Source organism: Bacterioplanes sp. CLAM21 (assembly GCF_059641015.1).
Genome location: NZ_CM184929.1, coordinates 838,488 through 896,158, shown reverse-complemented (window position 1 = coordinate 896,158; position 57,671 = coordinate 838,488). Strand labels below are relative to the sequence as shown.

The following is a 57,671-nucleotide window of genomic DNA, read 5'->3' as shown; positions in this document are numbered from 1 at the left end:
TTCCTCCCTGTTCTGCCAGCTGTACTGTGGCTTCGATATTCACACCTTGCATCATGCCGTCACGGGCAATATCGGTGTAAACAATCGCCATCACACCGTCATCTTTAAACTGGCGCGCCAGATCAACGGCTTTGACATCGGAAACTTCGGCCCAACCATCGGTGGCCACAAAGCCGTCTTTTGCATCTAAGCCAACAATTACGGCGCCTGGAAACGCGCGGCAGGCCTCGCTAACAAACTCAGGTTCCTTCACCGCTTTGGTGCCAATAATGACCTGACTCACGCCGGCCTTGATGTAGTGCTCGATGGTCTCTAACGAGCGAATGCCACCACCGATCTGAATCGGCAGCTGTGGGTATTGTTTGGCAATGGCTGTTACCGCCTCACCATTCACTGGCTCACCAGCAAAAGCACCATTCAAATCGACCAGATGCAGTCGTCGACAACCCGCTTCAACCCAGCGGCGTGCCATGTCCACAGGATGGTCACCAAATACGGTGGAATCTTCCATGCGGCCCTGACGCAGGCGCACGCATTGACCGTCTTTCAAGTCGATGGCAGGGATCACCAACATAAACTGCTTACCTCTTAAAGTGGTTGTTCATGGCGCCGACAGCTCGGCATCATGCTCAGGCCTGACCATCCCAGGCGAGAAAGTTCTTCAACAATGCCAATCCAGCGTGGTGGCTTTTTTCCGGGTGGAACTGCACAGCAAAGACATTATCTTGCGCCAACGCCGCATCAAAAGAGACTCCATATTCACACTGACCCATCACCTGAGCACGGTCTTCAGCACGAACAAAATACGAGTGCACAAAATAAAAGCGGCTGTTGTCTGGAATGCCTTGCCACAACGGGTGAGCATGTTGTTGCACCTGATTCCAACCCATGTGCGGTACTTTCAGATGCTGTTGCTCTACCGCTGGCTGATCACCAAAGAAGTCCACCTTACCGGCAAACAGGCCCATTGCCTCAACGCCACCATTTTCAGCACTGTGATGCAGCATGGACTGCAAGCCCACACATATTCCCAGTAATGGCTTACTGCGACGCACCTCGTCCACCACCTGGTCGATACCGAGCGCGCGTATCTCCGCCATGCAGTCACGAATCGCTCCTACACCCGGCAATACCACATGATCGGCGGCGAGGATTTCCTCAGGGTTTCGACTCACGATGATCTGAGTATCTGGTGCCACATGCTGCAGGGCTCCATGTGCTGAATGCAAATTGCCCATGCCATAGTCGATGACCGCGCATACCTTGCTGTTCACTGTCATCACGGATTCCTACAACGAGCCTTTCGTGGAAGGCATGATGCCTGCCATGCGCGGATCTAGCTCTACTGCCATGCGCAGCGCGCGACCAAATGCTTTAAAGATGGTCTCTGCCTGGTGATGCGCATTGAAGCCTTTCAAGTTGTCGATATGCAGAGTGACGTTGGCATGATTAACAAAGCCCTGGAAAAACTCCCAAAACAACTGGGTGTCAAAGCGGCCGATATTGCCGCGGGTAAAATCAACCTTCATATCCAGACCTGGGCGACCAGAAAAGTCGATCACCACACGAGACAAGGCTTCATCTAACGGTACATAGGCATGGCCATAACGCACTATGCCCTTTTTATCGCCAATCGCTTGGGCAAATGCTTGGCCTAGGGTAATGCCAATATCTTCTACCGTATGGTGGTCGTCGATATGGGTATCACCATCGCAGTGAATGTTCAGGTCAATCAATCCATGGCGCGCAATCTGATCCAGCATATGCTCCAAAAATGGAACACCGGTGTTGAACTCGGCTTTGCCGGTGCCGTCCAGATCGATACTGACGCGAATCTGGGTTTCGAGCGTATTGCGCTCTACCGTTGCGCTGCGTGCCATGATACTGCTCCGAAATCTCGCAAATTGGAAAGAAAGGCATTATAAAGCAACGCGCCAACGCAAAGTAGGCTGGCGGTTTCATCTATTGGTATTTTTACAGGGGGCCACAGTGCCGGTACGTTTAGAGCACATTTACTCACCTTCGTCGCAAGATTGGATCGATCTGCAGAAGATCCACGAGGAAACGGCACAAGACGGCCTGACATTGGACATCGATGCACTTAAACAGTGGCTGCAAACAGACCATCATTGGATCTTGGCGGGCCGCTTTAATGATCGTATTGTCGGTTGCTGCTTGGCCGCCATGGAGACAGATAACCAGATAACGCTAAGCAATGCCGGTGTGCGACGCATCACCCAACGCCGTGGCGTTATGCATCAATTGCTGCACCATATCTGCCAATGGGCAAGCCAAGAAGGCAACTGCCTGCTCATACCCACACCGCCCGCTGAGTTACATAGCGCCCTCGGACGACGACAATTCGCCACCATTGGCCCTGACTTTCTATACAATAACCTTAATGGAAGCTGAATTGTTCCTTCTGAAGAACAGGTTATTTGCATAATCTTGTCTACACACACAAGAAACGGGCGTCCATAATTGCCTCCATAGTTAATCAACCCGGATGGTTTGCCATGCGCATTGTCATTCAATCTGCAGCCTCTTTCATCATTGTTACCGCTCTGGCCTTGGCCAGCAGTCTTAGCGCTGCTGCCGAAACGCCACGCACTGTGGTTTCACAGGCCACCCAAGGTGTGATTGATGAACTCAAGCGCCTGCCGGTTGAAGATAGAACCGATGAACAGGTCAGACACTTGGTATTAACTTACCTGGTACCTGCCATTGATCAGCAACGAGTTGCGATGGGCGCACTGGGTAAACACTGGCGACGAGCCAACCAGGAGCAACGCCAACGTTTTATCGAACTGTTCCGCGACCAACAAATCCGTACCTATAGCGGCGCGTTTAAATCTTTCAATGGCGAACAAATAACACTAGATGAAGCACGTTTTAACCAGCGCGGTGATCGAGCCTTAGTGAAAGGCCAGCTAGTTCAAAGCAGTGGCCAAACCATCCCGCTCGACTTTCGCTTGTATCAAACACCAGACGGAAGTTGGCAAGTCTACGATGCTGTGGTCGCAGGCCTCAGTATGGTCAAGGCCTACCGCACTCAACTATCGGAACAACTGCAATCCATGTCGATTGCCGAGCTTCTCACCCAGATGGAGCAACAGGCTCCAGCCGCTCAGCAAGCTCAACGTTAAAGCAAGCACTCTCCACTCTGCTTGATTTCCCTTTGCCGGCTCTATGCTGGCTTTTTTCGTTTTTCCTGTGTCCTTAGCATCAGCTGCTAATATTAGAGAAGCGGGCATAACATCTTGGCCATAGATTCTTAATAACACTAGGAACCTCCATGACGTTTTGCATCAAGATGACGATCTCTAAGACCTGAGGTAGCCATGCAAAAACGCCTGCTCAGGCCCTGCTTAGCATTCCCTTTTTACCTATCTGCTATTGGCATTCGCGTGTATGGTGTTATGACGGTGCCCCCAGAGCCGTGTATTCACGGAATCAAACAACCGCCTTATCGCGCCAAAGACGACATCCTGATTCAGAAAGTACTGGACATGGCGTGGGCTGACTATTCGAAGGCAACAAACACAGGCATACTGCATTTGAGACTGTGGACAGATCAGGATGAGCACAACGGTCGTATGGTGTACTTCAGCCAGCCACTTAGCAGCGCATACCAAAGCCATCGCCCTAGCATGGTGATTAGTTTCGCCTGCATTAATAGCTTTGTGCATGACAAGCAAGCATCCCGACTTAGAGCTGAACACCCCTCACCAACAGCTAGCACAGTTAAGTGTCAACTTGGCAGCAATCAGTACGGTTTGCTCCTAAAGCTGGAGGGTTACTGAGTGTATCCCTTCCGCCACCAGTCGCTGCGTAAGAAATTGATTCTAATTTCATTGATCACCACCAGCCTGACCTTGCTGCTAGCCAACTTGGCCTTTATGTCGCTGGAGTATTATCTCTCTCGTCAAGACAATCAGAACAAACTCGCAGTATTGGGTCAGGTCATAGCCAATCGCGCCACCGCCGCTCTCACCTTCGCTGATATTCAGGTCTTGCAGAATAATCTCAACACCTTAAAAGCAGACCCTAATGTTATGCGCGGATGCATATTTGATGCAGAGCAAAGGTTGCTAGCCCATTACGAAAATCAAGGCATTAGCTGCCCAGTAAGTTTACAAGCACTGCAAGTCAACCGTGACCAGTTCTTTTCCCAGCTGTTTCCCATTTATCTCGATCAGCAACCCATCGGCACCCTCTACTTAGAAAGCAGTCGAGGAGCGCTGCTAGAGCGCTTCAATCAGTTTGTGACGTTCTCCCTGATTATTCTGGCGATTACGGTAGTGATGGCTATTTTGTTGGCCAATCGTCTGCAAGAGGTGGTGTTGCGGCCGATGCGAGAACTGAGTAATGCCCTCACTGCCATTGTTGCAAACAAGGATTATTCTATCCGGGCCACCAAAGAGAACGCCGATGAGCTGGGAGATTTAGTTGATTTGTTTAATGGTTTATTACGTACCATTGAAGCTGAAAACTTATCGCTAAAAACCAGTGAAGAACGTTTTCGCAAGCTCACAGCACTATCGCCAGTAGGCATTTTTCAAATCGATCCTGACCAGCAGCTAACCTATGTCAATCAGCGCTGGTGTGACATCCACATGGTGTCTGAACACGATTTGACCTTGCAGAGCTGGTTTGACCGTATTCATCCACGTGACCTGCCGCAGCTGCAAAAACGCTGGAACAGATTGATTTATGAGCAAGAAAGCATTGCCCAAGAGCTGCGTCTAACACGCCGTGATGGCAGCCATACCTGGATTCATTTATTGGCCAGCCCACTACACAACAGCAATGGTGAGTTATTGGGTTTTTTGGGGGCTATTTCAGATATTTCTGAGCTCAAAGCCGCTCAAATTCAAATGGAAAACCTGGCGTTTTATGATCCGTTGACAGGTCTCGCCAATCGTCGCTTATTCAAAAATCGGCTAGAGAAATCCGTTAAAAGTGTACTCAGATCCGGCAATTCGATGGCGCTCATGTTCCTCGACATGGACCAGTTTAAGCGCATAAACGATACCTTAGGGCACGACGCCGGCGACATTTTGCTGAAAGAAGTCGCAACCCGCCTAACTTCTACTGTGCGCGAAAACGATACGGTTTCCCGCATTGGTGGCGACGAATTCACCATTTTACTGACCGATATTCACCAAACGTCCGATGTGCTGGTGGTGGCTGAGAAGCTACTGCAAGCTTTGGCACGGCCAATTCGTATCAAAGGTCAGGATATTGTCACCACGGTAAGTATAGGCATCACCTTAACGCCCGAGGACTCAACCGATGCCAACACTCTGATGAAGAATGCTGACTTGGCCATGTACCGAGCTAAGGAAATGGGGCGCAATAATTTTCAGTTTTTCTCCGAAGATATGAATCACAATATCCTCGAGCACTTGGCTATCGAAAAAGAAATCAGCATCGCCATCGAACGTCAGCAATTTACCCTGCTGTTCCAGCCCAAAATAAGCATGCTGGACTATTCCGTCACTGGTGTTGAAACTCTGATTCGCTGGGATCACCCAGAAAAAGGCACCATCACCCCCGGGCGGTTCATTCCCATTGCAGAAGAAACCGGACAAATATTGGATATCGGCGCCTGGGTGTTGGAACAAAGTTGCCGCCAAGTGAGCTCACTCATCAGAGATGGAATCCTTCCCGCCAACGCCAAAGTCGCGGTGAATTTATCCGCCCGGCAGTTTGCCGATCCTAAACTGGTTGAACATATCAACGACGTGCTCAAAGCTTCCGCTATGTCGCCCTCGTGTTTAGAGCTGGAAATTACCGAAAGCACATTGATGGAAGATGTCGAAGCAGCGATCGCCACCATGCAAGAAATCAAAAAAACCGGCGTATCGATAGCCATCGATGACTTTGGCACCGGTTATTCTTCTCTGGCGTACATTAAACGTTTTCCCATTGATGTATTAAAGGTCGACCGTTCGTTTGTGATGGATATCCCTGATGATGCCAATGACATGGCTATTACCGCGGCGGTTATTGCCATGGCGCATAAACTCAGCCTGGATGTCGTCGCAGAAGGGGTCGAAACCAAAGCCCAACTGGATTTCCTACGTAGCAATAACTGCGATGAAGGGCAGGGCTATTTGTTCAGTCGGCCATTGTCATTGGGACAATTGCATCAGTTTATGCAGGAAACCAACCAGCAACGTTCAAGTGCCTACCACATCTGATTCTAGGACCGAGTGCTAACGTTTAATCCTAGCGTGACACACCTTATACTGCCGCTTTTTGACAACGACTCGAGCGCTTGTGCATTTCTCATTCAGCGACACTGTTTTGGCCTGGTATCAGCAGCACGGACGTAAACATCTGCCTTGGCAGCAAGACATCACACCTTACCGAGTGTGGGTATCAGAAATCATGCTACAGCAGACCCAAGTAGCGACGGTTATACCCTACTACGAACGCTTCATGGCGCGTTTTCCTGATGTTTTCAGCCTAGCCAAGGCCGAACAGGACGAAGTACTGCATCTATGGACAGGACTGGGTTATTACGCCCGTGGACGCAACTTACACGCCTGTGCACAACGTGTAGTTGAGCAATACCAAGGACAGTTTCCCCAGGATCTCGAGGCGCTCGCTAGCCTGCCAGGCATCGGCCGCTCCACCGCAGCAGCGATTGCCTCTATCAGCATGGGTATGCGTGCCGCCATTATGGACGGCAACGTCAAGCGTGTTCTTACGCGTTTTTTTGCTATTGAGGGCTGGCCAGGACAAACCAGTGTTAACAAAGAGCTGTGGCAACTAGCGGAATCACTGACTCCAGAGCACAGTTTTCGCGAGTACACTCAAGTCATGATGGACCTGGGGGCAACGCTATGCACCCGCAGCAAGCCGGCATGCGGTATATGCCCTCTGCAGCCACACTGTGCAGGCTATGCCAGTGGCAAGCCAACACAGTTTCCACATTCGAAGCCGAAAAAAGAAAAACCTGAAAAGCACACCATCATGCTACTGATAGAAAACCCATCGGGTGAGCGCTGGTTGCAGCAAAGACCTCAGCAAGGTCTATGGGGTGGACTGTGGAGTCTTCCAGAGGTTGATAGTGAAAACGAGGGGTTGGTGTGGCTAAAGCGTCAGTTTGGTGTAGAGCCCTCTACCAGCCAATGGCTGCCTGCATTCCGTCATACTTTTAGCCATTACCACCTGCATATTAGTCCCTGGCGACTGCAGCTGGATCGTCACTGTAACGCACTACAGCAAGGGAGTGGCTGCTGGTACAATCCCGATGATCCAGCCGAGCTGGGTCTGGCAGCTCCTGTTAAAAAACTATTACAACCGTCATAAGGACAACACCATGAGCCGAACCGTGCTGTGCCAAAAGTATCAGCAACAACTGCCAGGCCTGGACCAGGCACCGATTCCAGGCCCAGCAGGTGAAGACATCTTCAACCATGTTTCCAAGCGCGCTTGGGATGAGTGGACTGCCCATCAGACACGTCTGATCAATGAGAAACATCTGAACCTGATGGACCTGCAAGCCCGTAAGTATCTTACTGAGCAACGTCAAAAGTTTCTCAACAATGAGGACTACGATAAGGCCGACGGCTATGTTCCTGAAAATAAAGAAAAATAATTTGCAGAATTGGTTGACAGGTGGCGCCTCTCAGGTTTTAATACGCGCCACTTGATGAGGCAACAACTGCTGCATCATCAATGCCCGGATAGCTCAGTTGGTAGAGCAGAGGATTGAAAATCCTCGTGTCGGTGGTTCGATTCCGCCTCCGGGCACCACCTCTTACTGCTAGATATTTCTATTTTGAGCACTCGCTCAAATTCTAAAAAAGCCGCTCAAATCTTGAATAATCGCCATGATTAGCAATAATCCAACGGATTTATGAAGCCGAGAAAATCCTGCCAATTTGTTCTTGTTGTACTGCACATTTTCCTGATTGCTGCAGCAGCGATCAACACAGCCGTAGCGCAACAAGCAGTCACCGTCGACCAAGTCGTGCGCGTTTATGACGGCGATACCATCACCGTCAATATTGAGCAATGGCCAGCCGTCGTGGGTCAAGCCATCAGTGTGCGCATTCGCGGTATAGACACACCTGAAATTCGCGGCCAATGCCAGCAAGAAAAACAACAAGCAAAAGCAGCCAGAGACTTTGTCAGATCAACCCTCAATAGCGCTCAACACATCACCCTAATAAACATTGAGCGCGGCAAGTATTTTCGCCTAGTGGCCGACGTATTTGTCGATGATCAAAGCTTGGCGGCGATGCTATTGCAACAACAACTGGCCAGACCTTATGACGGCGGCAGTCGTCAACCCTGGTGCTAACTGCCGTCGTAAACCACCACCAACTGATCAGGCACTGGCGTCGATGCCGGCCAATAACCTACCGCACGTGGCTGGCTTAATAACTGCTGCAGCAGATCATCTTCGTTTTCAACCTCCTGCGGTGGCCGAGAACGTCCGGTAAATCGCATTTGTGCCCAATACGACTGTATTCTCGACTCAGACAAACCAATCACTTGAGTATTAAATATCAAACGCAGACGATTCGAGGGAGTCAGGGCAATTGGCGTTAGCTGCTGGCCAAGCGATGCCCCCATATACAAATTGCGCACTTGCTCTCGACTTAACTTGATCGGCTCATCGAGATTAGCCACCACTACAACGCCTTCAGCCAGTGCCCAAGCAGGGAATAACAGCAGCGTAAAAACAACAGACTTAAGCCAGCTATACCGCCACATCAGAATATCCACTCCCAGCCCAGCTGATACAACAGCGCTGATTGCTTTTCAGGCCTAAGCGCAGGATCAAACAAGCCTTCTCTGGGTGCCGAAAAGAAACCACTTCCTGGCGAAGTTTCTCGCAACCAACTCAACTCGGCCTTTAGTGCCATATTCAAACGAAAATCCCAGCGCGCACCGAGGGTATAACTATCTAAACTGCCATCTGGGATTCGATCCAGCAACTGGTAGTATCCTGCCGCTAAGGGGAAAAGCGGATTGCTCTGATCAAGCAACAAGGGCTGAAGCTCAGACTCTCCCGACACATCACCATAAGCACTGGCAGCATAAGTGAGATGAATGCTCACATCACCCAAATGAGCCCCACCCATCAGGTAATAACCTGTTAACTCTGGAGTCAGGGAAAATTCGGTGTGAGTTCGTACCCATTCAGCCTCCCAAAAGGTGTGAAGGCTATCGTAACTGATCGCCCCCTGGGCAATCGTGATACGCCCCTTGGAATCGAGACTGTCGGCACTGCGAGCAAATCCAGCTTGCTCTAACGGCAAACGCAACAAATCCAGCTGCGGCAAATCGGTTTCGTTATAACCGGCATGATAAGACAAGCGTAAATTGACATTATGGCTGCGCAGATTCAGCACCACACCCATCAAGTCAGACACTTGAGCATCCACGTCAATGCGACTACCAGCAATATACACGTCGTCATCAAACGAGCCGTAATAACCTTCTACCGCTAATGCCAATGATGGCCAGCTGTGCTGATAACTGACGCTACCGCCCTCAAAAGTAGAAAACAGATAATTGTTATACACCTGAGTGGGTGGCGTTATCCAAGGGTAGGTATAACCAACATCAATACCATCACTGTAACGAAAAAAAGGCGTTCTAAGCTTACCTGCCCGCAGACGCCAGCTAGGGGTAGGCTGATAGCTCAGATACAACCACTCCAAACTACTGCCTCTATCATCACTGGTATGAGCCAGCCACTGAGCCGTCGCCGACAGCTCTGAAGTGAAATTGAAGGTAGGCTGCAAAGCAACCAAGCTTTGCTGCCCTAAGGAGACGCCATCTTCATAGCCGTTAAAAGGCGCGTCCGGCTCGTCTAAATAGCCAGCAACCACCCGCGCAAAGCCAGAGAACTCAAAGCCTTCGCGCCCATGATCGGCCAGCACAACAGCAGGCATCAGCAATAGCCAAAGTCCTGCCTTAGTGACGAGTGATCGATACATGACCTCTCCTGCTCAGTACATAGCGTCTAGCCTTTACTATATGCCAGCCTACAGCGAAGCCACTCGTCTGTCATAACTGGCAGGTTGCAAGCCAGCACCAGCCCCCTTGAGCTACGCTGTGTAGCAGCCCTGCTCAACTTCAGGCGGAGACATGTATGCAAATCAAGAGCATGCGTACAGCCGTGATGCTGCTTGCTCTGGTCTTTATGACAGCCATTGCGGTGGCGGTTTTTTTATTGGCCGTGAAAGAACACCGTACTCTATACGCCAATTATGCCAACAGCGATCTGGATGCCTTATCGGATAATATGGCCAATGAACTGCTCCCCCTACTCAGCCAGCAACAGCAACATTTTTTTCAACTCACCACTTTTTTACTCAAGCTAGACCCATACGAATACACCCAAGGTGCAGCCATCTTCGATGAACAATGGCAACTTTTAGAAAGCTACGTCGGCCGCCAACAGCAATCTCTGCAACCAGAGCAACGCCTCAACTTTCGTCAGTGGCCAATGCGCGAACTGGGCGTACACCAACAACAAGGCAACCTGATTGCCGTTAAAGCCGTTGGCGATCCAAGTCTTATTCTGGGCTATTTGGTGATCGTACGGGACTTTTCCAGCCCACTAGAACGCAGCACCAACAACCTCAGCTGGCAAGTATTTCCTGCGGCCACACTGTCAATTCTATTGCTCATGATGATTTTTTATTTTTTTGGCAATCACTGGCTCACCCCGCTCAGCAAGCTATCGGCCATGGCCAAGATGGTTCAACAAACTAAAAACTACGACGTCAGCCTGCCACCATCTGGCCATTTTGAAGTGGAGTCGCTAACCCGCAACTTCAATAACATGTTGAAAGCCATTCGCCAGGAGCACGAACTCAACAAACAACATGTTGCCTTGTTAGAGCAGCGCCGTGAAACCATGGAATACCTAGCCAACTATGACCATCTTACCGGCCTTGTAAATCGTCAACATTTTCGCGAACAGTTACAGCAACTGCTGCTAGCCAACGAACACCAGCAGCCTCCCATTGCGCTTATGTTTGCCGATTTGGATGGTTTCAAGCTGGTCAATGACTCCCTCGGCCACGAGGTTGGAGATCAACTACTCAACAATGCCGCTCAGCGACTTAAAAACCTGATTGAAAAACGCGGGGTAGTCTCTCGCCATGGTGGCGATGAATTTTTAATCATGGTGCAGCACTACAGCAACGATCGCGAACTGGAGGTGCTGGCTGCGCAAGTCATCGATGCATTAACACAGAAGTTTGCCATCGACACTTGGGAGATCCGCGTCAGCGCCAGTATTGGCATCGCATTGGCCACTCCAGGTCAAGACGCGAGCACCTTAATACGCAACGCCGATGTGGCTATGTATGAAGCTAAGCACGCGGGCAAGGCTCGCTTTAGCTTCTTTAATGCCGAAATGATGGTTGAGTATCAGCGACGCATCGAAGTTGCCAATGCCATTGATAGCGCCATGCAAAATAACGAGTTTTTTATCGTCTACCAACCTAAGCACCAGGTCGATGGCAAAGTCGTTGGCGCAGAAGCTTTAGTACGCTGGAACAGCCCAGAACTGGGTTTTGTATCGCCCGGTGAATTTATCCCCATCGCCGAGCAATCGGGCAAAGTGTCGCAACTGACCCAGTGGATCATCAATCGGGTCTGCCAGGATATTCATGACACCTTACTTCCTGCAGGCTTTTCTCACCCCATCGCCATTAATTTGTCGGCAGCCGACTTAAAGAAATATCACATGCTGGGCAGCATAAAAGGCGCCGTACAAAAATATGGAATCTCTGCCGGATACCTTGAGTTTGAAGTGACGGAGCACTCTTATTTAGATGATTTTTCTACCGCCAATCACTTTTTATCTGAAATCAGCAATATGGGATTTAGTATCGCTTTGGATGATTTTGGCACGGGCTATTCCTCGCTGAGCTACTTAAACCGCATACCGGTCGACACCCTGAAAATTGATAAACAGTTTGTGGATCATATTGGCGCCAGCGAACGTGACGACGCGCTTGTCATTACCATTATTGAAATGGGCAAACGCCTGGGGATTTCACTGTGCGCTGAAGGCGTTGAGCAGCAGGTACAGTTAGATTTTCTGGCAGCCAACGGCTGTACTATTATTCAGGGTTATTATTTTGCCAAACCCATGGTATTGCCGGAGCTGTGTCAGTACTTAAAGCAAAGATCGGGCAACACCGCTAAATAAAGCACCAACCCCAGCCAGAGAACGAACATACCCAGAGCGAAATAACGGACACAAGACACTTACAAATTGCGATCCGCTCAGCCGACCGCACCTTGATACATATTTCAAACACAAAAAAAGCCGGACAACGTCCGGCTTTTTTAGCTAGCTACTAGATTACTGCTCGGGCCATCCATGCCCTCACCCTTCCTTACGTCAGGGCCAACCTACAGTTGTCATAATCTGATCCAGTCAGATTATTCGATGATCTTAGCAACAACACCAGCGCCAACGGTACGGCCGCTGTTATTCGTGTCGTCCTGACACTCACCCTTCGGGCTTCCTTCGGTCGTGCTGTTTTTGCTCCTGCAAAACAGTCACGGATAGCGATCCGCTCAGCCAACCGTACCTTGATACATATTTCAAGCACAAAAAAGCCGGACAATGTCCGGCTTTTTTAGCTAGCTACTAGATTACTGCTCGGGCTATCCATGCCCTCACCCTTCCTTACGTCAGGGCCAACCTCCGGTTGTCATAATCTGATCCAGTCAGATTATTCAATGATCTTAGCAACAACACCAGCGCCAACGGTACGGCCGCCTTCGCGGATCGCGAAACGCAGACCTTCGTCCATCGCGATAGGTGCAATCAAGTTCACTTTCAGAGCTACGTTGTCACCCGGCATTACCATTTCAACGCCCTCTGGCAGCTCAACAGCACCAGTTACGTCAGTGGTACGGAAGTAGAACTGTGGACGGTAGCCTTTGAAGAATGGCGTGTGACGGCCACCTTCGTCTTTGCCCAGAACATATACTTCTGATTCAAACTGAGTGTGAGGAGTGATAGAACCTGGCTTCGCCAGAACCTGACCACGCTCAACTTCGTCACGCTTAGTACCACGCAGCAGAACACCAACGTTCTCACCGGCACGGCCTTCGTCCAGAATCTTACGGAACATCTCAACACCAGTACAAGTAGTCTTGGTGGTTTCTTTGATGCCGATGATTTCGATTTCTTCACCAGTCTTAACGATACCGCGCTCAACACGACCGGTCACAACGGTACCACGACCTTGGATAGAGAATACGTCTTCGATAGGCATGATGAAGTCACCATCGATCGCACGCTCTGGCTCTGGGATGTAAGTATCCAGAGTTTCTACCAGCTTCTTAACAGCAGTAGTACCCATTTCGTTGTCGTCTTGGCCGTTCAGAGCCATCAGAGCAGAACCTGGGATGATTGGCGTGTCGTCACCTGGGAAGTCGTATTCAGACAGCAGGTCACGCAGTTCCATTTCAACCAGTTCCAGCATCTCTGCGTATTCTTCAGAGTCTGCACCGCCACAGTCTTCAGCCAGCAAGTCTGCTTTGTTCAGGAAGACAACGATGTAAGGTACACCGACCTGACGAGACAGCAGGATGTGCTCACGAGTCTGCGGCATTGGGCCGTCAGTAGAACCACATACCAGGATAGCGCCGTCCATCTGAGCAGCACCGGTGATCATGTTTTTCACGTAGTCGGCGTGCCCTGGGCAGTCAACGTGCGCGTAGTGACGATCTGGAGATTCGTACTCAACGTGAGAAGTTGAGATGGTGATACCACGCTCACGCTCTTCTGGAGCGTTGTCGATACCGTCGAAGGCAACAGCGTCACCGCCCCAAACTTCTGCACATACGCGCGTCAACGCTGCAGTCAGGGTGGTTTTACCGTGGTCAACGTGACCGATGGTGCCAACGTTTACGTGGGGTTTGGAGCGCTCAAAGTTTTCCTTTGCCATGACTCTGTCTCTTCTGCCAGTGATTAACAGTTTTTCAATCGCACATACACAAAAAGGCAGGCCAATGGCCCACCTTTTCTGTATTTTCGAACATGGTGCTGATAGGCAGATTCGAACTGCCGACCTCATCCTTACCAAGGATGCGCTCTACCGACTGAGCTATATCAGCGAATTTTTATTGGAGCGGGTAGCGGGAATCGAACCCGCATCATTAGCTTGGAAGGCTAAGGTTCTACCATTGAACTATACCCGCTTACCGTGCAGCCAAGTTCTGTGGCTTTTGCCTGCCTGGCTGCTCCAACAACGAATCCTGCCGTTGTTTTAAATAGTGGTGGTGGGGGCTGGATTCGAACCAGCGAAGCTTTCGCGTCAGATTTACAGTCTGATCCCTTTGGCCGCTCGGGAACCCCACCGAACTGGCGCGCATTATGTCGACCGATCGCCAAGCTGTCAACAAAAAATTCTTATTTTTTATCAACTTAGCGATTGGCCAAAAATTCAACGCTGAGAACAGGCCAGTGCCCGCCATTCAATACCAGCCATATCGCCGCTGATACGCTGCAGCAAATCATCGGCAATATCGACTTCATTCAGTTCAAGCCATAACTCATCTTGAGTATCCGAAACTTCACGAATACTGACCGGAATGCCAAACGCCTGGACCTTGCTCATCAAATTCTGCGCCGACTCTTTATTGCGGAACAATCCAAGCGACACACCATCGGCCAGCTCACCTTGAGTAATGATGTAGCTGTCGATACGACGACTCTGCAGTTCGTGCAACACTTTACGCGCCTGTTGGCGACTACCCCGCGGCGGAACATGTACCCAATATTCCGATGGCTCTGCACTGTGCGCTTGAATACGTTTTACCCGACTCAGCAACCCTACGGCAGTGGCGCGGGCTTTAGCATCCTCTAATGTTTGGCTATCCATAAAAGGCCCGGCGACCTGACACAAACGCGGCTGGGCCGGTGCCTTGGTCACAGGCTGACGACGCTGACTCAGTTGCAATTTGGCCTCCCCGACCAATTGCAAACGCTGCTCGGCACTTTGCACATTAAGAGCAGCGGACTGAGGCTTAACCGGCTCAGGTGATTGCTGCCAGAAGAAAGCCAGCAGCAATAGATTGGCCAACACTAAGAGAAAAAAGATCCAGCGCATAAATGTTCCATACCATCAAAAACCAGGTCCGCCGTGAAGCGACATCCCTTTGCTTGTGCCAACCATGCTCCATCACCACCACTCACCACCAGTTCAGCGGTGGGATAGCGATCGCTCAGGTGCTGCAATAATGCCAGCTGCTGGCAACGCACTCCGGCAGACACACATCCTAGTGTATCGGTTCCCGGCAGAAAATCCGTGGCCGGCACCTCATCTGTGTAATCGCACACGCGCTCAGCATGGTTGAACAAAGCACTCTGTGCCAGCGCTAATCCAGGCACGATATAGCCGCCCTGATGCAACAACTGCTGCTGTTGCCGCTCAAGCAGATCAACCGTCAGTGCCGTGCCGGCATCGATAACCAGCCAACGATCGTTAGCAGAAGGTACGGTCTCCGCAGCTCCGAGCATCGCCAGCCAGCGGTCGACTCCCAAACGCTCGGGTTTGTCATAACAATGAACAAAGCTTGAATACGACCGCAGTGGAGCGTGCAACACCACTAGCTCGTCATAGCGCTGCCTGAGCCATTGTTCCAATTGCGGCAACTGGCGCACGCTGGCCAGCACAACTTGCTCAGCCTCAGGCCAAGCCTGCTCGGCAAAGTCGTCATAGCGGCAATACTGGATACGCCCCTGCCAACGCCACTTGATACGGCTATTACCGGCATCAATCAGTAACGCGGACACTGATTTCCCCTGCCGTTATAGTTTCCATACCACGCTCGGTGCGCAGCATCAGCTCACCTTTGCGATTAACGCCTTTTACCACGCCCTGCACCTCTTGCTTGGGCCCAACGATGCGTACCTCTCGCTCAGCAAAAACATCGCGCTCACACCAGTATTGCTGAAACGGCTCAAAGCCACTGCGCTGGAATTCATCGACTAAGGTCAATAACTCCTCCAGTAACGCCGCTGCCACTTGGTTGCGCGACAAGCCGCTTTTTAAACTGCGAAGCTCAGCCCAAGGCTGATCGATAGCCGCTGCATCTTGTTCGTTCAACGCCAGATTAAGACCTATGCCAATCACCACCTGACAATGGCTGTTGTACTCGCCGGTGACCTCTAACAAAATGCCCGCCAGCTTCTTATTTTGCGCATACACATCGTTGGGCCATTTCAGACCAATATCGTTAATGCCGAGCTTGACCAAGGCCCGCTCAACGGCGATGGCTGTTACCAAGCTCAGTCCTTCTAATGCTTGCAAGCCACCACTAAATGACACTAGCAGGGATAAATAAATATTTTTGCCAAACGGGCTGACCCAGTGACGACCTCGACGGCCACGCCCTTGAGTCTGTTTTTCTGCCAGCACGGCATAGCGTTGGCCCATGTAATCGCGAGCACGTTCAAATAGGTAGGTATTGGTGGATGGCACATCCAACAAGATATCAAGACGGTCCAAGCGCTGTGACAAGGCGTCAGTGATGCGCTGTTCATCGAGCAGTTCAATAGCATCATGCAAACGATAGCCCTTGCCCTTCACCGAAGAATAAGGAATATCCAGCTCATCGAGTTTTTTCAGCTGTTTCCATACCGCAGCACGGCTCACGCCCAGTGCTTCGCCAAGCGACTCACCGGAGTGGAATTCGCCGTCTGCCAGCTGTTTAAGAATCTGATTCAGCATTATGTGACCTCCGGCGCTGAATATACCTGAACGCCAGATGATGGAAAGCGTCAGCCATAGCAGACGCTCGTCACACAATTGATTATCGCCTCAGTCTTTAAGGCTCACGATGAACTAGCTAGACGGCAGCTCTGCAGCCTGACGCAGTTGCTTGCGTTGCCTGGCCTGCTGCTGAGTGCGACGTTTTACCCACCACACATACAGCCCGGTAAAACTCAGCCACACAACAGCCGCTCCTGCTAACGCCCAAATCAGCTTGGATCCAGCACCGCCGAAATTGCCAAAATGCAAACGCCGAAAGCTGTCATCGATACGACGGCCAATATCCTGCTGGCGAATATCGCTGACATTCTTCCGCGCTCCCGTTTGGGCATCGAAGCTGACCACACTGGCGTACTGGCTGGTGAGTAGATGGGTATCCTCGACATCTCCCCAAAAGCGAATGTCAGCCCCCTCGCTCCAGGGCAAAGAAATATAAGTACTGGTAAATCCATCAATGCTGTTGTGCGCATGTTGCTGCAGCTCTGATAGTGACAACCCATGATCGTACATAGGCCCGACAACAACGTGCTCAGCGCTGTCATCGTGCACCAACCCCTCACGCGCCAGATGTAGAAAATTCCAGTAAGCTCCGGTAAAACCAACGATGATCATCACTGGCGCCAGCGCCATACCGATGCTGGAATGGGTGTCTACATACATGGTCATGCGCGCCGCCCGCCAACGCAGTCGTAACAGGTTTTTCCAAAACTGGCGATAAATAAATAAGCCACTCAGGCCCAGCAAACACAGTGCCGCTGATGCTATTCCGGCCAGCAACAAGCCGCTGTGATCGAGCAATAAATGATAATGCAGCTCCAGCAACCAGTCGGTAAAGTGGGTGGTCGCCAACGCTGGCTCAGTTAGAATTTTGCCTTGATAAGCATCCACATAAATGTGCTGCCATTCGCTAGTACCATGGGCAATTAAATACACCACGTCAGCACGCTGCGGTTGCTGAAACAAGGTCCAGCCGGTTATTTCATATTGTGGAAATTGTTCGCTCACCAGCTGACGTAAAGCATCCAAAGACTGGCGCTGTGATACCTGCTCGACATTGATGGCGGCAGGTCGCAGCAGGCTGTCGATTTCATACTTATACACCAATAACGCACCGGTGACGCAGCTGATCAGTATCGGTATGGCGGCCAGCAAAGCCAAATAAGTATGCAGTTTAAACAGCCAACGACGCTTGCTCATGGGGTCCTCATTTCTCACGAAAAAGCCATGCGCTAGACATGGCTTCCAAGGCTATAAGATCTGATCGTCTGCAGCTCACGCGTAGAGCTGTGCAAACGCCTTCAGGATTGCCTTAATAACGCCAGTTCACCGATGCCATCAGGTTACGCGGCGCACCATAGTAGGACTGGGCAAAATACAGGCTATTCAGATACTTTTCATCGGTAACGTTATTAATGTTAATGGCGGTGCTCAGCTGCGAATTAATATCGTAACTGGCCATCAAGTTAACTAATGCATAAGCCTGTTGTTTTACTATGATGTCTTGCCCGGCATTGATGCCATCAGCCACCACACCCTGATTGCGATAGATCTCATCTTGCCAAGTAACGCTGGCACCCAGTTTCAACGCCTCTAAACCAGAAACTTGCCAGCTCAGCGCCCCTTTAAACTGCTGGCCTGGCAGATAGGTCATGGTGTCTTGGTCATCGGCATCTTTTATGTCCAGATGGGTATAAGCGGCACTCAACTGCAAACCGGTCATTGGAGCACCGGCCACTTCCAGCTCATAGCCCTGGGTTTCGATGCCATCATCAGCGCGATAAGCATCTTTAGTGGTGCCTGGCACCTTGTCACCCGTCGCTACCGCGACGTTGTCTTGCAAAGATTGAAACAGCGCCACCGAACTGCGCAGGGTTTTTTCTTGGTTTTCCACTTTCGCGCCAACTTCATAATTCACGCTTTGCTTAGGGTCCAGATTATCGCCGCGGCTATCCAGCTCGTGCTGCGGGGCAAAGGTTTCGGTCCAACTGGCATACAAAGCAACACCTGGCAGCACTTCATATGTAGTACCCAGATAAGGCGTCAGCTCATTGTTATGAGAAGTAGAGCGATCACGGCCATAGCTCACGCCATTGCGCTGCCAGTTACTCAGGCGTCCACCGGCCAGTACTTGCCAGCGTTCGGTTAGATTAAAACGTGCCGCCGAATAGAAGGCACGCTGCTTGTCATCCCAATTGCCGGCACCCCCAAACTGATCAAAGGTCGGACGTGGATAGTTGCCGTCCCAGCTGCGCAAATCAACGGCAGGGCCTGTGCCCGTTACTGTCGCCAGGTCGTAATATGACTCGTCAGCAATGCGCGACTTAGACCAATTCACACCCAACATCAATTCATGGGTGCGACCCGCTAGCTGGAAAGGCCCCGATGCCATCACATCTAACATGCGCTGACCTTCGGTTAAGTCGTATTCACTGGCATAGGCTCCGGTCACGCCCGCACCTGTGTCGGCATCCGGAGTGCCAGAGACATAAAACAGCTCGCTATCGGTATCGTTGTGCAAATAATTGAAGGTGGCTTTTAGTTGCCAGCCACTGCTGAAACCATGTTGCAGTTCAACAAAGGCATTGCGATTGCGGGTAGAAAAATAGCTCCAATCGGCAGCCGAGCTAGTTGATAAGTCGTAATCTAACTGGTGGCCATTGCTGTCATAGTTTGGCAAAGCACCCCACAAGGGACTGTCAGCCCAGCTCCATTGCTGACTCATACCCATGGTCAGCAGAGTTAACGGTGACAACTCTTGCTCAAGCACAGCATAAGCCACTCGGCGTTTAAGGCCGTAACGATCAAGATAAGAATCGCCATCCTGCTCAGCCACCACCACACGTCCACCAGCGGTATCACCGTTAAAACGTGCCGATGCATCGGCCTGCAACCGGTAAGTGCTCCAAGAGCCAGCGCTTAATGAAACCTCAGCCTGGGCCTCTGCCAGCGGTCGTTTACGGATCATATTGACCGTCGCAGAGGGGTCGCCCAACCCTGATCGCAAGGCATTAGCACCACGCAAAATTTCAATACGCTCAAATATCGCGCTGTCTAGATCGCTGTAAATATTGTCGTGGGTCAGCGGCATGCCAACCCCATCAAATTGAAAGTTGCTCACCTTAAAGCCACGTGCGGTGTAATACACCCGGTCGGTCTCGGGCTTTTCTACCGTCAGACCTGGCGCACTCACCAATGCCGAATTAACGCTGGTCAGAGCAAAATCTTGCAGTTGCTGCTGCGTCATAATGGAAATTGACTGGGGCGTCTTTTGAATATCCAAATCCAAGCCGGTGGCAGAGGTATTGCCATGAACCAGATAACCGCTTTGCTCCTCGCCGGTCACCACCACTTCTTCTAACTGCTGAGCATTATCATCAGCCTGAACGGCGGCACTCGCCAGCGCTAACGCCATAAACAATGGCTTGCGAGTGAACAGGATCGAATTCATTTGCTAGTCCCCAAAAGGTTAAACACCAGATCGGGGCGCATCTTAATTGAGACAACTAACAAATATCAATATAAATGCTAATAATTATCATATAGAACTGGATCGGATGCTAAATATGCGTTATGGCGCGGGCATGGAAGCGGCACTTGCCTAAATGGTTATCTTATAACATCATTAACGTTATGAGATAACATACGAGATTTTGCATGAAACGCCCTTTGCTCTGTACTCTGGCACTGACTGGCAGCACACTCAGCCACGCAATAGAGCTGGAAGAAGTGGTGGTAACAGGCGATGCTCGAGCCAGGCTCGACCAGGCTCAGCCAACTTTGTTGCTAGACCCTAAAGCGCTGGAAGAGAACCGCCAACAAACCCTGGGAGAAGCGCTGAGCAACTTACCCGGGGTCAGCAATGCATCGTTTGGCCCAGGCGTTGGCCGGCCACTGGTACGAGGGCAAGGGGCCAGCCGTGTTAAGTTGCTGGTCAATGGTCAAAGCAGCAATGACGTTTCCGCCATGAGTGCTGATCATGCGCCAATGACGGATCTGGCTGCCGCCGACAGCGTTGAAGTGGTGCAAGGTCCAGCCGCGCTAAGATACGGCGGTGGCGCCATTGGCGGTGTGGTACGAGTTGAAAATGGCCGTATCAGCAGCCTGGCAACTCACAGGCAGAGCCTGAAGTTGAATAGTTCTGTATCCAGTAATGATAACGGTCGCTCAGCCTCAGCCCGCTTCAATAGTGGCAATGAGCATTGGCAACTGCAGCTGGATGGCATGCGCCGGCGCAGCGAGGACTATCACGCTGGTGAGCGCATTGCCAACAGTGACACCGATGGCCATGAGCTCGGTGCCGGGCTCAGCTATATCTGGCAGGCCGGCCGCTATATAGGCTTTAGCATCGCCGAAACGCGCTACGACTATGCCATTCCCAACGAAGATAATGAGCCTGCTCGGGTACAGCCGTTGCAACAAGACTACCAACTGCAAGCCGGCGGCTGGACACAGTCATCCTGGCTTGAAGAGTGGCAGCTACAACTCAGCTATCAAGACTATCGCCATCAAGAAGTCACCGGCTCAGACGTTGAGGGCTTGTTTGAAAAGAACAGCTGGCAAGCACAAGCCGATGCTGTTCATCAGCCGCTGTGGGGCTGGCAAGGCCATGTTGGTATTCAGTACAGCCAGCAACAACTAGAGCTGTGCCATGATCACAGCGGTTGTGACCGTATCCCCGACTACAATCATCAGCCCTGGGATGGCAGCGCAGGCGATGATTTTTTCACTCGTCATGGTTTAGATTTCAGTCACAGCACTCCTATGCCAGCCACCACCACCCGGGATCTGGCTGCCTACTGGGTGGCCGAGCGTGATTGGCAACACGGCACATTAGAGCTGGGCTTACGCCAAGCGCAACGTCAAATCGATAGCAGCGAAGACCCCATTGCACCCAGCTATCGCCGCCAGCAAGGGTATTACGATCAGCGCTCCTATCATCCACACGCCCTGTCAGCCGCTGTCACCTGGATGCTCGATGATCAGCAACGCTTGGCCATTAGCCTAGCGCGCAGCCAGCGAGCCCCCGATGCAGCAGAAATGTTATGGAATGGCGACCATCACGCGACCTTCTCGTTCCAGTTAGATAATGGCGAGTTAGACGTCGAAACCGCCCACAGCGTTGATATCAACTGGTTATACAGCAACGAGCAGCAGCAGTGGCGACTGGCTGCCTACTGGTATGAGTATCAGGATTACATCTACAACCAGCGTCAAAGTGTGGTTGACCCTTTCCATGGCAGTCCCGTCTACCGTCATGAGCAGGCCGATGCCCGCTTCCGTGGTTTTGAAGCCAGCTGGCAACGCCAGTTGCTGCCACAACTGCAGCTGCAAGCCAGCGCCGATGCCGTCAGGGCACAATTTCGCGACGGCAATAACCTACCTCGTATTCCTGCCGCGACCGCCGCTCTGGTAGCACGCTGGCAGCAACATAACTGGCAGCTGCAAGGAGAGATTCGCCATACCTTTGCCCAGCGTCATACCGCGGTCGCGGAAACCGAATCCGACGACTACAGCCAGCTTAACCTGATACTGCGGCAGGATTTTGGCCCCTTTAGCTATCAACTAGGCGGCTACAACCTGGCCGATACGCGCGGAGAAATCCACAGCTCCTATCTAAAAGAATTTGCCCCGCTGCCCGGCAGACAGATTCGATTATCGATGCAATTAGCGCTGTAACACTCTGTTAGATCCACTGCGATGGCGGTGGATCTGGCCTCGTATAAGCTTTGATTTTTATTACGTTATAACAAGGAAACCACTTTATGTTTAACACTTTAGTCCATCGGCCATCCTGGCTGGCACTGCTATTGGCATCACTGACCTTGGCAGGCTGCGGCAGTAGCAGTAGCTCCAGTGACACAGATAATGAGCACGCCGTCGACGATAGTCTCAGCGAACTGCCTGGTCGGTTACTGGTGACGGCGGCGCAACAGCCCATGGCATTGGTGTATGACCTAGACAGTCAAACGGTAATGACCACCATGACCCTCGACCATATTGTCAGCGCCGCTTATACCTCACCGCAAGGGCGTTATGCATTGCTGTCCCAACGTCAGCAGGACCAAATTCAACTGGTGGATGGTGGCCTGTATCAGGAAGATCACGGCGATCATTTGCATCCTTATGCCAAAGCACCACAGTTATTAACCCACGCTCTTGCCGGCAGTCGCCCCACCCATGTGACGGGCCATCAAGGCTATAGCGCGGTGTTTTTTGATGGCTCTAGCGATGCGGGTAGCAATGCCAGTGTGCAGCTATTTAGCGATACCCAGCTGGCCAAAAATGAAGCGCTGAACTTAACCCTAGACAGTGCCATGCATGGCACCGCTGAAGTGGTGGATGGCCATCTGCTGGTGAGCTGGCGTAGCCCAGAGGCAGAGTCTTCTCTACCCGAGCAAGTCGAGTTGTATCGCATCCATGACGATCATTTTGATTTTGAAACCCGCTTCGATCAGCCTTGCCCTGGCCTGCACGGCAGCTTAGCCACAGAGCACGGCGTGGTATTCGGTTGCAGCGATGGCGTGTTACTGGTGCATCAGCACGACGGTGAGTTCGAAGCACTAAAAATAGCCAACCCCGAAACCATGGCCGATGCCCGAGTTGGCTCCTTTTTCGGCGGCGATGAAAGCGCTCTCATCATTGCCCGAGCCGGTAATCAGCTGTGGTTACTTGACCTCGAGCAGCAACGTTTAAGCCCGCTTGAATGGCAAGGCAGCGAACCCATCGAATGGCTGGGCATGCACAGCACAGATGAAGGCGAACATTTGCTGGGGCTTGATAACAATGGCGCATTACATCGCTTTGATGCCGCACAGCAATATGCCCATGGCGGCAGCGTCACCCTGCTCAATGAGCTTCCAACCTTAGATGATCACGCCACTATCGCCATCAGCAGCCATGGCGATATGGCCTACATCGCCGACCAAGCAGGCAGTGCCATTAAAACCGTTAACCTCGCCAGCCTGGAGGTCAGCACTATCAGCTTGCCGTTTGCACCGGCAGCCATCGCTTGGATGGGGCTAGTGGAACTGCATGAACACGATGATCATGATCATTCAGGTCACGATCACGACGATGAACACTCAGATCACGATCATGATGAAGACGAGCACCAAGGTTAACCGTTATTCACGCTCGAACTCTGCCGCATGATGATTAAAATGCACCTCCACCGCGCGCTGCATCTCGCGAATGGTGGGGGTGTTTTCAGTGTGTACCAATACGATTAACGACTGTGCATGGACGGCGTGATCACCGTCGGGGTGAGCCTCGACATGACCCTCTTTGGTGACATAAGCCAGCGGAGTTCCCAAATTACTTTGCACCACAGCATTGACCACGTCGGCCCAGCGCTCGCCCTCTAGCCATACCGGATAACGCACCGGATGATCATTGGCATGGGTAAACATGTCTTCAATCACCACCTCGGCACCAGGTGCGACCATGGCACGCACGATAATTTCCGGATAAGAACGGATGGGGCGTAAAATGGAGCGAATATCCAGGCCTTTTAAACGCTCACGATTATTATCATCAACACATTCTGCGATGACTCTATGCCCCAAATGGTGCTGATATAAACGGTAGGCCACGTCAAAGGTATAGCTATCACTGTCGGCCGAATATTCATCCCGCGCCAGCACGATAATATGGCTGGCTCGATCGACACCGGCACGGCGTAAATCATCTTCTCGACTGGCAAGCCCCGTGACATGCACGACGCCAAGCTGCCTTAGGCTATCGGGCAAGCCATCGGCAAAATCTTCATTCAGCAGCATAATAGGTGCGTCGGTATATTCACCACTTTCGCGAATTTGACTGATTAAACGCAGAAAATACGCCTCGCGATTGTATTTCGGTGAATTAATAAAGAGTAAATGCTCGGCCATATTCCAGTCCCAATGTCCGGTGCGAATGCGTTCTCGCCTGGCGATGCGAAAGTCCACGTAGTCGCTGATTAAAAACGTCATGATGGTAATGCCACAGCCAAACATCAGCACCATAGTGGCTGCTTGACCCGGCACGGTTTGCGCGGATATATCGCCATAACCGACGGTGGTTAACGTGGTCATGGTGAGCCAGAGCGACTGCCAGGCCGACAGACCTTCAAACCACATCATGGCACCAGCATGAATGGCAACAAATGCAAACAGCACCGCTGCTGTTTTGATCACAGAGCGTTTAATACTGGCATCGGTTTGATAGACAGCGTGGCGAACCCGCTGACGCTGGCGGATAAATCGAGTGACTTTATTCATGCTGCGATAATAGCCAAGCGCAGCAGTCTGTACAGCTTCCATTGCCCACGATTTGATACAATGCAGCTTTTATCCTGCACAGGAAGCAGCACATGAGCTACCACATTTATGGCATTGGCAATGCTCTGGTCGATAAAGAGTTTGAAGTCGACGATGAGTTCTTCAGCGCCACTCAAATTGAAAAAGGCATGATGACGCTGATCGAAGCGGAGCAACTTCACACCACCCTCAGCACCCTAGATCAACGTTATGGCCTGAAAAAACGTGCCAGTGGTGGCAGTGCCGCCAACACCATTATTGCTGCCGCCTATTTTGGTGCCAACAACTACTACACCTGCAGCGTTGCCAACGACGAGGCCGGAGATTTTTATGTCGCCGATATCAAAGCCGCGGGTGTTGATACCAATATGGACGGTGAGCGCAGCGACGGTGTGACCGGCAAATGCTTGGTAATGGTGACCCCCGATGCCGAACGCACCATGAATACCTATTTGGGCATCTCCACTGAGCTTAATGCCGCCCATATCGATGAACAGGCTTTGGCGCAATCGCAATACGCTTATATTGAAGGCTATCTGGTAACCTCAGACACCTCGCGCCAGGCAGCGATTCACGTACGCCAGCTGGCACGCCAGCATGGTGTTAAGGTCGCCCTGACTTTTTCTGATCCAGCCATGGTGCAGTTTTTTAAAGACGGCCTTAGCGAAATGATCGGTGACGGTGTCGACATTCTGTTCTGCAACGAGCAAGAAGCCAAGCTCTATAGCGGCCAAGAACAACTCGACGACGCCCTACAAGCATTGCAAGCAGTTGCGCAGCATGTGGTGATCACACGTGGTGCAGACGGTGCATTAATCTGGGATGGCCAACAGCAACATCACATTGCCCCGCATCACGTGACAGCCATCGACAGTAATGGCGCTGGTGATATGTTTGCCGGTGCCTACTTATACGCCATTTGCCATGGTCATGATGCCAGCGCAGCAGGACGCCTAGCCAGCTTGGCGTCGGCTCAGGTGGTGAGTCAATTTGGACCACGTTTAAACCCTGAACAGCACGAGCCACTCAAAGCCGCCCTTTGATCATTTTTTAACCAATTAAACCCCCTGGTAAGTAGCTTAACGGCCAGGGGCATTTACCAAGCATTTGCCCCCAAAGTTATCCACAGAAACTGTGGAAACTCTTGTATCCAACGTCCATAACAAGCTTTGAGTCTGCATTCAAGCCCCGATCAATGCCATTTGGAGGTTTGTTTTTTTGCCTCATACCTCTTACCTAACCCCCTTCCGTGGTTGTAAATAAATCACTGTCAAGCCTTGACATACCTGGCCTGGGCTAAATTCTAACAGTGATCAAAACTACAACAATTTAAGCTAAAGGCCATGCTAGCGGGGCTGCTGACAGTTATCATCGAGTTGTTCCCAAATCTATCCACAGATACTGTGAAAAACTTTATTTTCAGCGGCTAAAAGCGACGTCAAAATCGCTTTTCGTCAACAGTTATTCACCGCTACGTAGCAGCGCATAACTCAGCTGTGAGAAGTACTCGCGAAAAGCCGCATTGATACGCTGGCGTTGTGCACCAAGAGGGTAAACACCAGCAGCGGCTTCACTGCCCTGGCGAGTCCCCGTGACCAAATAAGAATTGTCGATATCGGCATCTTCAATAAAGGCTTCAAATGCCCGCGCCGCCATTTCTTCTGGGCGACGGTAATAGTTTAACGACAGCTGGCGGTCATAGTTGAAACTGCATGACACAAGCTCAGCCTCAGCATCGAATATCATCGCCAGACAATGCTGCCAGGCATCCACCAAAGCATGGGAGGAAGCGGGTACTTGCTGTCGATAAAAGCAAGACGATGAAAATGCCGTCGAATCGACCCCATAGGTGGTCGTTGCCAGATAATGGTCAAAACCGTGAAACCACTCATGGGCCAAACTGCCAGCGCCAGCATTTTTGGCCAAAGCAAAGGTGCGACTGGCGGGTTCATAGTGGGCGGCCACGCCAGGTTGGCCGCCACTGCCATATTTGAGGGCCAAACGGCTACGCAGGGAAATCAGTGACGACGGTAAGCCATATTGCAGATGGTCAGCGGCTAAAATATGCAGCAAATCCATCAGCGCATAAAACACCCCTTCAGCAGCCCGTTCAGCTTCATCAAGCTTGACCCAGCTACCGACCGTCACCGAGCGAAACCCAAACAACTGCTGAATGGCGTGAAAATCGGGCTTGGTCAAAATATGGCGGTAGTCCGGGCCACGCCGTCTCAGTCTGGCAACCATTAGCCCGGAGGGTCTAGGCGATCACCGGTGGTGGTATTCAGTCGATACCAGCCGGCGATCGAATAACGATCTCGCTGCGCCGGCAGTACTTCGTGAGGAAACTCTTCACTCAAAAACACCACCAGGCTGCCCAATGCCGGCACGACTTTAATGCCTTGCTGATCGTCGTCACTGCGATACAGCACCAACTCACCGCCATCGTCGGGTTGCCAGTGCTGATTTAAATACGCCACCACAGTCAAAATACGGTTGGCTTGTCCACGAAAGGCGTCGTAATGACGTTTATAAAAATGGCCAGCGCGGTAATAGGCGTAATGACTTTCAAATGAAAACAGCCCGAGCAATAAACGTCGATTCAAATACACCTGCAATGCTTGGGTCCACTGCAACCACTGGGCACATGGCTCACTGGTGCCGTCGATCCAGCAAATATCGTCGTTACGAATAAAGCGGTTAACAATGTGCTCGCGTTGGCGCCCTACCCCGGCACGCTCAAAATAGCCCGGCCCTAAGCCGTGCACTTCAGCCGCCAGCGACAGGGCCAGATCACTCGGCAATGCCAATGGCTGAATGCTGTATCCTTGCTGATACACATCGTCGGCAATGCGAGCAAATAAGGGTTCATCAGAATCACCGCCAATCGGCGGCTCGGCTAAGGCATGGACGTTCATTCAGGCTACTCATTAATGGACGAGAGATTATAGCCCCAGTTTGCCAGCCGCCTATCAATATTAGTGCTAGGGCCGTCTTTGCCAACACACTTATAAAGGCCACCATCGTTTTAGCGGCGGCAGCGCAGTGAGCGCTATGTATTGCAAGTAACGACAGGGAGTCAGTTGACGGTACATAGCCGCATCGGTAGCGGCCAGTTTTTCGGGTGTCGACATATCGATGCCCTGCAGTTGTGCCAAACCAGTAATGCCCGGCCGACGATCAAAAACTCCATGGCGTAAACGCGCTACCGTCAATTCGGTATGGCCAGGCAAACCAGGACGAGCACCCACCAAACTCATATCACCACGCAACACATTCCATAGCTGCGGTAGCTCATCAAATTTGCTTTTACGCAAAAAGCGCCCCAGCGGCGTCAGCCCTTGATGCTTCAGCTCATGGGTTGGAACGGAAGGAGTGTCCAGTGCCATGGTACGGAACTTGACCATTGTAAAAAGCCGTTGTTGGCGTCCCAAGCGCTGCTGTCGAAATAACGGCTGACCAGCGGGCAAGCTATTTAGTAATGCCATGACCAACATCAGCGGCCACAGCAGTGCCAATCCGCTGGCCGCCAGCAGACAATCAGCAATGCGCTGCCAGCCGGGCTCTGCTGCAGGCTGTACACAGCGTTGCAACGCCTCGCGCGTACTCAATAGAGGGTGCCAATTCAGTAAGCGCCTAGCTTTGCTGCTATCCACAAGCAAGGGTTGGCTGAGCTGTTGCAAGGCCTCGGCTTTGCCAGCCAGGGCCGCCAGCGTCGTTAACAGCGTCGATGGCATAGGCAGTAAACGGTGCCAGTAGCGCCCGTTCGCTCGCTGCAGCTCGCGAATGACATCGACGACCGGCAGGACGGGCTCGTCTGCAACATGGAAGATACTGTTGGCTGCGGCTGGTTTTTCCACACAGGCAACAAGTAGCTCTGCCAAGTGCTCCACATACACCATGGAGCGTGGCGCCTTTAGACCAGCAAAAGGTAGGGGCAAGCCGCTGTTCACTAGACGCAGCAGCAAGGCAAAACTGCCCTTGGCTTCAACACCGTACACTAAGGGAGGACGAACAATGCTCCAATTACAGCGCTGAACAACCGTCGTCAGCTCATTTTCAGCCACCGCTTTACTGCGAGTGTAAGCGTTTTGCGGAGCGTAAGTAGACGACTCTGTCAAAGGATGACTAGAACCAGCTCCACAGACGCCAATACTGCTGACGAAAATAAGATGTTTTACTCCATCTCGCTCACATGCCAACGCTAAGGATCGAGTCAAATCGACATTTACTGCCTGCAGTTGCTCTTCTGAGCCCTGCGTTATGGCCGCCAAATGCACCACCGCATCAACGCCTTGCAGATCCCATTGGCCATCTTCTGGCCACTGCATGAGCTGCCAGGGGGCAGAAGAGATGCGTCGCTGCACAGCAACCACCTGGTGACCTGCGGCATGCAATGCCTGGCATGTATAGCGGCCGATAAAACCATTAGCGCCCGTCACTAACACGTTCAATGACACATCTCTCCTAGCTAAATTAGGTAGCGCTTTTGCCGTCGCCAGGCATAAGCGACCACATGCATGAGTGAGCGCCAAACGCCCAATTGTTCAAGGCGGTAATAGATATGCCACAAAAAGCCCACGTTGCGCATCGCACTTGAAGAAGCCGAGCCTGGCTGCATTCGATATTCAGCCAATGCTTCTGGCAAGCCCTGAATGCTGTAACCACGGCGCAGCAAACTCAGCCAGAGGGCATAATCTTCATGACCACAAACGGGAAAGGCAATGTCAGGTAACTGGTCCCTATCCAGCATCACGGTTAAACAACCGGCGGTATTTTGCTTTAACAGATCACGGTAACCTGCCTGTGACGGAGGAAGAATATCCTGTGATATGCCATCAGGGGTCACTCGTCGATAGCCACAGCAGCTGATCGCCGCCGATGTACGACGCATAAAATCAAGCTGATGCGCGAGTTTATTGGGCAGCCAGATATCATCAGAATCTAAAAAAGCGATATAACGCCCACGGGCATGAGATAAAGCAGTGTTGCGAGGCTTGGCTGGGCTGCCACTTGGCTGCTCATGGCGCAGCAAGCGAATGCGTCGATCGCCCATTTGCTTAACCACAGCCGCAGTGTCATCGGTGGAGCCATCATCGACCACCAGTAACTCCCAATTTGACCAGCTTTGCAGCAACACCGACTCAATCGCACATTGGATGGTGGCAGCACTGTTGTATGCCGGCATACAAATACTGACCAGTTCAGAACAAGCATCATCTGAATTGTTAAAAGACATCATGACCGGCAACACTAAGCAATATTCATCAAGAGGCGCGCATCATAACAGAAGCTGTACTTGCCCGGGTTAGAGAGACAGTCGCTTAAGCAAGAATTCGGCACTGTCCGCCCAAGTCGTATTGATACACGCAGGATGCCTCGATGGCTGGCACTGCAAACAGCCTTGTATAGCCTCGACCAGCTGTTGATCGTCAGCAAAAAATTGTGTTCCAGCCGGTGCCACCTCCCGAAACACAGGAAGATCACGCGCCAATACCGGAACACCTCGCTGCGCCGCTTCGAGTATCGGTAAGCCATAGCCTTCACCTTCACTGGCAGCCAATAACCATTGCGCCCGCTGATACCACCATTCCAGACCACTGTCGTCACAATTGTCCTGCCACAACAACCGCTGCCCAGGCACATCGTGCTGCTGCAACTGCTTCAATCGAGCAATCTCAGGTTCCACCCGGCTGGCTGGGCGGCCGATAACCACCAGAGTCACCTCAATGCCTTGCTGCCAGAGTGTTTCCACCGCATCTAGCACCGCTAGGTGACCCTTACGGGGGTCTATGGTACCCACCATTAAAACAACCGCCGCGCTATCAGGTAATGAGATTCCGGCTGGGCGCTGAGCAGCCACCTGGCTGGTGTCATAGCCCATAGGAAAATGGCAAATCGACGGCGCACTGACGCAATGCTGCTGCAAACGCTGTTCAACCTGCTCTGCCACCGTCGCGGAAATGCACCATAACTCATCCCCTAGTCGTGCTAGGAGCAACAACCAATCATCCATCTCAGCGGCAAAGTCTTTCGGGTAAAACTGTGGCAGTGTCAACGGTAATAGGTCGTAGACCACAAAGTTCATCGACACGCCAAGTTCACGCCATTGCTGCAGTAAAGGTTCAGCCCGGCGCAGCATCGGCATCGACCAGTCCAGCCCGACAAAAACATCTCCCGCTTTGACGCTAACCCGATGGTCGCGCAACTCCTGATTCATGGCCTCCGTTCGCTCTATATTGAGCCACTGACAAGTAAAACGGCGGGCATAATAATAATGGCCCTGAACTTCAAACACTGGCTCTACATGCCAGTTGACATCAGAGGACAAAAGCCAGGGTTTTAGGATGTTACGCACCACACGCTGAATGCCCGTCTGTAAGTCGAACCGCACTAAATCAGAGACATCAACCAGTAACTGTCGTCTCGACAGCGTATCTATCACGGGCACGGTAGGCTTCGATAGCAAGCCTAAATAACCTGCATACCAGAAGCGCAAAATATCCAGATCAACATCTGGCAAAGATTGTTGCTGAAAACGCTCATGCCAATCGGGCCACTGACCAGCTGGCTCAGGGGTTGGAGCTGCGCGGTTTTCAACCCAGTCACGCAACTGGGCCCGCAGCCAGGGCCAGCGATCAACCCAGCTCATAAAAAAAGGATACAACCGCGGCGAACGACGCAAGCGGTTTAATAGGCTTCGCAAATCGTGTTACTCGTCATCAATCATGCTGTGCCTATAGGGCATCAGCGTAAGGGCTGACCGGTATAGTCAAGAGAATAGGGATAGCCAACTAGCGTGCTTTGTCGCCACCCACTTTAAATGGCCGAACATTGCTGGCTTCCACACCAGAACGCGGCTCTGAAAGAGAGGGGAGCTGCTGTGGCTGATACCCAAGAGGAGCATGATAAAGCAGATACACAATTCGCTCATGATCAAATTCACGACTTGCCCGACTCAACTGCTCTAACATTTCTGCCACCTGATGCCAGGGTTCAGCATGCTCCCGTGCCATCATAATCCGAGGATGAGTGGTCCCCTGAGGGTCATTGCCAATCAACAGTTCTTCAAACAGCTTTTCACCGGGTCTTAATCCAGTGAATACAACTTCTATATCACCACCTGGGTTGCTGAGCGTTCGTTCTGTTAGCCCCATTAAGTGGATCATCTTGCGCGCCAAGTCTGCGATCTTAACGGGTTCGCCCATGTCCAACACAAAGACTTCACCACCACCGGCCATATTACCGGCCTGCAATACCAGCTGAGCGGCTTCCGGGATAGTCATAAAATAACGGCAGATGTCGGGATGCGTGACCGTGACAGGTCCGCCTTCACGTATTTGCTCTCGAAACAACGGCACCACTGAACCCGAAGAGCCCAATACATTGCCAAAGCGCACCATGGTGAACACAGTATCGCTCTGCCGCATTGCCAGCCCTTGCAACACCAGCTCAGCCATACGCTTGCTGGCGCCCATAATATTGGACGGTCTGACGGCTTTATCGGTAGAAATCAACACAAAGCGTTCAACACCGGCTTCAATGGCTGCTTCGGCGGCATACCAGGTGCCAAATACATTGTTTTGCACACCTTCAATGACGTTATGCTCGACCAGAGGCACATGTTTATAAGCTGCTGCGTGATACACCAATTCAATGCCATGTTCTCGCATTACGGTGGTGCAGCGCCGACGGTGCAACACACTACCCAATACCGGCACTATCTCAGTTTCAGCAGTCCCAGGTTGTAGCTGCCTAAGCTCTCGTTCAAGCTGATACAAGGCATATTCGGACTGCTCAAATAACACTAACTTGCGCGGCTTCTGGCGCAATAGCTGCCGACATAATTCCGAGCCAATCGATCCACCGGCGCCAGTAACCAACACCGCTCGACCTACTATTTCTGGCTCAAGCTGGGCATGTTGAATACTGACGGCTTCACGACCCAACAGGTCTTCCACATCCAAGTCACGAATATCACTGATTCTTACACGCCCCGATACTAAGCAGGACACCGATGGCACCGCTTGAACGGGAACCGACAAGGACTCCAATTGATTGAGCACCTGCAGGCGTTGCAGCGACGAGCGACAGCCGTCACTATCATCATCCAGCGCTAACAAGATTTTTTTAAGGCCTAACTCTCGTACCACACGCTCGGCATGACCCAGTTTGTACACCGGCAAAGCAGCAATCAGCGACAAGTCTGCAACATGTTCAGGTGTAAAAAAGGCCGCCGGTCGAAACTCAGTCCCCTGATTGAGGGCCGATGCTAACTGCCGTGCTGTCTCTCCGACGCCAACAATACCTACCGCCTCTTTATTACGATGGCCAGGTCGGTTGATGAGGGCACGCATTCCGAAGCGGGTGCCGCCAACAAACAACAAAGCCAACATGCCATAGCAAACCACCACGGCTGAGGTCACTGGAATATGCAGTAAATGAGCAAATAACCACAGCGCAGCAACGGAACATAAACTGCCTGTTGAAATGGTCAAGATGGCTCTGTCACTTAAAAAGCGTAATACGGCACGATATAAACCCAGCCGTATGAAAACCGTGACGGTCACCGTCAGTGTTAACAAATACAGCAAAATATCCTGTTGCGAAGGGATATAAAATTGATCGCGATAGAGCGAAACAGAAACCCACAAAGCCAAGCCCAACACCAAAGTATCAGACGCTACCGTTAACAAGCGTTTAGTCAGACGTGGCCACTGTAAGAAGCGTTCGAACATGAAAATTCCTAACGAAAAGGCAACCACTGCCGCGATTCCCCGGAGCGGACATTATGCCAGCTACTTGTAGAGTAACAAGCGCGACGCATTGCACTTACAAGAAGATAACACTAGCTGGCGCCGTCTGCTTGTCGTTTGCTGACATTGGCCACAGATTCGGATCGTTCTGCTGGCCAGATGGCTGGTGTATTTGCGCAAACGCGCCTTACACCGCCACCGCAGGGTTAACTTCGAGGTCATGGCTCATTTGTGTTAACGAAATGCGTCCAACAGCTCAGCAACCAACTGCCGTTGATCATACCTAGGTTGCCAACCCGTGAGCTGACGCAAGCGACTGGCATCCCCTGCCGCCAACGCTATATCACTGGGGCGTATGCGCGCTGCATCTTGCACAACGTCGACCGTGCAGTTGGCTTGTATGATCATCTGCTGCAACCATTGCGATATCGCAACGGGCTGGCCCGAAGCGACATTTAACACTTCCCCTGTCTGTAACTTAGGGTCGTTTTGCAACAGCAGTGCCGCCACGCTGACATAAGCATCAGCAACATCGGCCACATGCAGAAAGTCTCGCTGTGCGGTTAGGTTGCCCACTGCAATATGGTCATGCTCACCACGCTCAATACGAGCAATTTGCGCAGCAAAGTCGGGTAATACAAAGCCCTGAGCCTGGCCCGCACCACTGTGATTAAAAGGACGCATCCTGACGACACGCAAATCGCTGGTAGCCGCTAGCTGCCCAGCGGCAAGATCAGCGGCAGCTTTACTAGCCGCATAGGGATTGAGTGGCTGCAGCAAGGCGTCTTCGGCGAGTACGGTTCCGGCCTTAAAACTGGCGCCGTACACGTCGGATGAACTGATAAACATCAATGCTGAGTTTGCTGCGTGCTGACGCAAGGCTGCAAACAGATTGAGCGATCCTTGCAGATTGATATCCCAGGTCTTTTGTTCCTCAGCGAAACTTTTCCCGACGCTGGCCTGGGCTGCTAAATGAATGGTCAGCTGTGGTTTGACTTCAGCCACTAAACGGGCGACGGCATCAGCATCGCACACATCCAGTGCACGACAGTCCTCATCACCGTGCAGGCCGGTGCCAATGCACTGGGCAGCAGGCCAACGTTGACGCAGGGCAGGCATCAGGTAACGACCAACAAAACCGCCTGCCCCGGTAACCAAAATGGTGATCGTGTCTGCCATTGTTAGCTCAGACGCTGCACATCAGCGGCATACATTTCTTCAATCATACTTTCCAAACTGGTCTCAGCCTGCCACCCCAGTTTCTGCTTCGCCTTGCTGGCATCGCCCAATAAAATCTCTACTTCCGCCGGGCGGAAAAACGCCGGGTCAATCACCAAGTGCTCATCCATGTCGAGTCCTGCGGCATCAAATGCAATACGGCACATATCACGTACCGTCGTGGTACGGCCCGTCGCAATGACAAAGTCATCAGCTTGATCCTGCTGCAACATCATCCACATTGCCTGAACGTAGTCGCGGGCATGGCCCCAGTCACGCTTGGCATCGATGTTACCCAGTCGCAACTCAGTCTCCAGACCCAACTTGATTCGAGCAACACCATCCGTCACTTTGCGGGTGACAAACTCCAAACCGCGCAAAGGTGACTCATGGTTAAACAGAATGCCGCTACAAGCGTACATATCGAAGCTTTCGCGATAATTGACGGTCATCCAGTGAGCGTACAATTTGGCCGCAGCATAGGGTGAGCGTGGGTAGAAAGGTGTACTTTCTTTTTGCATCGGTTCTTGGATCAGACCGTACATTTCAGAGGTAGAGGCCTGGTAGAAACGTGCGTCTGGCTTTGCAATCCGAATAGCTTCAAGCATATTCACAGCACCAAGACCCGTTGCCTGACCTGTTAACAGTGGCTGGTCCCAAGACGTTTTAACAAATGATTGTGCACCTAGGTTATACACTTCATCGGGGTTGGCGTGCTGCACACACCGAATAAGACTGGATAGGTCCGTCAGATCACCGTCAATAAGCTCGATATCCTTGTCGATACCCAGCCACTCCAACCGCGCCAGGTTTACATCAGCTGAGCTACGACGCGGTGCCACGCCGATAACGCGATAGCCTTTCTGCAACAAAAACTGAGCCAGATAGGCACCATCCTGCCCGGTAATACCTGTGATTAATGCACTTTTCATGAGGGTCTAATCAACCGAATTATTTAAGTTCAATATAAGTGCGCCGGATAATATCAGATGGCGGCCCTTAGATGCAGACTAAGGATACACAAGACAATGAATTACTGAGCACATTAGTACGACGCTTGTTCAACACAGCAACCAGAGTTGGAGAGCGCCGAACATGCCAGGAACTCGAGTCGTAGGCGCTGCGCCTCCCTCTCTGTAATCGATCTCAATAATGCTATGATCCGCCACCACGTTTAACCTTAAAACTGCAGAGTCGTCATGTCCGAGGGATTTTATTCACAATTTGAAGCACTACACCGTGGCAGCACGGACAGTATCAAACAGCGACTGGCGGTCTACCAACCGCTGCTAGAAGCATTGCAGCACTCGTTTGATACTAACGTGTTGGGCCTCGATCTTGGGTGTGGTCGTGGAGAATGGCTCGCTTTTGCCCGCGAGCAAGGCCTGCAGATGACCGGCGTTGATAGCGACCCAGATATGTTGAACCAGGCCGATGGATCTCTCGCAACCCTGGTTATTGACGATGCCCTTGAGTACCTGCAACAGTGCCCAGCGCATAGTTTTCATCTGATTTCCGCCTTTCATCTGATAGAACATCTGCCTTTTGACCTGTTAACGACTCTATTAGAACAAGTAAGCCGTGTATTGGCCCCAGGTGGCATATTACTGCTGGAAACGCCAAATCCAGAAAACCCGCTGATCGGCAGCTGCTATTTCTATATGGACCCGACTCATAAAGCACCATTGCCACCTGCATTGATGGATTTTGCCGTTCAGCATTATGGTTTTACTGCCGCCAATATATGGCGTCTCAACACTCCAGCCGAAGCTGAGCAACGCGCGCCTTCGATGCATACTGTTTTTAATGGCGTAAGCCCGGACTACGCTATTGTTGCCCTGAAGCCTAATGGACCTGACGACGATGCATTGGCCGCAGCCCTTCAAGGCCCTAAAGGTCAAACCCTGCTGGAACTCGCTACTCGCTACGACAACTTTATGCACGAGTCTTTTGAGAAACAGCAAGGCGATACTGAGCGCTTATTTAACGACTTGCAGCGCCTGGCACAAGGGCATGAAAACGTATCCACGGCCGTCGCTGATCATCAGCGTGTTCTCGATGAGCGCCAGATTGAGAACAATCATTTGCGCCAACAGCTAATGCAGCAACAGCAACAATTTCAACAGACGCTGGATCACTACGCCAGTTTGATCGAAGTACACGAGCAAAAACTGCGTGCTCTCACTCTTCCAATTGCCGTCATGCGTCCTATTCATAATCTGTATGTACGACGCCGCGATTGGATCAAGCAACTGAGTCAATCGGCCAGAACCAGTTTGTTCTACAAATGGCAAGCCATTAAGCTGCTGCGTCTCATTGGGCAGAAGCGACTAGCCAATAAATTGGCCGTTAAAGTGGGGTTAACCGCTTTTATTCCTGAGCTTCAACAAGGCGCTGCGACAGGACCGTTGGATCGTACTTTGCCTATGGCAAAAATCCGACAGCTAAGCCTGCAGCAACGGTTTCAGCCGTCGTTGAACGAACTAAAGCTGGCGATTGATGGCCATTTTAGTGGCAGCTATAGCCTTGCCAGTGTTAACCGCCAGCTGGCACTGGCATTAGCACAACAAGATCACACCCAACTGTCAATTCGCCCACGAGAAGGCGCGGCAACAGAGGAAATAAAAGACGTACCTGCTGCACATGAAGCGGCGTTACAGGCTTTAAAGCAGCACTTAGGGGAGTGTGACATAACGCTCTATCATCATTTCCCTGTGGTTGAGAACCCCGACCCCAACAGTACACCTCTGCTGTTATTTTTCTGGGAAGAGTCACAAATACCAGCACAAACCATAGAGCAGATAAATCGCTGCTACCGTGGCGTGCTCGTTATGAGCTACCTAGTACGTAAGGCACTGATTGATTCCGGTTGCCAGCTTCCTATTGCCCACATTCCTATGCCGCTGGAAGACTGGCGCGATGACGATCTCTGTGCGCCAGCCGACATCAAACCCAGAAACCTACTCCATGTTTCGTCATGCTTTCCACGCAAAGGAGTGGACGTATTATTGAGAGCATTTGATGTTCTCGCGGCGCGTCATCCAGATCTGACGCTCACCATTAAAACGTTTCCCAACCCACACAACCAATGCCAACACTTGATTGAACAATTGCTGTCTCCGTCACATCAACAACGAGTCACGTTAATTGAACAAGACTACAGCGACGAGCAAATGGCCGACTTATACCGCCAGGCCAGTGCTGTTGTTTTACCAAGTCGCGGAGAAGGCTTAAATCTTCCCGCCATTGAGGCTTGTCGCTATGGAGTGCCTGTTATTTCTACTGGCTACGGTGCTCAAACCGACTTTCTGGCAGACTCCCAAGCCGAGCTGGTGAACTACCACTTCTCCTTATCATCCAGCCATGTCAGCAGTCGCGACTCTCTTTGGGTAGATCCGGATGTCGACGATTTGGTAAGAGCTTGCGAAGCCAGTCTCACTAGCCTAACTACAAATCTCGACCTAACACCGACACGCCAAGCGATTTATCAGCGCTTCTACAGCCCTGAATCACGCCAGCAACTGGGCGCCGCGATTCAAGCCCTAGGGCAGTTTGCCGCCAGCCGACCACAACCGCAGCACAATCAGTTAACCCTCATCAGCACTTGGGATGAACGCTGCGGAATTGCCGAATACAGTCGTTATCAAAGCGATGCCATGGTGGCAGCAGGGATGGATATCACAGTGATCACAACCCGCAGATCGCCATCGGATAGCCCCAATAATGGCCGAATCACACAGGTAAGCTACGAATGGGCGACCCAAAGCCCGATGCGACTGGAAATACTGCGCGACGGTGATCAGCCAATATGGATTCAGCACCATCCGAGCTTCTTTAACCTGGATGAGTGGTTGGAGCAGGCCATTGGTGCAGCGACTCGTGCTGGTCGGCTGCGTTTGATCACTTTGCATACCACCCTGCCACTGTTGCAGCTGCCGAAACCTATGGCAATGCAGACAGCACGCACCCTGAATCAATTTTATCGAGTCATCGTACATACGGTGGATGACCTTAATAACCTGCGCCAGCTGGGCGTCAGCGACAACCTGCTGTTCCGTCCGCACGGCAATGTGGCCAATCCAGAGACGCTGGGTGAGCTCAAACCCCGCTCCAATACTTGGAAGGTTGGCTGCTTTGGCTTTCTGTTTGAACACAAAGGCGTACTTGAACTTATCGACGCTTTTGCGGCATTCCGTCAGCAACAGCCCGATGCTCACGCTGAGCTGCTACTCATTAACAGCGAGCACAGCAACGACGAGTCTGTGCGCTATCGAGCCAAATGCCAACAACGACTGAAAGAGCTTGAGCTGGAAGATTGCACCACCTTTAAATATGAATTTTTGCCTGAAGAGGCAGTCGCTCACTATCTGAGCCAGTGTGATGTTCTGGTGATGCCTTATCGTGAGACACCTGAGTCCAGCAGTGGCGCGGTGCGTATTGCGGTGGCCAACTGCCAGACCGTTGCCGTCACCCCAGCACGGATTTTCTCGGAAGTGCGAGACGTCACTTTACCCCTGGCTGGGTTTAAGAGTGAACATATTGAGCAGTTATTGCTAGCGACGTGGCGTGGCGATAATCGCGCTGAAATAACGCAGTGCCAGCAAAAACGTGTTCAGTGGTTGCAGGCCTACAGCTGGGAGGCCTTGGCAGAACGCCATATTGAGCTGATTAAAGCAGCACAAATCGACTTACAGTGGCTGTCGCAGTAATCTGTGGAGCTGTGTTGCCTGCTAGGTAACACAGCTATCACTCTGCATTAACGAAACGGCAGCAGCAATAGCCATCCGAGAATAATGCCAAAGGTATTAGCATAAATATCTCGCCAGCAAAAAAACGAACCGTAAAAATGGTCCCAGACTTCTTTCGCCAAGCCAATAACAGACACTAGCAGCGCTGCAGGCCAGAACGGCATAACAAACAATGCCATCTGCATCAGAACCAGGCTAACCAGTATGTGTTGAAGTTTGTCGGCTTCATGCAACCAGTGTTTGATTGCCTGCCAAGAAGGGATGTGAATCAAATGATATTGCCAGAGGGGTGGCAGAGTACCACCACACTCCGGGCTCCAGCATTACTGAATGGTAACCTCGGCGTCCTTACCATTATCTGCTGCAAGCTCTGTTTTCAACGCATTCGCGTATGCCTGGCGAGCCGTTTGGACAATCATCAGTTCCTGCTGTAGCTGTTCGGCACGCTCATCAGTGGCTCGCAGATTAACAATCTGTGCTTTGGCACGATCGCTGAGTGCAGAAATTAAATACTCGTTACCATCAATGACAATGCTCGCTTCTTGCTGCTTAGTCGCTTTTTTGGCTGAGGATTTCTTCGCAGGTGCTTTAGTCTTTTTTTCTGTCATGGTGTGGTTCCGGTTATTTCTCGCCAGACTGCAATACTATTTTGAGATCATTGACGCTCTTAGCCCTGGCCGTACGCGCCATCGATAAACGGGCTTCAAGGTTTTCGATAAAGCGATCGGTAATATCCACTTTCACAAGCGCTTCTTTGGCGTCCTGGCTCATATCAGAGACGGGATACACGGTATCACCAATGGTTACCGTTCTTGCCGCTGTTTGGTCTTTGTTACCGGCCATAACGACTCCAGTCAAAATAAACGAGCACGGAGTATATCAGCAGGCCCAACTCAAATCGATGCATTAGCACAAACAAAAAAGGCCAACCCTTTCCCTGGGTTGGCCCGTATCTGACTTAACAATCATCGACCCGCTCACCATACCATAAAGGACCAAAAATACCAGTCAACCTGGCCAATTTGGTCCATTAGTTACCAAACAGGTCAGTCAAAACTCAAAACATCATCATCGTCGTCAAACATGGATTCTATATCCACATCATCTAGGTCAACTTTTGCCTGGCTTCGCTGTTTCGCCACCTGTTGCAGCAATTCGAGCCGCGGCATCGACATTCGCTGCGCATAGGCCAACTTCAACGCACCGGATGCGGTCAAAGATTTCAACACATCGGCATCCAAAGTCGCCAGTTTTTTCTCATTCACACAATAACAGCGCACATGCTGTTGATCGCCTTCTCCCGATACCAGCCAGGGAGTGAGCAAATCGTACTGCACCAGCAAATCCGTTAATGCCTGTGTCTGCAGGCGCGATTTTTCACTGGCGCTGAGAAATTTTTGCACCGCCTGCAATGACTCGGACGGCTCACCTTCGTCATCAAAAAAACGGTTTCCATCCGAACTGATGGTATCCAGTAACAAACCACTGTCGGTATTAAAAGCTAACGCCGCCCCTTTATCAGTGCGCTGAATCGCAAAGGGGTACTGCCTCAAATACGCCGGTATATAACCAGCTAGCCAGTTACCCTGCTCATCAACGAATAATGGCTGCGAAGCGTTAAACGCCACCACGGATACCAGCTGATAGGTTTCATCTGACTGCTGAATAAAGGCCAGCGGGTACACTCGCATTAAGTGCTCTACTTCGTCCAGCAATGCTGGCAAACACCACTGCCCTGCAGCGTGTGAAAAGTCTGTCGCTGGCAACCAAGACGAATGTTGCAATTGACTGCGCTGAACTAATACCCAGTTTTCCAATGATAAATCCCCATGCATAAAAAAACCCGGCCCGCCAATGGCGAACCGGGTCACTGTACCTGCCACTATTTCTAGCAGCAAGTGCTACACACTATCTTATGCGAAGATGGTCGCATCGATAGTAGCATCCAGCTCAGCACCAAAGTCGATGGTACCCAGCAGAACAGCTGCAGTGTAGTCTGCAGCAGTAGCCGCAGAAGTGTCGCTGGTCAGGTGGAATACTTTGTATACACCGTCATCAGCACCGTCTTCGATGAAGACGATTTGATCAGTGATAGTACCTACGAAGTTCGCAGGCTGACCACCGGCTGCTGCCGCGTTCAGAGTACCATCAGCCAGAGCACCACCAGCATATGGGGTGTTGTTAGTGGTGTTAACCGCTGCCAACAGGTTAGTTGCATTCAGACCAGCGAAAGTATCGGTAGTAGTGAAAGCAACATCGTTGATCACAGTTACTGAGTTAGCTTCAGTAGTGGCATCACCGTTGAAGGTAGTTGCAGAACGAACCTGAGACTGAGTAGAACCAGATGCAGACACCAAACCATCCAGGTAGCTGGTGAAGTCCATCACGTCTTTTTCAGCAGCCGCAGTTGCAGACTCGAAGTTAACAACAGAAGTGCGAGTGAACACAGTGTCGAAGACCAGAGTGTGAGTGCTCACACCACCTGCCGCATCGTTGTCAGACAGAGCAACGACGTTGCTGCCTGCGCCAACATTGATGGTGCTGGTGTTGGTTTCGTCATCAGCGTTGTCACCTGCCAGACCTTCGATGATTTGAGCAGCAGCCAAGTGGCCGTTTGCCAAACCGATCAGAGTATCCAACTGAGCACCGACGGCTGCTGCGTTAGAAGCAGAACTCAGACCAGTACCAACACCATTGTCGATCAACAGATCGATCAAAGAAGTCAGTTGGGTCGCAGTCAAAGTACCGGCGTATGCAGCACCTGCCTGAGTAGCGCCATTGGCGTCTACCAGAGTGTTCATGGTTACTGTCAGGTCAGTGTCAGCAACAGTAGCACCGTCGATCAAAGAAGTGATCTCCAGGATGTTACCTTCACCGTCTTTCGCAGACAGCAGCTTGCTCAGAACCGCATCACCTTGGATAGCCGCTTTGATGGCGTTACCAATTTCACGCTGAGTAGCCAGACCAGAGCCGTTGATGGTTGGTACGTCAACCACTGCCTGGAAGCCCAGGTAAGTGATGGTCAGACGAGAATCAACCAGGTAGTACAGCTCAGTCGCGTCGCTTTGCAGCGCGTCCAAGTTTGCACCAGTGTATGCCACTGTACCGTTGTCGTTAAACAGAGCCCAGTTAGCTTTTGCGCCGTCTTGAGCAATGTAAACAGTGTCGTCACCACCAGCGGTAGTTACGAATACTTCACCGCTGTCTTCGATATCAACAGTGTCGTTACCAGCACCAGTATCGATAGATACGTTGTTCAGCAGAGCTTGGTTAACGATGTCAGTCAGATCGGCAGTTTCCAGATCCAGATCCAGGTCAACAGTATCGTTGCCAGCACCAGTAGAAATGTTCAGCACGAAATCTTCGTGAGAAGCAACTTCGTTTGCTACGTCCAGGTTCAGAGCGTCAGCGCCTGCACCAAAGTTGTAGGCGAAGTCAACGTTGTCAGTTGCAGACGTGTTAGGAGCGATATCAGCCAGGTTCAGGTACTGAGCAACAACGTCAGCATCCAGACGTGCAGTCAGAGACGTCACATCACCGTTGAATGCAGTTGAGTTCCAGATCTGAACGTTTTCGATACCGTGTGCAGCCGTGTCGTAACCGTCTTGCTGTGCACCACCAGTAGTACCACCATCGATGCGCAGGTCACCAGTGAAGGTTGCGTCGTTGGTTACAACGATTTCGCTCAACACATTGCGAGAGTTGGCATCGTCGTTGTTAGTAGAACGAACAGATTCCAACCAGCTATCACGCTGAACGATCAGGTTGAATTTCTCAACGCCGATAGAACCAGAGTTAGCGCCAGTAGACATACCGCCAACAACCAAGTCACCGCCTTTAGAGCCAGAACCTACGTTGTCCAGCATAATGTTGCTGGTGATCTTAGCCGCAGAAGTGGTAGGAGCACCTACGCTGAATTCACCGTACAGGGTGAAACCACCGGTAGAGTCTTCGTTACGGGTGTAGTTCGGGTTGTCCAGGTCACGACCACTGGCGTCAACCAACTGAACAGTCAGACCAGCGTTGTTGATCGCGTTGCCCGCGTTCGCTTCTGCTGGAATGTCAAAGCTTGCGCCCAAAGAAATGCTCAAACCATTCAGAGCAGAATCAGCAGCTTGTGCTTCTGCCAGAGCAGCTTGCAATGCAGTTTCTAATTCTTGGTAGGTTTTAGCATCGTCGATGGCAGAGCTAGTGTCTGTGTCACGCAGAGTGTAAGTAACACCTTCCAGCTCAAAACGGATACCGTCGATGTTCAGGTTACCCAGAGGCTCAGCTTCGTTGGTACCAACGGTACGCAAGTCACGCAGCTCGTAGTTAATCTGTGAGTTAGACGCTTGTGGTGCGGCGGCACGCAGAGACAGTTGATCGAAGTACACTTCGTAGTCAACTTGGTTGTCAGTGCTGCGCATACCCAGAGTGATGTCAGAAGTGATTTCATCATCAGCGATGTTCAAGTCTTCAATCACCAGATCAGCACGGCTGTCCAGAGACCAAACTTGCTTAACGCCAGTGAACAGCTCAGCATCCACTTGTGCAGCGCCCAGCTCGTTGCTGCCCGCAGCGTTGTCTTCCAACTGGTTGCGGAAGAACAGGTTTTCAACACCGTTGGTTTCGAATGACAGCTCTTCGTCGAACAGGTCAGCTACCAGCGTGTCAGTACCGCCTTTGCCTTCCAGTACTTTAGAGTCGTCTAGGCTGCCGCGAGAAACGAAGCTGTCGTCCCCGTCAGTACCAGAAATAACAGTTTTACCATCGATACGGATAGTAGTTGAGTCGCCGCCATCAGGATCTGGAATAGTAGTATCTGGATCCAGATTTTCCAAAGCCACTTCGATTTTTGCATCGTAGTTAACACGGCCTTGGTTAACCAGAGCGTCGATTGCTTCATCACCAGTAGTGGTGAACAAGCTAGCAGTGTACTGGAAGTGAACAGCCAGCTGTGAACGGCTGATAGAATCCAGACCGCTCAGCAAGCCAGCCCAGTAGTCCAGACCTGCCTGGTCAACACCACCATTATCGGCGGTACGGCCCAGGAAGTTGTCGTACAGTGCACTTACGAATTCAGTGTCAGAAACGTCGCCTGTTTCCAGGTTAGCTTCTTCCAACAGGGTGTTTGCCAGAGATTGTACGCCATTTTCTGCAATAGCCACCACGCCGTTGTTCAGTTCGGCTTGAGTAGGTGCGCGATCTGCGATCGCCAGGTACAGATTGATGACATACTGCTGGGTTTGACTGTAATCACTCAATGACATTAGTCGTTCTCCATTAACGTCGATGATTCAAATAAATTGATCAATTTATTTTCCGTTACTATGCGGCCATTTCCATAAGTTGATGGCACACAGTACAACCGCATAGGATGCACCTACACGAGCACCGGCATTCTAGACCGCAGCTGTAACGCCTGTAAAGCCTCACCAGGAAATAACAATCGGCTTTTTAAAGGACGACAAATCGTCTATTTTTTAACCGACCCAAGTTACCACCTAACAAGCTCAACTCTTTGTTGCTGGCCGCCCAGAGCATCATGCTGATCAACGACATAAGCTCAAGGGTAAAGCCAGAAATCACCTTGCTAAAACAGGGCGATTCGATTGTGGGGTTAGACTATGTGCTTGTTTTCAGCAATGCAAGCAAGGGCTTCGTAAATTGTGATGCGCGTAATAGACGCTTAAAAACGTCCGCTTTGCTCATATTCAGCATTGGTTCAGCCTTGCTTATCAAGGAATTAGCAAAGCACCGACCGTTTACTGTTAGGGTTTGGTCAACGTTGCCCCTTCTGGTGAGACAGTCCTGCCCAAGCCACACCAATAAGCTACAAAAACCACAACAGTGATCAAAAAACAACCTGTGCCAGTATGTTCTCACGAAACACTCACAACGCCCGCTGCTGATCAAAAAACACTCAAAGAACACCTATTTGTTCACCGAATGAACAAACAGCTTTGCATTTTACTGACTTTATTTCGCCATCAAAAACAGCCTGGGTGATCGTTCAGAGTCTCCAAATACACTGACGAGCCCGATCTGACTTTGCACTTTATTGACACAGGTCAGCCCGCACAACTGCCGCAGCAGATCTTTATGCAGATCCGTAGCGCCAATGCCTTCTTATCAATTGAGCGCTGCACTTCGTAAACACGACAGAGCTGTTATACTCGCCCGCCGCAGTAAACCCATGCTGGTTGTGAATTTGCCCGGCTTAGATAAGCCTCTTGTCTGGATAGAACCTATGCCTGCAGTTACCCGAACATTAGCCACCCTGCGCTACTGGTGGTCATTTCGGCTGTTTGTCCGTAGCGCCATTATTAATGACTTTAAAGCCCGTTATGCCCGCAGCCGGCTTGGACTGGTGTGGATTCTGGTTCAGCCCTTGGCCATGGTGCTGATCTATAGCCTGATTTTGTCGCACATTATTGCCGCCAAACTGCCACAAACGGACAGCATTTACGCTTACCCCATTTATCTAATGTCAGGCATGCTGGCTTGGACATTGTTTTCTGAAGGTCTCGGCCGCGGTTTGGGCATTTTCGTCGAGCAAGGTGAGCTGATCAAAAAAGTGGCTTTCCCCAAAGCTTTGCTGCCCGCCATCGCCACGGGCACAGTCACTATTAATGGTATGGCACTGCTCACCATGATGTTGGCGGTATTTATGTGTTTACAGCACTGGCCCAGTTGGCACTACCTATGGTTGGCACTGCTGATACCTTTAACCTTACTATTCTCGGTCAGCCTGGGCTTAATCTTTGGACTGCTGAATGTCTTTTTTCGTGACGTCAGCCAGATCATTCCAGTAATCCTTAACTTTTTGTTTTGGCTAACGCCCATCGTCTATGTCACCGACATGCTGCCCGAGGCTTATCGTGGTTACTTTGCCTTCAACCCCATGGTAAGTGTGGTCAACGCGTTTCAAGATGTGATTCTTTACCACCAGCACCCTGCCCCCTCAGCCATTGCTCTGCTGTGCTGTGGCAGCCTGATTTTTATGTCCATTGGCGGCTTTCTTTACAGCCGCACCCGCAATGAGTTGGCAGATCAGTTATGAAGTTGATTGAAGTTCAAGGCGTTGGCAAAGCTTTTCGGCAATATCCTAGCGCCCGTCATCGTATATTTAGCTGGCTCGGACTTCCGGCCGACGGCATCGAAGAACACTGGGTACTTAAAGACATTAATTTTCATATCGCACCTGGCGAAGCAGTAGGGCTGGTCGGTGAAAATGGTGCCGGTAAAAGTACATTGCTGAAAATGATCGCCGGTACGCTCGCTCCGTCTGCAGGCAGCATTACCTTAAATGGAGACATCCGCGCCATTTTAGAATTGGGCATGGGCTTTCATGGCGAATTCACCGGGCGCGAAAATGCCCGCCATGGTCTCAGCATGATGGGCCTGAGCAGCGCAGAGATAGAGAAGCTAATGCCAGAGGTCGAGGACTTTGCCGAAGTGGGCGAGTATTTCGATAAGCCTCTGCGCACCTATTCCAGTGGTATGCAAATGCGCGTCACCTTTGCCGTCGCGACCGTTAAGCGCCCACAAGTGTTGATTGTCGATGAAGCCTTATCGGTTGGTGATGCGTATTTTCAGCACAAGAGCTTCGATCGTATTCGCGAAATGCAACGTGAAGGCACCAGCTTGCTCATCGTTTCCCATGATCGCGGGGCTATTCAACGGGTATGCGATAGAGTCATTCTGCTTGAGCATGGCCAAGTCGTATTACAAGGTGAACCCGAAGCCGTGATGGATTACTACAATGCATCCCTCGCGAACAAAGAAAACCAACGCCACAAAGTGCAAACCCGACAATTGCAAGATGGTCGGGTGCAAACCACATCCGGCAATGGTGATGCCGAAATCACCCAGGTTCAGCTGGTCGATGCCACAACGGGTGACGCGGTTGAAGTTGCTGCGGTTGGGCAAAAACTGGCTTTGATTGTTGAGATTACTGCCCATGTTGATTTGCCTGAATTAGTCGTAGGTTATCTAGTCAAAGACCGTTTACGACATGACATCTTTGGTACCAACAGCCATCTGTTAAAACAAGAACTGACTGAAGTTGCGGCAGGCAGTGTGGTGAGTTACCGCTTTGAGTTTGATTGTAACCTAGGCGAAGGCAGCTATTCGTTTTCCATTGCAGCCCATGCCGACGACACCCATATTCGAGAAAACTACCACTGGAAAGACCTCGCTTACACCTTTGAGGTGCTGAACACTGGCCAACCACGTTTTATCGGTTCGGCATGGATTCCTCCCACACTCACTCTTTCTAGACCTTGAACAAGGAGTCACGATGATTGGCTACATTCGTGAAATTGATGGTCTGCGTGCATTAGCTGTATTGGCTGTTGTCCTGTTTCATCTTGATCCGGCCATTCTGCCGGGTGGCTTCAGTGGCGTTGATGTTTTTTTTGTGATTTCAGGTTATGTGGTTACTAAGTCTGTTATCGATCATCAAAACCGACACCAACTGCCTTTTCACCGTTATCTAACCGCCTTCTACGCGCGACGCATGGTGAGGATATTCCCTGCGTTAATAGTCATGCTGTTGGTAACATCGCTGGCCACCGTTTTATTTGTACCTGAGTCATGGCTCAGCCAGTCGCTGAACAAAGTAGGTTTATGGGCATTTGCCGGACTGAGTAATTTCGCCCTGGTGTGGCACACCGATGGCTATTTTTCACCACGTACTGAGTTTAATCCTTACACTCACACCTGGTCGCTAGGGGTCGAGGAACAGTTTTACGTTATCGCTCCGTTGCTGCTGTTTGTTTGGCTAGCCGCCTTGCGTCGTGACTCCCGCTGGCAAAACGCAGCCCTGGCACTGATGCCGCTATTAGCCATAGCATCACTCTGGTACAGCGCACTGCAAACTAGTCAGCAGCCTATGCAGGCATTTTATTTACTTCCAGCGCGTTTTTGGGAACTCGCTGCAGGTGCTTGGCTGTACCAGTTGCAACATTCGGGCTGGCTACGCCATGGCCATGCCAACGGCTTGCGTATATCGATGTGGCTAGGGACAATATTAGTGGCTTGCGGTTTTGCCGTCAGTGATAAAAGCCAGTTCCCTTGGCCATGGGCATTATTAGCTGTGAGTGGCACCAGCATGATGCTGCTGGCCATTACCGCATCGAATAGTCCACGTACCTTACTGCACCAAATACTAGCCAGCGGCCCTGTCGTCTATATCGGCAAATTATCTTATTCGCTGTATTTATGGCATTGGCCTGTATACACCCTGATGCGCTGGACAACCGGCCTCGACACATTCACGCAGCAAATCATCGCGGTTGTTTTGAGCTTTTTATGCGCCATGTTGTCCTACCATGTTATTGAGAATTTAACGCGCAACCACAACACAATTAGAATGCTGCCAGCGATCGCCAAAGTCGGCGGCGGCATAACCGTCGTTGCTTTAAGCTGTGCCATGGCGTGGCAGATGTACGCACTGCGTCCAGCCTTATCGCAAAGTGTGACTGCCGATAAATACCAATGGCAGGCATTAGAACATGAGGTCAGAGATATAGATCCGGCTAACATCGAGCGCTGGCAGGGACGTTCGGTGTTTGTTGTCGGCAACTCTCATACGGGTGCCTATTCGACACTGTTAAATGAAGTGAAGCATCGCTACGGTGTAAAGGTGCACAAATTTCAAGTCATGGAATGCCCTATTGTTCATCTGCTTCACAAGCAATATGAAACAGAGCATTGCAACAAGGTCATCGAAAATCTACTGCACTTTTTCTACGCCCATGGAAAGCCTGGCGACGTTATCTTTTTTGCGTCGTTACGCACCCACCGGATCGTTGATCAATGGGTACGCTTTGGCCCGGAGTATGTGAGCGTCATCAGCCACTCGCCGCAAACATTAGAAAACATTAAAACGGCGCAGCAACAAGCACGCCCGTTACTGGAAAAACTCAACGAGCTAGGCTTTAACGTATTAATCGATGAACCTAAGCCAGTATTTGATACTGTGCCCTATCGCTGCTCTGACTGGTTTAACCACCAGCATCCGATTTGTGGTGCCACGACCATAAGCAAAGATTTTCTCGATAAGGTTAGCCAGCCTGTGCGGGATTCCATAGCAACACTCGAACAGGACTATTCTCATGTGTATGTGTGGCAACCCATGAACAGCCTATGTTCCGATGATAGCTGCTCAGTCATGCAGGATGGAAATACGATGTTTTTTGATGGCGACCATCTCAGTGGTTATGGTAACCGAGTATTAATGCCCTCGTTTACTCAAACACTGGCAGATATCTGGAACAATAACTGATCGAAGATATTTCACACCAGATGAGCTGCTGCACATCTGGTGTGAATGTCGCGGAGGGTGCTATAGCTGCTGCAGACTGTCGCTACCTAACTCACCTGCCAAGCTCAATAGTTCAGCGTATCTCAAAGAGCTAGTATAAATTGCAGTCACGAGTTTTTGTTCAACCTGCGAGCGTCGCTGCTGAGCGTCAAGCAACTCCTGTAAACGACGTACACCAGCACGAAAGCCCTCCTCGGCGGCTTTTTCTGCAGCCTGACTAGAAGCTAACGACTTGAACAAGGCCTCAATATTGTCATGCAATCCTTGCAGTTGACTGGTCAAACTTTCAACGTCGGTTTTTACCTGACGGCGAGCGTAATCCAACATGGCTAGTGCTTTCGCTTCTCGCTCGGCTGCGGCCCGGCTTCTGGCACTGGTTGCTCCACCAGAATAGAGAGGTATGCGCAATTGCAGTTCGATTTTACTTTCTTCACGCAAACTCGTTGTAATCGTGTCATTTTCACTGTAGCGGCCACTCAGATACAACTCTGGATAGTGGGCTGCAGATTCAAATGAGTGATTGGCATCCGCCAGCTCGACTTCCGCTTCAGCACTGTCAACTCGCGCCGAACGCTCAAGTGCTTCATTCAGCCAGTCACGCTGTAACCATTGCGGAATTTGCTTCCAGCCGTTTTCATCTAGTGGTGCAACAGCATCAACCGTTTGTCCAGTCAACTGTGACAGTTGCTGCAGTGCTACGCGATGGTTGTTGTTCACTTCGACTAAACGAGCATCAATCTGATCCACTTCTGCTCGTGCATTTAATACCTGTGCCAGGGTCGTTAAGCCACGCCCCAACATTTCTTCCACTTGGTTAAGTCGATACAAGTGGCTGTCTTTTTCCGCGGTAATAATGTCTTTCAAACGCTGGTTCTTGACCACCTCAATGTAGGTCTTTACGACCTCAACCCCGGTTTCAAACTCAGTGCCTCGCGCCTTTGCTTCAGCTACTTCGGCAGCACGCTTGGCTCGACTGATCGCAGCAAAGCTTTTATGGGAATAAATGACCTGATTTAACGACACGTCATAGCGATCAGAGGTATCAATATTAAATACCTTTCCCTGTTGATAGTCCTGCGTAGTGCGAGCACGGCCATAACTGGCCGTCGCACTGAGCTGCGGCTTCACTCCAGCCCAAGCTTCATCAACAGAAGCTTGCTCTGCTCGCACATTGGCGCGTTCTCCTTGCAAGCGAGCATTGTAGTCAATCGTTGCCTGATAGGCCTGTGACAGCGTCATTTCTGCTTCAGCCAGCGGTGCAGCTAAGGCTGCGACCAAAGCAATCCATGGGGTTGAACTACCCAGCAATTTCATATCAAGCCTCCCGGAATGCTTTTTCAGAAATACGAATAACAGGGCCCAATAAATAATGCAGCACTGTGCGCTCACCGGTTTTGATCATGACTTCTGCAGGCATGCCTGGAACAAAATACATTTCCTGCTCTTTCATCGTTTCGAGACCGTGCTCCGTGACTTGTAAACGCGCCTCATAAAACTGCTCTCCCGTTTTATCATCGGTGAAGGCATCCGCTGACACCCGCAATACTTTAGCTTCGATAATATGGGCAGCTTGGAAGTTAAAGGCGGACAGACGAAGATCTGCCATCAGCCCAACATGAACACGATCAATATCTGTGGATTTAATCCGTGCCTTAATAGCAAACTGCTGCTCATTTGGAACCACTTCCATAATGGTTTCCGCCGGCTGGATCACCGCGCCCACAGTGCGAGAGCGAAAGCCGACAACCTCACCAGAAGCTGGGGCACGAATTTCCATTCGGGCTAGAGTGTCTGACAAAGCAATACGACGCGATAACAAATCTGCTTTTTTCTGCTGAACATCTCGCAGCTGAGTGACCACTTGCTCCATGTACTCTTCTTTTTTCAGCGTCATTTGCGAGCGTGTTGAGCTGATATCCAGCTCAGCCTTAGCAATATCCGATTCCAAAGAATCTCGCTCGCCCTGTAAACGCAGCAGATCGCGGCGCATTTCATTTAACCGGACTCGGTCGGCCAGCTGGCGTTCATACAAACTTTGCCATTCTTTAACTTCAGCCTCATAGGATTGAATCCGGCCAATTAAGTTGTCGCGCATAGAAGTCATGCCACGAATTTGCTTTTGCAGCGCAGCGATCTGTTTTTCAAAAATTTCAATGTTGGATTTATAAGACTCGCGTCGTGCTTCGAAAACCTGGCGCTGACCATCCATAATCGATTGCACACCCGGCTGATCGGCCTGCTCAGTCAACTCAGTTGGAAAACTAACCGTTTTAGTCGCCGCTCGCTCAGCCAGCAAACGGGCTTCATAACCCCAAGCTTCACGCAATTGAGATTCGACTATCTCCAGCTCAGAGCGAGCCCGGGTATCCGACAGACGCAGTAAAATTTGCCCTTCTTTGACCAGATCACCGTCTTCCACCAAAACTTCATCGACGACGCCACCTTCGAGGTGTTGTACCACGCGGTTCTGAGAGTCTGTTACCACTTGCCCCATACCAATGGCAGCACCATCAAGCTTAGCTACCGCAGCCCAACCACCAAAAAAGATAAAGGTGGCAATGACAACCCACCAACCAAACCTGGAACGACCGCGGTGATCAGTCTCAATTTTAAGCTCTGGCGCAACATCCACTTCAGAAAGATCACGGACGTAGTCGCCCTGAACCACGCCATCGTTACCCACAACAACCTGCTGCTTGTCAGTATTCATAACTGCATCTTTTTCCTGCTGACTCATTGCGCACCTCCGGCAGCCAATGCTGGCTTGGATGCGTTACCGAGGTTCAGTTTGCCTTCCTGCAAGGCGCGCATGACGTTGTCTCTGTGATCAAACATCATCACTTGACCATCCGACAGCACCATCATTTTGTTTACCAATTTGAGGATTGGTTTACGATGTGAAATCAACACCACGGTCACCTGGCGCTCCCGCAGTACTTCTAAGGTTTCCAGCAGCGCTGCTTCGCCTTGATCATCCAAGTTGGAGTTAGGTTCGTCCAACACCACCAGACGTGGATCGCCGTATACGGCACGCGCAAGACCAATGCGTTGGCGTTGGCCGCCCGATAATGCACCACCGCTACTGCTGATAACAGTGTCGTAACCCTGGGGTAAACGCAGAATTAATTCGTGCACACCCGCTAGCTTGGCAGCACTCACCACCTTGGCAGCATCAACGTCGCCAAAACGCGAAATATTTTCACTAATGGTACCGTCAAAAAGCTCGATATCTTGTGGCAGATAGCCAATATAGGGACCGAGCTCTGCTTTATTCCAACGATGTACATCTGCACCGTCGAGACGTACCTTACCGTTCGACAGCGGCCAAACTCCGAGTAATGATCGGGCCAAGGTCGACTTCCCAGCTGCGCTTGGGCCGACAACGGCCAGCATATCGCCTTTATCAAGCGCAAAATTAATACCACGCAAAGCCGGAGCCGCGGCACCCGGTGGCACCACAAAAACACCTTCCGCACTGAGTTGACCTTCTGGCGCAGGTAATGGCATACCCGGCTCTTGATTTGGATAAGTGGTAAACAAAGCATTTAACCGGTCATAGGCTTGGCGCGCAGAAGCAAAACCTTTCCAAGAACCAATCAATAAATCCAGCGGAGCCAGCGCTCGTCCAAGCAGAATAGAGCCAGCAATCAACATGCCCGGAGTGATTTCCTGAATAATCGCTAGATAGCCACCAAGGCCTAATATCAACGACTGAAACAGCATTCTCAATGCTTTGGAAATATTTGTCAGAATAGCTGCACGATCACTGGCTTTAGATTGTGACGACAAGAAACTGAGATGACGCTGCAACCATTTCTTGCGCAGGCCAGTTTCCATACCCATGGCTGCCACTACTTCAGCATTACGCACCGCCGAATTGGCGTACTGGGAAGATTGCACATTTTTTTGACCGGCTTCTTTGAGCAGTTCGCTGGTGGCTTTTTCGTTGGCGTAGGCTAACGCTGCCAAAATCAGTGCAGCAATAATGGCAAACACGCCGTACCAGAAATGGAACATAAACAACACGGCGATATAGATAGGTAGCCAAGGGCCATCGAAAAAGGCAAACAGCCCCTGACCCGTTAAAAACTGCCGTAAAGAGGTCATATCAGTGATTGGCTGAGCTGTCTGGCGACCAGGCTCATTGACGGATTGCTTAAACATAGAAGCAAACAGCTTTTGGTTCAGCAAATCGTCAAGTTGACTACCCACACGAATCAAAATACCAGAGCGAGCCACCTGCATTAATGCCAGAGACACAAACATGGCCACCAACACAATCGTTAACATAGCCAGCGTTTCCATGCTACGACTACCCAATGCGCGGTCATATACCTGCAGCATGTAAATCGCAGGGACCAGCATTAATAAATTAATAAATAACGACAGGAAGCCAGCAGATAAAAATCCACTTTTACAGGCCTTAAGAGCTCGTTGTAGCTCAGTCAGCTCCTGATCATTTTTTTGAGAAAGCTTGCGCATGAGGTTTTCCAAACACGAGAGAGATATGTCACAGCAGCGTTCAATGTCTCAGGAATACACTGCCAACAGACGACGTTGTTGCCTTGTATGGGGACGGCCCCAATAAATTACTAGGGCCCGCCACGAATCAGAGTTAAACAACGCACCCGAATATGGCGGCGTCCAAACACACGTTTGCCGCACGGAGCACATAAGGGAGCAACCGGCTGGTTAACCGGGCTGGGGTTACACCCGACCATAGCGATCTTCCAGGCGGACAATATCGTCTTCACCCAAATAACTACCCGACTGTACTTCGATCATTTCCAAAGGAATGACCCCCGGGTTTTCCAACGCATGCACCTGGCCAACGGGAATGTAGGTTGAGCAGTTTTCGGTAACTAAATAGGTATCGTCACCATTGGTCACCCGGGCCGTACCCGACACCACGATCCAGTGCTCGGCACGATGATGGTGCATCTGCACCGATAACTTGGCGCCTGGATTCACCGTAATGCGTTTGACCTGATAGCGATCGCCGCAACCAATCGAGTCATAGCTACCCCATGGACGATAGACTTCACGATGCTGAATGTGCTCATCGCGTCCCTGATCACGAATGTGAGAAACGATGGCTTTAACGTCCTGTACCTTGTCTTTGTCAGCTACCAGCACGGCATCAGGGGTATCAATCACCACTAGATTGTCGACACCTAATGTTGCGACAAGACGGCGCTCACTGAAGACAAGGGAATTGCGAGTATCTTGCAACACCGCATGGCAATCTGCCCCAGAGCCCAAACACACATTGCCTTGCTCATCTTTGGGACTGATTTCCCACAAGGCTGACCATGAGCCAACATCACTCCAGCCCGCATCCAGCGGCGCCACCACAATAGGGCTATCTGCCGTCGCCGTTAATGGCTCCATCACGGCGTAATCAATAGAGTCCGAAGGGCTGGAGGCAAACGCCTCGTTATCCACGCGGACAAAATCCATATCCAGACAGGTATTAGCCATCGCCTGTTGGCAGGCTGCATACATGTGCGGCTGATAACGTTCGAGCGCTTCGAGGTAGCGGTCAGCTCGCAGCATAAACATGCCACTGTTCCAGTAATACTGGCCGCTAGCAACATACTGCTCGGCGGTGGCGGCATCAGGCTTTTCAACAAACTGCTCAACCTGCTTTAGCGAGCCACCGACCTCTGCACCAGCTTTTAAGTATCCATAACCTGTCGCTGCTTCAGTGGGAACAATGCCCAGTGTTCCAAATTGACCATCACGTACGGCAGGCAACAAAGAGCGCACCGCCGCTTGAAAAGCGTCATTATTTTCAATCACATGATCGGCTGCCAGCACCAATAACACAGCACCTTCAGGCTGTTGCTGCAGTGCTTGCATAGCAGCCAGCGCAATGGCTGGTGCAGTATTGCGGCCGCAAGGCTCAAGCAAAATTTTGGCCTGAACCTCTTGTTGGCGAAGCTGTTCAGCCACCAGAAAGCGGTGATCCTCACTGCACACCACAATGGGTTGGTCCATTTCTAGACCATTCAAACGCGCTGCAGTTTGCTGCAACATGGTCAGCTGGCCTGCCAACGGCAAAAATTGTTTTGGGAACGCTGCGCGACTCAGCGGCCATAGTCGGGTCCCTGAACCGCCGGCGAGTATGACGGGAATCATGCGTGCAGCTCCTCTCTTAGCAGGATGTAAAAACGACGCGGGAATATATCACGATGCGCCTGGCCAACCCAGACGCCGACTGCGTTCAAAGTGCAGGCAAAGTGTAAAGGCTGACACAGCTGACCATTTTATGTCGTCAATGTGAGCGAGTCGGGCTTTGAGCGAGCTGAGAAACGGGAGTTCCCTACTCAGGAATGGCTAATAGCGCCACTGGGCGCTGATAAACACCTGGCTGAGCTGGCTGCGAAGCTCGTTATAACCATCGCGATCACGCCAGTTGATATAGCGGTACTGGTACTCCAGATCGACGGATGCTTGGCGCCACACCAGTAGCGGCACCCCAGCTCCGACCAGCAAACCCGCTCCATGACGAGCCAAACCATCGGCATAGTGCCAGCCAACCGCGGATTTGAAGTAGACGGGACGCGGTAAGCCCGCTGCTGGCAAATCCATCTTCAATCCCAGCTCTGCGCCGACCAGGCTGTCATTCACTTCGTCGACATTAAGCAAACGTGAGTAATTCAAGCTTGCTAAAGCATGAATACGCTCAGCCAGCGGCCAGTAGCGGCCGAGATAAGCACTATGGCCGTCACCGTCCACACGAATCGCCGTGCTGGCATTATCCGCTCGAATAGACGCTGAACCACTACCCAATGCCATGGTCCACTGCCCCTGTTGAGTATCAGCCTGGCAGATACATGCCAAGAACCCAGAAAACACCAACAAGTGACGCAATGCCGTCATAGTAACAACCTCGAACAATGGTTTTGGTTATAAAGGTAGCAGTCATTGTGATGATAAGTCAGCGACAGAGATCAGGTCACGTTGCTTGTTGCCGCAAAGCTTGATCCTTACCGTTTAACCGCCATAAAGCCTGTACTCCCTTCACTGGCGTATCAACGTTGCCAGCGACACCCATTGCCAATTTAACGGCAGGCAAGATAGACCTCTCCTGCAGCGATACGCTCGCCTTTAGATGGAAATCACCCCCGCAGCTCCTATATTAACGCTATGGATGCATTGAATCGCTGGGCCTTTCCGTTTGTTCTTACTGTGCTGGCTGTCGCCCTTTGGCGCAGCAGCGCCTTTCAAGAAATTGCTGCCGGTGTCGCTTTGTTTTTATTTGGCATGCTATCACTGGAGCGTGGTTTTAAAGCACTCAGTGGTGGCGTGTTACAACGCTGGCTGCAGCGCTGCACCGACACCACAGGTAAAGCATTAAGCGTCGGTGTCGTGGCGACTACCCTGATGCAATCCAGCTCGCTGGTGTCGATGCTCAGCATTTCTTTTATATCTGCAGGATTAATTCCTCTAACCGCCGGTCTTGGCATTGTGTTTGGTGCCAATTTGGGTACCACCACCGGCGCCTGGCTGATCGCCTTATACGGGCTGAAGATCAAATTATCGAGTTATGCGCT

At 51.1% G+C, this 57,671-nt stretch carries 45 protein-coding genes and 4 tRNA genes (2 of these 49 cut by a window edge); 16 read left to right on the top strand and 33 right to left on the bottom strand.

The features are described 5' to 3' along the window. The 3 genes in view from hisA to hisB are tightly spaced (at most 55 nt apart) and all read right to left on the bottom strand, a layout consistent with a single transcriptional unit that may run on beyond the window. Positions 1-574 carry the 5' portion of a 1-(5-phosphoribosyl)-5-[(5-phosphoribosylamino)methylideneamino]imidazole-4-carboxamide isomerase gene (gene hisA / locus AC55FS_RS04280; protein WP_496934834.1) on the bottom strand. Its footprint begins 173 nt before the window's first position, so the window shows 574 of its 747 coding nt (coding positions 1-574); the start codon lies at positions 572-574; its stop codon lies off the left edge, out of view. 55 nt (positions 575-629) lie between these two features. After that, on the bottom strand, positions 630-1,280 hold the full coding sequence (gene hisH, locus AC55FS_RS04275) for an imidazole glycerol phosphate synthase subunit HisH (protein WP_496934833.1): 651 nt from the start codon (positions 1,278-1,280) through the stop codon (positions 630-632). Between the two features lie 9 nt (positions 1,281-1,289). Beyond that, positions 1,290-1,883, bottom strand: coding sequence for an imidazoleglycerol-phosphate dehydratase HisB (hisB, locus tag AC55FS_RS04270; protein WP_496935938.1), 594 nt, complete (start codon positions 1,881-1,883; stop codon positions 1,290-1,292). Between the two features lie 106 nt (positions 1,884-1,989). On the opposite strand from hisB, the gene AC55FS_RS04265 reads away from it, so the two are divergent. The 7 genes from AC55FS_RS04265 to AC55FS_RS04235 all read left to right on the top strand — a co-directional run bounded on the left by AC55FS_RS04265 (position 1,990) and on the right by AC55FS_RS04235 (position 8,320). Continuing rightward, entirely contained in the window at positions 1,990-2,412 is a 423-nt protein-coding gene (locus AC55FS_RS04265; protein WP_496934832.1) for an acetyl-CoA sensor PanZ family protein, read from the top strand. Between the two features lie 104 nt (positions 2,413-2,516). Then, positions 2,517-3,146, top strand: coding sequence for an MlaC/ttg2D family ABC transporter substrate-binding protein (locus tag AC55FS_RS04260; protein WP_496934831.1), 630 nt, complete (start codon positions 2,517-2,519; stop codon positions 3,144-3,146). 657 nt (positions 3,147-3,803) lie between these two features. Further along, positions 3,804-6,206, top strand: coding sequence for a bifunctional diguanylate cyclase/phosphodiesterase (locus AC55FS_RS04255; RefSeq protein ID WP_496934830.1), 2,403 nt, complete (start codon positions 3,804-3,806; stop codon positions 6,204-6,206). A 79-nt stretch (positions 6,207-6,285) separates the two neighbouring features. Beyond that, on the top strand, positions 6,286-7,323 hold the full coding sequence (mutY, locus tag AC55FS_RS04250) for an A/G-specific adenine glycosylase (protein ID WP_496934829.1): 1,038 nt from the start codon (positions 6,286-6,288) through the stop codon (positions 7,321-7,323). A 10-nt stretch (positions 7,324-7,333) separates the two neighbouring features. Beyond that, positions 7,334-7,612, top strand: coding sequence for an oxidative damage protection protein (locus AC55FS_RS04245; RefSeq protein ID WP_496934828.1), 279 nt, complete (start codon positions 7,334-7,336; stop codon positions 7,610-7,612). A gap of 82 nt (positions 7,613-7,694) precedes the next feature. Next, a tRNA-Phe gene (locus AC55FS_RS04240) sits at positions 7,695-7,770 on the top strand. Positions 7,771-7,873: 103 nt separating this feature from the next. Next, on the top strand, positions 7,874-8,320 hold the full coding sequence (locus AC55FS_RS04235; protein ID WP_496934827.1) for a thermonuclease family protein: 447 nt from the start codon (positions 7,874-7,876) through the stop codon (positions 8,318-8,320). On the opposite strand, the gene AC55FS_RS04230 is transcribed toward AC55FS_RS04235, so the two are convergent. Both AC55FS_RS04230 and AC55FS_RS04225 read right to left on the bottom strand, forming a co-directional pair. Next, on the bottom strand, positions 8,317-8,736 hold the full coding sequence (locus AC55FS_RS04230; RefSeq protein WP_496934826.1) for a hypothetical protein: 420 nt from the start codon (positions 8,734-8,736) through the stop codon (positions 8,317-8,319). The two genes, AC55FS_RS04235 and AC55FS_RS04230, sit on opposite strands and share 4 nt — an antisense overlap. Beyond that, entirely contained in the window at positions 8,736-9,968 is a 1,233-nt protein-coding gene (locus AC55FS_RS04225; RefSeq protein ID WP_496934825.1) for a hypothetical protein, read from the bottom strand. Before AC55FS_RS04225 ends, AC55FS_RS04230 begins: the two co-directional genes overlap by 1 nt. 155 nt (positions 9,969-10,123) lie before the next feature. Between AC55FS_RS04225 and AC55FS_RS04220 the strand changes: the two genes are divergently transcribed. After that, a complete protein-coding gene (locus AC55FS_RS04220) occupies positions 10,124-12,199 on the top strand; it encodes a putative bifunctional diguanylate cyclase/phosphodiesterase (protein WP_496934824.1) in 2,076 nt (691 codons plus the stop codon). A gap of 532 nt (positions 12,200-12,731) precedes the next feature. Here AC55FS_RS04220 and tuf read toward each other — a convergent pair. From tuf to AC55FS_RS04175, 9 genes are all read right to left on the bottom strand, one after another. After that, entirely contained in the window at positions 12,732-13,955 is a 1,224-nt protein-coding gene (tuf, locus tag AC55FS_RS04215; protein ID WP_496934823.1) for an elongation factor Tu, read from the bottom strand. Positions 13,956-14,048: 93 nt separating this feature from the next. Next, positions 14,049-14,124, bottom strand: a tRNA-Thr gene (locus AC55FS_RS04210). A 10-nt stretch (positions 14,125-14,134) separates the two neighbouring features. Beyond that, positions 14,135-14,208, bottom strand: a tRNA-Gly gene (locus AC55FS_RS04205). Between the two features lie 76 nt (positions 14,209-14,284). After that, positions 14,285-14,368 (bottom strand) — tRNA-Tyr (locus AC55FS_RS04200). An 85-nt stretch (positions 14,369-14,453) separates the two neighbouring features. Next, the gene (locus AC55FS_RS04195; protein ID WP_496934822.1) at positions 14,454-15,119 is read right to left on the bottom strand and encodes a hypothetical protein; all 666 of its coding nucleotides are present in this window, start codon (positions 15,117-15,119) and stop codon (positions 14,454-14,456) included. Next, entirely contained in the window at positions 15,095-15,805 is a 711-nt protein-coding gene (locus AC55FS_RS04190; RefSeq protein ID WP_496934821.1) for a type III pantothenate kinase, read from the bottom strand. Before AC55FS_RS04190 ends, AC55FS_RS04195 begins: the two co-directional genes overlap by 25 nt. After that, positions 15,786-16,742 carry a bifunctional biotin--[acetyl-CoA-carboxylase] ligase/biotin operon repressor BirA gene (gene birA / locus AC55FS_RS04185; protein WP_496934820.1) on the bottom strand — a complete coding sequence of 319 codons (957 nt, stop codon included), beginning with the start codon at positions 16,740-16,742 and terminating at the stop codon, positions 15,786-15,788. The genes AC55FS_RS04190 and birA overlap by 20 nt, the downstream gene beginning before the upstream one ends. Positions 16,743-16,856: 114 nt before the next feature. Beyond that, a complete protein-coding gene (locus AC55FS_RS04180; protein ID WP_496934819.1) occupies positions 16,857-17,981 on the bottom strand; it encodes a PepSY-associated TM helix domain-containing protein in 1,125 nt (374 codons plus the stop codon). A 112-nt stretch (positions 17,982-18,093) separates the two neighbouring features. Then, positions 18,094-20,232 carry a TonB-dependent siderophore receptor gene (locus AC55FS_RS04175; RefSeq protein WP_496934818.1) on the bottom strand — a complete coding sequence of 713 codons (2,139 nt, stop codon included), beginning with the start codon at positions 20,230-20,232 and terminating at the stop codon, positions 18,094-18,096. A 206-nt stretch (positions 20,233-20,438) separates the two neighbouring features. Here AC55FS_RS04175 and AC55FS_RS04170 point away from each other — a divergent pair, with 206 nt between their 5' ends. Next, positions 20,439-22,460, top strand: a complete 2,022-nt coding sequence (locus AC55FS_RS04170; protein WP_496934817.1) for a TonB-dependent receptor — start codon at positions 20,439-20,441, stop codon at positions 22,458-22,460. An 86-nt stretch (positions 22,461-22,546) separates the two neighbouring features. Further along, complete coding sequence (locus tag AC55FS_RS04165) at positions 22,547-23,905, top strand: hypothetical protein (RefSeq protein ID WP_496934816.1); 1,359 nt, start codon at positions 22,547-22,549, stop codon at positions 23,903-23,905. A gap of 3 nt (positions 23,906-23,908) precedes the next feature. On the opposite strand, the gene AC55FS_RS04160 is transcribed toward AC55FS_RS04165, so the two are convergent. Continuing rightward, positions 23,909-25,084 (bottom strand): ion channel, encoded by a 1,176-nt coding sequence (locus AC55FS_RS04160; protein WP_496934815.1) that lies wholly within the window; start codon positions 25,082-25,084, stop codon positions 23,909-23,911. Between the two features lie 50 nt (positions 25,085-25,134). On the opposite strand from AC55FS_RS04160, the gene AC55FS_RS04155 reads away from it, so the two are divergent. After that, the gene (locus tag AC55FS_RS04155) at positions 25,135-26,124 is read left to right on the top strand and encodes an adenosine kinase (RefSeq protein ID WP_496934814.1); all 990 of its coding nucleotides are present in this window, start codon (positions 25,135-25,137) and stop codon (positions 26,122-26,124) included. 418 nt (positions 26,125-26,542) lie between these two features. On the opposite strand, the gene AC55FS_RS04150 is transcribed toward AC55FS_RS04155, so the two are convergent. From AC55FS_RS04150 to gmd, 8 genes are all read right to left on the bottom strand, one after another. Next, on the bottom strand, positions 26,543-27,325 hold the full coding sequence (locus AC55FS_RS04150) for a CLCA_X family protein (RefSeq protein WP_496934813.1): 783 nt from the start codon (positions 27,323-27,325) through the stop codon (positions 26,543-26,545). Next, positions 27,325-27,996, bottom strand: a complete 672-nt coding sequence (locus tag AC55FS_RS04145; RefSeq protein WP_496934812.1) for a 2OG-Fe(II) oxygenase — start codon at positions 27,994-27,996, stop codon at positions 27,325-27,327. The genes AC55FS_RS04150 and AC55FS_RS04145 overlap by 1 nt, the downstream gene beginning before the upstream one ends. Positions 27,997-28,086: 90 nt before the next feature. Next, positions 28,087-29,538, bottom strand: coding sequence for a sugar transferase (locus AC55FS_RS04140; RefSeq protein ID WP_496934811.1), 1,452 nt, complete (start codon positions 29,536-29,538; stop codon positions 28,087-28,089). Positions 29,539-29,549: 11 nt separating this feature from the next. Continuing rightward, complete coding sequence (locus tag AC55FS_RS04135; RefSeq protein WP_496934810.1) at positions 29,550-30,320, bottom strand: glycosyltransferase family 2 protein; 771 nt, start codon at positions 30,318-30,320, stop codon at positions 29,550-29,552. A gap of 66 nt (positions 30,321-30,386) precedes the next feature. Continuing rightward, on the bottom strand, positions 30,387-31,784 hold the full coding sequence (locus tag AC55FS_RS04130) for a glycosyltransferase family 4 protein (RefSeq protein WP_496934809.1): 1,398 nt from the start codon (positions 31,782-31,784) through the stop codon (positions 30,387-30,389). Positions 31,785-31,872: 88 nt separating this feature from the next. After that, positions 31,873-33,816, bottom strand: a complete 1,944-nt coding sequence (locus tag AC55FS_RS04125) for a polysaccharide biosynthesis protein (protein WP_496934808.1) — start codon at positions 33,814-33,816, stop codon at positions 31,873-31,875. A 252-nt stretch (positions 33,817-34,068) separates the two neighbouring features. Next, a complete protein-coding gene (locus AC55FS_RS04120; RefSeq protein WP_496934807.1) occupies positions 34,069-35,013 on the bottom strand; it encodes a GDP-mannose 4,6-dehydratase in 945 nt (314 codons plus the stop codon). Positions 35,014-35,015: 2 nt separating this feature from the next. After that, positions 35,016-35,984, bottom strand: coding sequence for a GDP-mannose 4,6-dehydratase (gene gmd, locus AC55FS_RS04115; RefSeq protein ID WP_496934806.1), 969 nt, complete (start codon positions 35,982-35,984; stop codon positions 35,016-35,018). A gap of 267 nt (positions 35,985-36,251) precedes the next feature. Here gmd and AC55FS_RS04110 point away from each other — a divergent pair, with 267 nt between their 5' ends. After that, complete coding sequence (locus AC55FS_RS04110) at positions 36,252-39,761, top strand: glycosyltransferase (RefSeq protein WP_496934805.1); 3,510 nt, start codon at positions 36,252-36,254, stop codon at positions 39,759-39,761. 47 nt (positions 39,762-39,808) lie between these two features. On the opposite strand, the gene AC55FS_RS04105 is transcribed toward AC55FS_RS04110, so the two are convergent. The 5 genes from AC55FS_RS04105 to AC55FS_RS04085 form a co-directional block, all read right to left on the bottom strand. Then, positions 39,809-40,072, bottom strand: a complete 264-nt coding sequence (locus AC55FS_RS04105) for a hypothetical protein (RefSeq protein ID WP_496934804.1) — start codon at positions 40,070-40,072, stop codon at positions 39,809-39,811. Between the two features lie 51 nt (positions 40,073-40,123). Next, a complete protein-coding gene (locus AC55FS_RS04100) occupies positions 40,124-40,408 on the bottom strand; it encodes a hypothetical protein (RefSeq protein ID WP_496934803.1) in 285 nt (94 codons plus the stop codon). Positions 40,409-40,421: 13 nt separating this feature from the next. Beyond that, on the bottom strand, positions 40,422-40,643 hold the full coding sequence (locus AC55FS_RS04095) for a hypothetical protein (protein ID WP_496934802.1): 222 nt from the start codon (positions 40,641-40,643) through the stop codon (positions 40,422-40,424). Between the two features lie 203 nt (positions 40,644-40,846). After that, positions 40,847-41,635, bottom strand: coding sequence for a SapC family protein (locus tag AC55FS_RS04090; protein WP_496934801.1), 789 nt, complete (start codon positions 41,633-41,635; stop codon positions 40,847-40,849). 78 nt (positions 41,636-41,713) lie between these two features. Beyond that, positions 41,714-45,052: a DUF4214 domain-containing protein gene (locus AC55FS_RS04085; protein ID WP_496934800.1), complete on the bottom strand. Its 3,339-nt coding sequence runs from the start codon at positions 45,050-45,052 to the stop codon at positions 41,714-41,716. 980 nt (positions 45,053-46,032) lie between these two features. Between AC55FS_RS04085 and AC55FS_RS04080 the strand changes: the two genes are divergently transcribed. The 3 genes from AC55FS_RS04080 to AC55FS_RS04070 are packed head-to-tail and all read left to right on the top strand — an operon-like array spanning position 46,033 to position 50,073. Continuing rightward, entirely contained in the window at positions 46,033-46,845 is an 813-nt protein-coding gene (locus AC55FS_RS04080) for an ABC transporter permease (protein WP_496934799.1), read from the top strand. Continuing rightward, on the top strand, positions 46,842-48,071 hold the full coding sequence (locus tag AC55FS_RS04075) for an ABC transporter ATP-binding protein (RefSeq protein WP_496934798.1): 1,230 nt from the start codon (positions 46,842-46,844) through the stop codon (positions 48,069-48,071). Before AC55FS_RS04080 ends, AC55FS_RS04075 begins: the two co-directional genes overlap by 4 nt. A gap of 13 nt (positions 48,072-48,084) precedes the next feature. Then, a complete protein-coding gene (locus tag AC55FS_RS04070; protein ID WP_496934797.1) occupies positions 48,085-50,073 on the top strand; it encodes an acyltransferase family protein in 1,989 nt (662 codons plus the stop codon). Positions 50,074-50,133: 60 nt separating this feature from the next. Here the strand turns inward: AC55FS_RS04070 and AC55FS_RS04065 are convergent, their stop codons facing one another. The 5 genes from AC55FS_RS04065 to AC55FS_RS04045 all read right to left on the bottom strand — a co-directional run bounded on the left by AC55FS_RS04065 (position 50,134) and on the right by AC55FS_RS04045 (position 56,997). Further along, the gene (locus AC55FS_RS04065; protein ID WP_496934795.1) at positions 50,134-51,426 is read right to left on the bottom strand and encodes a TolC family protein; all 1,293 of its coding nucleotides are present in this window, start codon (positions 51,424-51,426) and stop codon (positions 50,134-50,136) included. Position 51,427: 1 nt separating this feature from the next. Then, positions 51,428-52,849, bottom strand: a complete 1,422-nt coding sequence (locus AC55FS_RS04060; RefSeq protein ID WP_496934794.1) for an HlyD family type I secretion periplasmic adaptor subunit — start codon at positions 52,847-52,849, stop codon at positions 51,428-51,430. After that, the gene (locus AC55FS_RS04055) at positions 52,846-54,594 is read right to left on the bottom strand and encodes a type I secretion system permease/ATPase (RefSeq protein WP_496934793.1); all 1,749 of its coding nucleotides are present in this window, start codon (positions 54,592-54,594) and stop codon (positions 52,846-52,848) included. Before AC55FS_RS04055 ends, AC55FS_RS04060 begins: the two co-directional genes overlap by 4 nt. Before the next feature lie 225 nt (positions 54,595-54,819). Further along, positions 54,820-56,253 carry a mannose-1-phosphate guanylyltransferase/mannose-6-phosphate isomerase gene (locus AC55FS_RS04050; RefSeq protein WP_496934792.1) on the bottom strand — a complete coding sequence of 478 codons (1,434 nt, stop codon included), beginning with the start codon at positions 56,251-56,253 and terminating at the stop codon, positions 54,820-54,822. Between the two features lie 198 nt (positions 56,254-56,451). Next, a complete protein-coding gene (locus tag AC55FS_RS04045) occupies positions 56,452-56,997 on the bottom strand; it encodes a hypothetical protein (RefSeq protein WP_496934791.1) in 546 nt (181 codons plus the stop codon). A 267-nt stretch (positions 56,998-57,264) separates the two neighbouring features. Between AC55FS_RS04045 and AC55FS_RS04040 the strand changes: the two genes are divergently transcribed. Continuing rightward, positions 57,265-57,671: the beginning of a Na/Pi cotransporter family protein gene (locus tag AC55FS_RS04040; RefSeq protein ID WP_496934790.1), read on the top strand. Its footprint extends 1,408 nt past the window's final position; the window shows 407 of its 1,815 coding nt (coding positions 1-407); it begins with the start codon at positions 57,265-57,267; its stop codon lies off the right edge, out of view.

What these genes read in the sequence shown, in the direction of transcription:
- hisH (WP_496934833.1), bottom strand. Translation starts at nt 1,280, where the DNA reads ATGACAGTGAACAGCAAGGTATGCGCGGTCATCGACTATGGCATGGGC.
- AC55FS_RS04260 (WP_496934831.1), top strand. Translation starts at nt 2,517, where the DNA reads ATGCGCATTGTCATTCAATCTGCAGCCTCTTTCATCATTGTTACCGCT.
- AC55FS_RS04245 (WP_496934828.1), top strand. Translation starts at nt 7,334, where the DNA reads ATGAGCCGAACCGTGCTGTGCCAAAAGTATCAGCAACAACTGCCAGGC.
- AC55FS_RS04235 (WP_496934827.1), top strand. Translation starts at nt 7,874, where the DNA reads ATGAAGCCGAGAAAATCCTGCCAATTTGTTCTTGTTGTACTGCACATT.
- AC55FS_RS04230 (WP_496934826.1), bottom strand. Translation starts at nt 8,736, where the DNA reads ATGTGGCGGTATAGCTGGCTTAAGTCTGTTGTTTTTACGCTGCTGTTA.
- AC55FS_RS04225 (WP_496934825.1), bottom strand. Translation starts at nt 9,968, where the DNA reads ATGTATCGATCACTCGTCACTAAGGCAGGACTTTGGCTATTGCTGATG.
- AC55FS_RS04220 (WP_496934824.1), top strand. Translation starts at nt 10,124, where the DNA reads ATGCAAATCAAGAGCATGCGTACAGCCGTGATGCTGCTTGCTCTGGTC.
- tuf (WP_496934823.1), bottom strand. Translation starts at nt 13,955, where the DNA reads ATGGCAAAGGAAAACTTTGAGCGCTCCAAACCCCACGTAAACGTTGGC.
- AC55FS_RS04195 (WP_496934822.1), bottom strand. Translation starts at nt 15,119, where the DNA reads ATGCGCTGGATCTTTTTTCTCTTAGTGTTGGCCAATCTATTGCTGCTG.
- birA (WP_496934820.1), bottom strand. Translation starts at nt 16,742, where the DNA reads ATGCTGAATCAGATTCTTAAACAGCTGGCAGACGGCGAATTCCACTCC.
- AC55FS_RS04180 (WP_496934819.1), bottom strand. Translation starts at nt 17,981, where the DNA reads ATGAGCAAGCGTCGTTGGCTGTTTAAACTGCATACTTATTTGGCTTTG.
- AC55FS_RS04175 (WP_496934818.1), bottom strand. Translation starts at nt 20,232, where the DNA reads ATGAATTCGATCCTGTTCACTCGCAAGCCATTGTTTATGGCGTTAGCG.
- AC55FS_RS04170 (WP_496934817.1), top strand. Translation starts at nt 20,439, where the DNA reads ATGAAACGCCCTTTGCTCTGTACTCTGGCACTGACTGGCAGCACACTC.
- AC55FS_RS04165 (WP_496934816.1), top strand. Translation starts at nt 22,547, where the DNA reads ATGTTTAACACTTTAGTCCATCGGCCATCCTGGCTGGCACTGCTATTG.
- AC55FS_RS04160 (WP_496934815.1), bottom strand. Translation starts at nt 25,084, where the DNA reads ATGGAAGCTGTACAGACTGCTGCGCTTGGCTATTATCGCAGCATGAAT.
- AC55FS_RS04155 (WP_496934814.1), top strand. Translation starts at nt 25,135, where the DNA reads ATGAGCTACCACATTTATGGCATTGGCAATGCTCTGGTCGATAAAGAG.
- AC55FS_RS04150 (WP_496934813.1), bottom strand. Translation starts at nt 27,325, where the DNA reads ATGGTTGCCAGACTGAGACGGCGTGGCCCGGACTACCGCCATATTTTG.
- AC55FS_RS04145 (WP_496934812.1), bottom strand. Translation starts at nt 27,996, where the DNA reads ATGAACGTCCATGCCTTAGCCGAGCCGCCGATTGGCGGTGATTCTGAT.
- AC55FS_RS04135 (WP_496934810.1), bottom strand. Translation starts at nt 30,320, where the DNA reads ATGATGTCTTTTAACAATTCAGATGATGCTTGTTCTGAACTGGTCAGT.
- AC55FS_RS04125 (WP_496934808.1), bottom strand. Translation starts at nt 33,816, where the DNA reads ATGTTCGAACGCTTCTTACAGTGGCCACGTCTGACTAAACGCTTGTTA.
- AC55FS_RS04120 (WP_496934807.1), bottom strand. Translation starts at nt 35,013, where the DNA reads ATGGCAGACACGATCACCATTTTGGTTACCGGGGCAGGCGGTTTTGTT.
- gmd (WP_496934806.1), bottom strand. Translation starts at nt 35,984, where the DNA reads ATGAAAAGTGCATTAATCACAGGTATTACCGGGCAGGATGGTGCCTAT.
- AC55FS_RS04110 (WP_496934805.1), top strand. Translation starts at nt 36,252, where the DNA reads ATGTCCGAGGGATTTTATTCACAATTTGAAGCACTACACCGTGGCAGC.
- AC55FS_RS04100 (WP_496934803.1), bottom strand. Translation starts at nt 40,408, where the DNA reads ATGACAGAAAAAAAGACTAAAGCACCTGCGAAGAAATCCTCAGCCAAA.
- AC55FS_RS04095 (WP_496934802.1), bottom strand. Translation starts at nt 40,643, where the DNA reads ATGGCCGGTAACAAAGACCAAACAGCGGCAAGAACGGTAACCATTGGT.
- AC55FS_RS04090 (WP_496934801.1), bottom strand. Translation starts at nt 41,635, where the DNA reads ATGCATGGGGATTTATCATTGGAAAACTGGGTATTAGTTCAGCGCAGT.
- AC55FS_RS04085 (WP_496934800.1), bottom strand. Translation starts at nt 45,052, where the DNA reads ATGTCATTGAGTGATTACAGTCAAACCCAGCAGTATGTCATCAATCTG.
- AC55FS_RS04080 (WP_496934799.1), top strand. Translation starts at nt 46,033, where the DNA reads ATGCCTGCAGTTACCCGAACATTAGCCACCCTGCGCTACTGGTGGTCA.
- AC55FS_RS04075 (WP_496934798.1), top strand. Translation starts at nt 46,842, where the DNA reads ATGAAGTTGATTGAAGTTCAAGGCGTTGGCAAAGCTTTTCGGCAATAT.
- AC55FS_RS04070 (WP_496934797.1), top strand. Translation starts at nt 48,085, where the DNA reads ATGATTGGCTACATTCGTGAAATTGATGGTCTGCGTGCATTAGCTGTA.
- AC55FS_RS04065 (WP_496934795.1), bottom strand. Translation starts at nt 51,426, where the DNA reads ATGAAATTGCTGGGTAGTTCAACCCCATGGATTGCTTTGGTCGCAGCC.
- AC55FS_RS04060 (WP_496934794.1), bottom strand. Translation starts at nt 52,849, where the DNA reads ATGAGTCAGCAGGAAAAAGATGCAGTTATGAATACTGACAAGCAGCAG.
- AC55FS_RS04055 (WP_496934793.1), bottom strand. Translation starts at nt 54,594, where the DNA reads ATGCGCAAGCTTTCTCAAAAAAATGATCAGGAGCTGACTGAGCTACAA.
- AC55FS_RS04050 (WP_496934792.1), bottom strand. Translation starts at nt 56,253, where the DNA reads ATGATTCCCGTCATACTCGCCGGCGGTTCAGGGACCCGACTATGGCCG.
- AC55FS_RS04045 (WP_496934791.1), bottom strand. Translation starts at nt 56,997, where the DNA reads ATGACGGCATTGCGTCACTTGTTGGTGTTTTCTGGGTTCTTGGCATGT.